The sequence below is a fragment of the Roseovarius sp. 217 genome (genome assembly GCF_000152845.1).
GTDB lineage: Bacteria > Pseudomonadota > Alphaproteobacteria > Rhodobacterales > Rhodobacteraceae > Roseovarius.
Genome location: NZ_CH902584.1, coordinates 3,978,822 through 4,033,540, shown reverse-complemented (window position 1 = coordinate 4,033,540; position 54,719 = coordinate 3,978,822). Strand labels below are relative to the sequence as shown.

Here is a 54,719-nt window from a genome sequence, read left to right as displayed (position 1 = left end):
CTATCAGCCGCGCGTCGAGGAATTCGCGCGCAGCACCTATGCCGAAGAGGATGATCTCGATGCCTATGTCGCGCCGCGCGCCCCGGCCCCCGGCACGCCCACTCCTGAGGCATTGCAGCGGTTGCAGGCCGCTGTCGGTCGCACCCCGGTGCAGCCACAACAGCGTCGCCCCGAGCCCGAGGCCCGTGCGCCAGAAGAGCGTCCGCGCTTTGGCATAAACTCGCTGATCAACCGGATGACCGGGCATGCCGCCCCCGAGGCGGAGCGTCCGCAGGCGGCCGCGCGCCCGACACGTCAACAGCCGACCATGGGCAACGCGCAACCGCAGCACGCTCCGGCGCGGGCCCATGACGAGGATGAGCAGATCGAGATTCCGGCATTTTTGCGCCGTCAGGCGAACTGATCCGGCGCTTTGCCGGGTGTTTGGAAAAGCCGCCCGTCAAGGCGGCTTTTTCTATTTGAGGGGTGAGCGGCGGGGGTCGTGGAGCGTGACGGTGGAATTCCGCAACGCGCCTCAGATCACCCGAGCGAAATGTGCCAAAGACGTTTTGCACCGCAAATTAATGTGCTAGGACCAAGGCGATGCGGGCGAACTGCCCCGCGTTTTCGTAACTGAGAGTGAGATCGCGCATGAGAATCGGCACGTCCCGGGCCAAGCTGTTCGGAGCCTTTGCTGTGGCAATGGCCATCGCGGGCTGTGGCAATAAGGAAAGCGTCGAGCGCGGCACGGTCAATTACGAGAATTACACGGCCCAGCAGATTTTCGAGCGGGGCGAATATGATCTGGCGCAGCGCGATCCTGAATTGGCGGCGACGAGCTTTGCCGAGGTTGAGCGGCTCTATCCTTATTCCGATCTGGCCAAGCGGGCGGTGATCATGCAGGCCTTTGCCCATCATCAGGCCAAGGAATACGAAGAAAGCCGCGCCGCCGCACAGCGGTTCATCGACTTTTACCCGACCGATGAGGATGCGGCCTATGCGCAATACCTTTTGGCGCTGAGCTATTACGATCAGATTGACGAGGTCGGGCGCGATCAGGGGCTGACCTTTCAGGCGCTGCAATCTCTGCGTGAGGTGATCGAGCGCTATCCTGACAGCGAATACGCCAATGCCGCGATCCTGAAGTTCGATCTGGCATTTGACCATCTGGCCTCAAAAGAGATGGAAATCGGTCGCTATTACCTCAAGCGCGATAATTTTGCCGCTGCTGCCAACCGGTTCCGGGTGGTGGTCGAGGATTTCCAGACCACGACCCATACCGCCGAAGCGTTGCACCGGCTGGTGGAATCCTATCTGTCGCTGGGGTTGGTCAACGAGGCGCGCACAGCGGGCGCAATTCTTGGACATAACTTCCAAGGGACAGATTGGTATGAGGACAGCTACAAGCTCTTGACCGGGCGGGGCTATACATTGGAGGCGGCGGGAGATGGCTGGTTGCAGCAGATCTATCGCCAGACCGTCCAGGGCCGCTGGCTATAAGGGGGGACGGGGGAACACCCTGCCCGACGGGTTGGCCTGATGCTGCGCACGCTTGAAATCCGGGACATGCTGATCATCGACCGGCTGGACCTGACCTTTCAGCCGGGTCTCAATGTGCTGACCGGCGAAACCGGAGCGGGAAAGTCGATTCTGCTCGACAGTCTGGGGTTCGTTCTGGGCTGGCGGGGCCGGGCCGAATTGGTGCGCAACGGGGCGGATCAGGGCGAGGTGATCGCTGAATTTGATCTCACCGCGGAGCATCCGGCGCGCGCGATCCTGCGCGAGGCTGGATTGCCGGATGAAGAGGCGCTGATCCTGCGCCGGGTCAACAGTGCCGATGGGCGCAAGACCGCTTGGGTCAATGACCGGCGGGTGTCCGGCGAGGTGTTGCGGCAGTTGTCGGATGTGCTGGTTGAATTGCATGGGCAGCAGGATGACCGGGGTTTGCTTGATCCCAAGGGGCATCGGGATTTGCTGGATGCTTACGGCGATCTGGCTGCGCTGCGCGAGGCCGTGCGCGTAGCATGGCGAGATATGGCGGCGCGGCGCAAGGCGCGCGATGCGGCAGAGGCAGCGCAGGCTGCGCTGCGCGCTGAGGAGGAGTTTTTGCGCCATGCTGTGACGGAACTCGATGCCCTTGGCCCGCAGCCCGGTGAAGAGGCAGAGCTGGATGCACGTCGTCGGATGATGCAGGGGGCAGAGCGCATCCGGGCAGATATCGCCAAGGCCGCTGAAGCGATCGGACTCAACGGCGCAGAGGGTGCGGCAGGCGATGCGCTGCGGTGGCTTGAGTCGGTGGCGGACAAGGCCGAGGGACAGTTGGACGAACCGGTGGCGGCGATTGGTCGGGCGCTGGTGGAATTGGACGAGGCCGGACGTGGCGTGCAGCGCTGTTTGGAGGCGCTCAATTTCAATCCATTGGAGTTGGAAGAGACCGAGGAGCGGCTCTTTGCGATCCGGGCGCTGGCGCGAAAACATGGGATTATCCCCGATGATTTGGCGGCATTTGCGGAGGATCTGCGCGGGCAATTGGCGGCTCTGGATCGTGGCGACGCGGATATGCGCATGCTGGCGGCGGCCTTGGCGGACGCGGAGCGCCGCTATGCCCACGCGGCGGAGGTGTTGACCGAGGCGCGGGTGACGGCGGCCTTGGCGCTCGACCGGGCGGTGATGGCGGAACTGGCGCCGCTCAAGATGGAGCGCGCGGTGTTCACCACCGATATTCGGCACGCGGAGCCGGGTGCCACCGGGCAGGATGAGGTGACCTTTCGCGTGGCCACCAACCCCGGCGCGCCCTCGGGAGCGTTGGGCAAGATCGCCTCGGGGGGGGAGTTGAGCCGATTTCTGCTGGCGCTCAAGGTGTGTCTGACGGGCACGGACAGTGGCGTCACGATGATCTTTGACGAGATCGACCGGGGCGTGGGCGGGGCCACGGCGGATGCCGTGGGCCGCAGGCTGGCGCAATTGGCGGCAGGTGGTCAGGTTCTGGTGGTCACACATTCGCCGCAGGTGGCCGCGCGCGGCGCGCATCACTGGCGGGTGGAAAAGCGGGTCGAGGCGGAAGAAACGCTCTCGACCGTGCGGGCGATGACGGGCGCTGACCGTGTGGATGAGATCGCGCGCATGCTCTCGGGCGAGCGGATCACGCCCGAGGCGCGAGCCGCCGCTGAGGCGTTGATGGAGGGGTAGGCGTGGGGGCGTTTCCCCCGCTGCCGGTGCCGGGCGTCCCCCGAGGTATTTTGGTCAGATGAAGGGGGGCGGGTCAGTTTCGCGGCGGGACCAGTTTGCCGGGGTTGAGGATGTTCAAGGGATCGAGCGCCTGTTTGATGGCCCCCATCATCGCCCATCCTCCGCCATGTTCGCGTTGCATGTAGCCCAGTTTGCCAATCCCGATGCCATGTTCGCCGGTGGCTGTTCCGCCAAGGGCCAAGGCGCGCTCGACCATGCGGTCCGAGGCGGATTTCGCACGGGCAAGCTCTTGTTGATCCGTGATATCCACCAGCAGGACGGCGTGAAAATTGCCATCGCCGACATGGCCCAGAATTGGCCCCTGCACGCCCGCCTGTGCGAGATCGGCGCGGGTCTCCTCGATCGCTTGGGCCAGATGTGAGATCGGGACGCAGATGTCGGTGACAATCGCGCGTGCGCCGGGGCGCGCGGCGAGGATAGCGTAATAGGCCGTGTGGCGCATGGTCCAGAGGGCGGTGCGCGCCTCTGTCTGGGTGGCCCAGTCAAAGTCCGAGCCGTGGTGATCGGCCGCAAGGGTGCCAAAGGTTTCGGCCTGTTCGGCAACACTGGCGGCGGTGCCGTGAAACTCTAGCAAGAGATGCGGTTTCTCGGGCAAGGCCATGTTGGAATAGGCGTTGACGGCGCGGACACTGTCGCTGTCCATCAGTTCGATCCGGGCCATCGGGATGCCGCATTGAATGGTGTCGATCACGGTTGCGACGGCATCGGCGACGGTGTCGAAGGCGCAGACCGCCGAGGATATCGCTTCGGGCTGGCCGGAAAGGCGCAAGGTGAGTTCGGTGATCAGCCCAAGCGTCCCTTCCGCCCCCACAAAGAGCCCGGTGAGATCGTAGCCTGATGAGGATTTGCGCGCACCGGTGCCCGTGCGGATCACCTCTCCTGAGGCGGTGACCACCTGGAGTGCCAGAACATTGTCACGCATGGTGCCATAGCGCACGGCTGTGGTGCCGCTGGCGCGGGTCGAGGCCATGCCCCCCAAAGAGGCATTGGCGCCGGGATCGACCGGGAAGAACAAGCCGGTCGTGCGCAGCGCGTCGTTGAGCGCCTCGCGGGTCACACCCGGTTGCACCCGCGCGGTCATATCGGCCTGCGCCACCTCAAGCACCTGATTCATCCGGGCGAAATCCACCACGATCCCGCCGTTGAAGGCCTGCGCCTGTCCTTCCAGCGAGGTGCCGGTGCCCCAAGCCACGACCGGAACGCGGTGGCGCGCACAGATGGTCACGACCTGCGTCACCTGTTCTGTTGTTTCGGGATAGACCACGGCATCGGGTGGGCTGAGGGGGAAATACGACTCGCTCTGGCCATGCAGGTCGAGATCGGACTTGGACAGGGTGACCTGTTGGCCTAGACAGGAAAGGAGGTCGGCAATTGCGCTTGGCATGTCCATCGGGAAACTTTCTTTCGTGAGTTTGAACACAGAGTATTCCAAGCCGAGGACAAGCGAAAGCGCGGGGCTGCCGCGCGAAGGGGAGGCGATGCAGGCGGACGAACCGTCCTTTCTGGGCCAGTTGAGCCAGGGCGTGAGCGAAGGCCTGCGCGAGGGCTGGCGCGTCCTGCGCAAGCGCGGTCCAAGCCAGTTTCAGTTCTGGCTGATCGCCCTGATCATCGGGATTGCCGCAGGCTTTGCCGCGCTGTTCTTTCGCAAGGGGATCACCGCGCTACAAGAACTGGTCTATGGCACCGATGACGTGGCGCAACTGCACAGCTTTGCCGGACAATTGCCGTGGTACTGGGTCCTGATGCTGCCTGTGGCGGGGGGGCTTGTGGTCGGGCTGATCCTGCATCGGTTCACGCCGGATGGGCGGGTGCGCTCGGTGGCGGATGTGATCGAGGGCGCGGCGCTCTATGAGGGACGGGTCGAGCGGCGCGAGGGGCTGGCCTCTGCTGCGGCCTCGTTGATCACGTTGGGAACCGGGGGATCATCAGGGCGCGAGGGGCCGGTGGTGCATCTGGCGGGGGTGATTTCATCCTGGGTGAGCGAGCGCATCCATGCCGATGGCGTCACGGGCCGCGATCTTTTGGGCTGTGCGGTGGCGGCAGCCGTCTCCGCCTCGTTCAACGCGCCCATTGCGGGGGCGCTCTTTGCGCTTGAGGTGGTGCTCCGGCATTTCGCTGTGCATGCCTTTGCCCCGATTGCCATTGCCTCTGTCGCGGGGACGGTGATCAACCGATTGGAATTTGGGGGTGTGACCGAGTTTACCCTGCCTGAAGCCGGAGCCTTGGAATTCTATGCGGAGTTGCCGGCCTTTCTCATTCTTGGCTTGATCTGTGGCGTGGTGGCGGCGGCGCTGATGCGGGCGATCTTCTTGGCCGAGGATGTGGCGATGCATGTGCAGACGCGGCTGGGGCTGCCGCGCTGGTTGCGGCCGGTGGGGGCGGGGCTCTTGTTGGGGCTGCTGGCCATCTGGTTTCCGCATATCATCGGGGTTGGCTATGAAACCACCTCGGCGGCGCTCACCGGCAAGCTCTTGTGGCATGAGGCGGCGGTCTTTGCGGTGCTCAAGGTGCTGGCGGTGGCGATCACCATTGGCGGGCGCATGGGCGGCGGCGTGTTTTCACCCTCGCTTATGTTGGGCGCGCTGACCGGGCTGGCGTTTGGGTATGTGGCCACAGCGACTTTTCCCGAAGTGTCGGGGGCACATACGCTCTATGCCTTGGCGGGAATGGGGGCCGTGGCAGCAGCAGTACTGGGCGCGCCGATTTCCACGACGTTGATCGTGTTTGAACTGACTGGCGACTGGCAGACCGGGCTGGCGGTCATGGTGGCGGTCTCGACCTCGACCGCCCTTGGATCAAAGCTGGTGCGGCGGTCGTTCTTTCTGACGCAGCTCATGCGGCGCGGCATCAGGCTGGTGGCGGGGCCACAGGACTATCTCTTGGGTATGTTCCGGGTGTCCAAAGTGATGCGCGGCCCGGATCATGAGCAGGCTGCGGATGTGGATCAATGCTGGTCGTTGATCGAGCAGGGCGTTTATCTTGATGTGACCGCGACGCTGGAGCAGGCGATGCCGGTGTTTGAGCGGGCCGCTGTGCCCTTTGTGCCGGTGGTTACGCTTGTTGGGGGGGATCAGCCGCCCGAATTGTCGGGCGCGCTGTTTCATGTGGATGCGCTCAAGGCTTATAACCGAGCCTTGGCGGCGGTGTCAGAGGAAGAGCATAGCTGAGGCTTGTTTCGCGCCGCTTGGCCCGCAGGCTCAGACCCGTTCCACAGTGACGGTATCGCTGGCATAAAAGGCGATGTGATCCTTGATCTCGGCCACCTCTGGTTTTGGGGATTCATAGCTCCATGCGGCGTTTTGCAACGTCTGGCTCTTGGTGATGATCGAGTAGTAGCGCGCGTCACCCTTGTAGGGGCAATGGCTGAACTGTTCACTCTCGTCGAGAAAGGCCATGGCGATGTCCTCGCGCGGGAAATAGATCACGAAAGGATAATCGCCTTCGGTGAGTTCCAGTGCATTGCGGCTCTCGCCCAGAACGGCACCGCCCGCGCGGACCGTCCATGTGCCCTGTGCCTTGCGAATCGTTATTCGTGCCATCGTCCATCCCCCTTGTTACGTCGTCTTGATCTTGGTCTGACGCAGAAATCTAACAGGAATATGTCAGCTTGTCTGCGTTACTTTATCCAACCATAGCCGCGCCGGGGCCGAAAGCAGAGGGCCAATCTTGTCGCGGCAGGCGGTGTGATAGGTATTGAGCCAGTCGCGTTCCGGTTTTGTCAGCAGATCGGCGTCGATGAGGCGCGTATCCAGCGGGGTATAGGTCAGTGTTTCGAACCCAAACTGCGTGACCCCGTCGCCGCCGGGCAGGGGATCGAGCGCCGTCACGACGATGAGATTCTCGATTCGGATGCCGAAGGCGCCCTCTCGGTAATAGCCCGGCTCGTTCGACAAAATCATGCCCGGCTCAAGCGGCACCTCGGAGAGGCGCGAGAGGCGTTGCGGGCCTTCGTGCACGCAAAGATACACGCCGACGCCGTGGCCGGTGCCATGGGCGTAGTCCTGATCGGCCAGCCAGAGGGGGTAGCGTGCGATAGCGTCGAGATCGCGTCCTGCAAGACCGCGCGGAAACCGCAGCCGCGAGATGGCGATCATGCCTTGCAGCACGCGGGTGAAGGCGGCGCGCTCGTCCGCGCCGGGGATGCCCACGGGCAGGGTCCGGGTGATGTCGGTGGTGCCGTCGAGATACTGCCCGCCGCTGTCGAGCACGAGGAGGTCGCCGTCTACAAGCGTCCGGTTGCTTGCCTCGCTCACGCGGTAATGCGGCAGCGCGCCATTGGGGCCGGACCCGGCGATTGTGTCAAAGCTGATGTCCAAAAGCTGGCCGGTGGCCGCGCGACACGCCTCGAGCCGCCGCGCCACGTCGATTTCGGTGAGCGTGCCGGGGGGCTGCGCGTCGAACCACGCCAGAAATTCGCACATGGCGGCCCCATCGCGCAGATGGGCGATGCGGGTGGCGGTGATTTCGGCTTGCGTCTTGCGCGCCTTGGGCAGGATGCAGGGATCGGCGCCCCATTGATGGGCGACGCCGGCGGCATCCAGCACCTGCACCACACGCAGCGGCACGTTGGCGCGGTCGAGGCGCACCGGGCCGGGGAGGGCGGCAAGGGCTGTCTCGAAGGCGTCGGGCGGCGCGAGCGTCACCGCGTCGCCCAGATGCGTGCGGGCGGTGGCATCAAGTTTAGCGGGGTCGGTGAAGAAGGTGGCGTGCCCGGTGTCATGTATGATGGCAAAGCCCTGCGCCACCGGATTGCGCGGAATGTCACAGCCCCGGATGTTGAAGAGCCAAGCAATGGAATCTGTGAGGGTGATAACCGCCGATCTTTGGCCTGCTTTGCGCAGGGTTTCCGCCAAGGCTGCGCGTTTCTCGGCATGGCTGGCCCCTGCGAGGCTGTCGGGCCAAGGGGTGATGGCACCCTGCGGAGGGGCGGGGCGGTCAGGCCAGACAGCGTCGATCAGGTTGGTGTGAGAGGTGAGATGGATTGCGCTGCCTGTCAGGGCTTCGGTCAGCGCCTCGATCTGTTCCGGCGTATAGAGCCAAGGATCAAAACCCACCGTTCCGCCCTCTGGCAGATGCTGCCTGAGCCAAGGCCCAAGGCGGGTTTCGGGCCAATCCACGGCTGTGAAATGGCCGGTATCGACCTGCGCACGCACCTGCACCCGGTAGCGACCGTCCGTGAAGACCCCCGCCGCATCTGCCAGCGCCGCGCAGAACCCGGCAGAGCCGGTAAAGCCGGTGAGCCACGCGAGCCGGTCATCGCAGGCGGCGACATATTCGCCCTGATGGGCATCGGCGCGCGGCACCAGCCACCCCGCCAGCCCGGCATCGGCCATGGCACGGCGCAGCGCCTCGAGGCGGGGCGGACCTTGATCGGGGCGGGCGGTTTCGGTGAAGGACTGAAACATGGGGCCTCCTGCGGGGCTGTGCGAGTCGTGGTGTCGAGGGATGGGGGCGCTGCCCCCGTCCCGGACCCTGTCCGGGACTCCCCCGAAGTATTTTGGGCCAGATGAAGCCAGGCCGGATCAGCTGGCGCGGCGTATTCCCATGAACCGTGCGCGGGCGCGGGGGTCGCTATCAAAGAGCGCGGCCAGTTGTTCGGTCATGGCGCCTGCCAGTTGGTCGGCGTCGGTGATGGTCACGGCGCGCTGATAATAGCGCGTGACGTCATGGCCGATGCCGATGGCCAGCAGTTCGACCTGTTTGCGGCGCTCGACCATGGCGATCACATCGCGCAGGTGTTTTTCCAAGTAGTTGGCGGGGTTGACGGAGAGGGTGCTGTCGTCGACCGGCGCGCCGTCGGAGATCACCATCAGAATCTTGCGCGCCTCCTTGCGGGCCACCATACGGCGGTGCGCCCATTCCAGCGCTTCGCCGTCGATGTTTTCCTTGAGCAGCCCCTCTTTCATCATCAGCCCGAGATTGTCGCGGGTCCGGCGCATGGGAGCGTCGGCGGATTTGTAGACGATGTGGCGCAGGTCATTGAGGCGGCCGGGCAATTGCGGGCGGCCTTCGGCGAGCCATTTTTCGCGGCTCTGCCCACCTTTCCACGCGCGGGTGGTGAAGCCGAGGATTTCGACCTTGACCGAGCAGCGTTCCAGGGTGCGGGCCAGAACATCGGCGCAGATGGCGGCAATCGAGATGGGGCGGCCCCGCATCGAGCCGGAATTGTCGAGAAGCAGCGTCACCATCGTGTCGCGGAATTCTGTATCCTTTTCCACCTTGAAGCTGAGCGGTGTGGTGGGGTTGGCCACCACACGCGCCAACCGGCCTGCATCCAAGATGCCCTCTTCGCGGTCGAATTCCCAAGACCGGCTCTGCTGCGCCTGAAGGCGGCGTTGCAGTTTGTTGGCAAGGCGGCTCACTGCGCCCTTGAGTGGCTCAAGCTGTTGATCGAGATAGGCGCGCAGGCGTTCCAGCTCAATCGGGTCGGCCAGATCCTCGGCGCGGATCTCCTCGTCGAAATCGGCATTGTAAATTGCGTAATTCGGGTCGGCATCGGATACAGGATGTGGGGCGGGCGGCTCCAGCGGGGCCTCGCCTTCGGGCAGCTCGGTCTCGTCCTGCATGTCCTCGTCGGCCATGTCCTCCATGCTGACCTGGGCCTGAGCTGCGTCCCGCTGTTCATCTTGTGACCGTTCGGGATCGGCTTCGGCCTCCGTCTCGTCGCTGTCGTCCTGACCAGAGCTGTCGGGCTCTTCCTGCTCGTCGCCGGAGTCTTCGGCCTCGTCCTGCTGGTCGTCATCCATGCTGTCGGGATCATCGCCCAACTGATCGCCATAGCCCAGATCCTCGATGATCCGGCGGGCGAATTTGGCGAAAGCGGTCTGGTCGGCGAGCGTGTCCTGAAGCGCGTCGAGGGTGCCGCCCGCCTGTTCCTCTATGAAACCGCGCCACAGGTCCATGACGTTTTGCGCACCTGCGGGCATGTCGCGGCCCGTGGCGAGATGGCGGATGAGATAGCCTGCGGCGGCGGGCAGGGGGGCGTCAGCGGTGGAGGTGATCCGCTCGAACCCCAAGCGATTGGCGTCCTGCGCGATCTTGGCGTCGATATTGGTGGCGGTGCCGGGCATGTCACGGGCACCCACCGCCTCGCAGCGGGCGGTTTCCATCGACTCATATAGGTCGCGCGCCATGTCGCCGGGGGGCGCGTAGCGGGCATGGGTGCCCGCGTCGTGGAATTTATGCCGCAGGGCTAGCGCATCGGCGGTGCCGCGCGCCAAGAGCACCTCTTCGCGCGACATCCGGCGGGAGACCTGCGGCAGGCGCATGGCCTCGCCCGAGATGCCGCTGGGGTCCACCGAATAGCTGACGGTCAGTTCCTTGTCGTCCGCCATCACCTTGGTGGCGTTGGCGAGCGCCTTTTTGAACGGATCGGCGGGGTTGTCGGTGGGTTTGTTCATCGGGGTATCCCTGACGCCCAGCGGGCTATCGCACTTTCACATTCGCAGCGCTTTCGGGCAGTTCTTCGTCAAAGCAGCGCTGATAGAATTCGGCGACGGTCTGACGCTCCAATTCATCGCATTTGTTGAGGAAGGTCAGCCGGAAGGCATAGCCCACATTGCGGAAGATGGTGGCGTTCTGCGCCCATGCGATCACGGTGCGGGGGCTCATCACGGTGGAGAGTTCGCCATTCATGAAGGCGGTGCGCGAGAGATCGGCAACCGTCACCATGCGGCTGATGGTCTTGCGCCCGTCTGCGGTGTTGTAGAGCGGGTTCTTGGCCAGCACGATGGCGGTTTCGGCGTCATGGCTGAGGTAGTTGAGCGTGGCCACAAGCGACCAGCGGTCCATCTGACCCTGGTTGATCTGCTGGGTTCCATGATAGAGCCCGGTGGTGTCGCCCAGACCCACGGTATTGGCCGTAGCGAAGAGGCGGAAATAGGGGTTGGGCGCGATCACCTCGTTCTGGTCCAGAAGCGTCAGCTTGCCATCCGCCTCGAGCACGCGCTGGATCACGAACATCACATCGGCGCGGCCTGCGTCATATTCGTCGAACACGATGGCGGTCGGGTTGCGCAGCGCCCAAGGCAGAATGCCCTCGTGGAATTCGGTCACCTGCACGCCGTCGCGCAGTTTGATCGCGTCCTTGCCGATGAGGTCGATCCGGCTGATGTGGCTGTCGAGGTTGACGCGCACGCAGGGCCAGTTGAGGCGGGCGGCGACCTGTTCGATATGGGTTGATTTGCCGGTGCCGTGATAGCCTTGGATCATCACGCGGCGGTTGTGGGAAAACCCGGCGAGGATCGCGAGTGTGGTGTCGGGATCGAATTTATAGGTCGAGTCGAATTCCGGCACGCGCTCGGTACGCTCGGCAAAACCTTTGACGATCATGTCCGTGTCGATGCCAAAGATCTCGCGGACAGAGATTTCTTCGGTCGGTTTTGCGTTGATGTCCATCGTTCCGTCAGCCATTGCGCCGGTCCTTCAATCGGGTCGTTTCTCAGGTATCGTCGTGCAACATATCGCAGCAGAGGGCAAGGGGAAGGGGCAAGATTGCGCTGGTCTTATGTGGGGGGCCGGATTGGCCTCATGGGTGCGCTTACTCGGTGCTTTCGGCAATCTCGGACAGGGTTTCGGCGTCGAGAATGCGGACCATGCCGCGCTCAATCGCCACGATACCGCGCCGGGCGAGCGCATCGAGGCGACGCGACACGACCTCGCGGGCGGAGCCGATCATCACCGCAATCTCGGCATGGGTGGCGCGCAGGGTATCGCCCGTCGCCCGGTCAAGCAGGCATTGCGCAAGGCGGGTTTCGATGCGCTGAAACGCCACGCGGTCGAGCAGGTGCATCATGGATTGCAGGCGTTGCGCGAAGGCCGCAAAGACGAAATGGCGAAAGCCATCGGAGAGGTCCATGAGGTGCAGAAAGGTGTCGCGGGGAACCAGCACCAGTTCGGAAGCGGTGCGGGTGATCGCCTCGCCGGAATAGGCGTCACCGCCCATCAGGCCAAGGGTGGATTGCACGCAGCTTTGCCCCGGCTCGACGGCGTAGAGCAGGAGTTCACGGCCCGACGCGCCGGTGAGATAAACCTCGACCCGGCCCGAGAGCATGATGACAAAGCCCTTGACGGTGTCGCCGGGGTGAAAGAGCACGGTGCCCGCCGGGGCGGTCATCGGCGTCATGCGGTCAAGGAGGGCGATGGCCTCGGGGTCGAGCGGCGGCAGGCCGGGGGCGCGCGCCACCCACGCCATCAGCCGCGCCCGCGCGTCTCGAACCGGGGCAGCATGGCCGAGAAATCGCGGCCCTTGCCATCCTCGTTTTCCACGAATTGCGCGTAGAGATCACAGGCGGCGCGACCCATTGGGGTGTCGGCATCCGCCGCCTCGGCGGCCTGTTGCGAGAGGCGCAGGTCCTTGAGCATGAGGTCGGCGGCAAAGCCCGGTTTGTAATCGTTGTCGGCGGGGGATTTGGGGCCCACGCCGGGCGCCGGGCAATAGGCGTTCATCGACCAGCTATAGCCCGAAGAGGTCGAGACCACGTCGAACATCGCCTGCCGGTCGAGGCCCAGTTTGTCGGCGAGCGCAAAGGCCTCGCAGGTGGCGATCATGGTGACGCCGAGGATCATGTTGTTGCAGATCTTGGCCGCCTGCCCATTGCCGGAAGGGCCGCAATGCACCGCTTTTTGCCCCATGATATCAAAGAGGTCTCGGGCGATGTTAAAGCCAGCCTCATCGCCACCCACCATGAAGGTGAGCGTGCCTGCGGTGGCCCCGCCGACGCCGCCCGACACCGGCGCATCAAGGGCCGAGAGGCCCGCCGTCTGCGCCTGAGCCGCGACATCGCGGGCGCTGGCGACATCGACGGTGGAGCAGTCAAGCAGAACCGCGCCCTTGTCCATGACCGGGATCACCTCGGCTGCGACCTTGCGCAGGATGGACCCGTTGGGCAGCATGGTAATGACAACTGCCGCGCCCCGGGCGGCGTCAACGGCGCTGGCGGCCATCGTTACGCCGTCGATGCTGACCTCGGCCATGTCGTAGCCGGTGACATCATGCCCCGCCTTGGCCAGATTGGCCGCCATCGGCGCACCCATATTGCCCAGCCCGATAAACCCGATTTTCATGTATTTGCCTCCTCCAGCGTCAGGGCGTTCTTGCCCAAGGGTTGCAGCATCTGCGCGACGGCTACGTCCGGCAGGCTGTCAAGCCCATGTTTCCAAGTTGGTTTTCTGTCCTTGTCGATGATCGCGGCGCGAATGCCCTCAAGGAAATCGCCCTGTTCCATCGCACGATAGGTGAAACGGTATTCAAGGCCAAGGGCGCGCCCGATATCGGCGGCGGGGCCGCGCAGGCGGTGAATCATCTCGACCGCGCAGGCCATCGAGAGGGGGGAATTGCGGCTCAGGGTTTTGAGCGTGTCGCGGGCAAAATCGCTGTCCTCGGCGCGCAAGGCGTTGGCGATGTCGCGCAGGGTCTCGCCGCTGAAATGGCGGTCGATTTGGGGGGTGAGGGCACGCAGGGGGCCGGGCGGCGGTGCCTCGGCATGGGCGGCGATAACGGCCGGGTCTCCGGTCTCGATCAGGGCGGCGGTGAGGGTGGGCCACATGAGCTGTGGCACGTAACTATCTGCGAATCCGGCATGAATTGCGTCATCCGGTCCCATGCGCGTGCCGGTGGTGCCGAGGTATTCGCCCAAGCGCCCCGGCGCGCGGGCAAGGATCAGCGAGCCGCCCACATCCGGCACAAGGCCGATGCCGCATTCCGGCATGGCGATTTGCGTGCTCTCGCAGGTGACGCGGTGCGACCCGTGACAGGAAATGCCCACGCCGCCGCCCATGACAAAGCCCTGCATCAGGGCGATATAGGGCTTGGGATAGCCCGCGATCTTGGCATTCAGGCGGTATTCATCGGCCCAGAAGCGGCGGCCAAAGGCGAAATCGCCCGCGCGGCCGGTGTCGTAGAGTTGCTGGATGTCGCCGCCTGCGCAAAAGGCCTTATCCCCTGTCGCGTCGATCAGGATGAGGGCCACTTCGTCATCCGTGCGCCAGTCGTCCAGCGCCGCCTCGATCGCCGTGGCCATGTCGTAGCTGAGCGCATTCAGCGCCTTGGGGCGGGTGAGGGTGATACGCCCGGCGCGCCCCTCTTTGCGGATCGAGATGTCTGTGGTCATTGGCCCGCCAGCATTTGCCGCGCCACGATGAGGCGCATGATCTCGTTTGTGCCCTCCAGGATTTCATGCACGCGCAGGTCGCGGACCAGTTTTTCGATGCCGTAATCGGCGAGATAGCCGTAGCCGCCATGCAGTTGCAGGCATTGGTTGACGACGCGGCTGCCGGTTTCGGTCACGAATTTCTTGGCCATGGCGCAGAATTTGGTGGCATCGGGGGCGTCATTGTCGAGCTTCCACGCCGCTTGGCGGAGGAAGGTGCGGGCGGCTTGGAGGTCTATTTCCATGTCGGCGAGTCGGAATTGGAGGGCTTGAAACTGGTCAATCGGCTTTCCAAAGGCCTTGCGCTCGGCCATATAGCGCAGAGTTTGGGTCAGTCCCTGCTGAGCCGCACCAAGCGAGCAAGCGCTGATGTTGAGGCGCCCGCCATCAAGGCCGGACATCGCATAAGTGAAACCTTTCCCCTCTTCTCCCACCATATTTTCGGAAGAAATATTGCAATTGTCAAACTGCACCTGCCGGGTTGGTTGGCTGCGCCAGCCCATTTTATCCTCGAGCCCGCCATAGCTGAGGCCCGCTGTGCCAGCCTCGACATAGACGGTTGAGATGCCCTTGGGGCCGTCGCTGCCGGTGCGGACCATGACGACATAAGCGTCAGAATAGCCCCCGCCCGAGATGAAGGCCTTGGTGCCGTTGAGCGTGTAGCCCTCATTGGTGCGGTCGGCGCGGGTCTTGAGGGCTGCGGCGTCAGAGCCGGAACCGGGCTCGGTCAGGCAGTAGGACAGGACGGTTTCCATGGTCAGCGCGCGGGGCAGCACCCGCGACTTCATCTCATCTGAGCCGAATTTGTCGATCATCTTGGCGCACATGTTGTGGATCGACAGGAACGCCGCGACCGAGGGGCAGGCCATCGAGAGCGCCTCAAACACCAGCGTCGCATCGAGGCGTGAGAGGCCCGAGCCACCCGCATCCTCGCTCACATAGAGCCCGCCAAAGCCAAGCGCCGCGATTTCCGGCCACAGGTCCTTGGGGATGGTGCCGGCCCTCTCCCATTCGCGGGCATGGGGCGCGATGCGGTCCTGTCCAAAGGCATGGGCCATGTCGAAAATGGCAGTCTGTTCCTCGGTAAGGGCGAAATCCATCGGCGGCTCCTCTGCGCTGAAATGAACGGCTGTTTAATTAACAACTATTTCAGAACTATTGCAAAGGGGGGATGGGGAAAAGGGGGTTTGTTGTAGCGTGTGTAGCGTGACAACTTAGTTTGCAGTGAATTACAGTGAAGTTTACAGCAACGCGATTTTGAAACGATGAGGGGCAGGCGAGGCAAAAAAATGATGTTTCCGTCATGCTGCCAACCCAAACTGCATCGGCGTGAAAAGCTTCTGTTGGCTTCCGCCGCAAAGAACGGTTAGGGCAGGCGTGCCCTGAGCGCCGCTAAAGAATCGCTACCAGCGGGAGTAAAGCTAAACGTCGCCCATAATGCGAAGCGCTAGCGTTTCGATTTCTGTGACGGCGGCACCGTTTGGCTTCGACTCGTGACCGTGCGCAATATCATTGCGCACTTCAATTAGTGTTCTGAATATTTCGAAGTCGGCGTCTGTCATGTGGTTCCACCTGTGGGTCACGCACCATAAGAATCGGGCGCGAAGGCCCGCAAACACTTTTCCATTTCCCCGCTGAAGCTCGCGGAGTAGCCAACCCAAACTCTCTGTTAATTTAGGACGATTCGACGTCAGAAGTACAACCGCCGCCAAATCACAGGGATTAGAAATACATTCAAATGTAGAGTTTATCATGCGTTCTAAGGATAGAAAGAAAAACAGAAATCTCTTTAGCGGATCTGTCTCATTGGCCGCAAGATAGTGAAAATCGGCTACTTTGTTCGTAAATTGGTTTGCCCTGTCGAGGGCTATACCAGTTTGTTCATTTAGCTGTTCAGCGCTAATACGTTGGGAAGAATAGCTACCGCCTGAAAATTCGAAACGAAGATCATAGATCGTTGTTCCGTCTCTAGTTGTCCCCACGAACGCAGACTGACGAGGAATGAAGCGCACCAACTGCTGTTCATTTGAGAAAGTAATTGCAAGCGCTGTCAACAGGGGCGGGATTACCGCATCAACTTGGCTCTTAAGCTCATCTTTGGCTTCTCGGAAGCTGTCGTAGGTCGCGATAGACGTTTCGTGCCTCTTAACGTGAGTCCCTGAACTGCTATGTTCGCCCGTTGGCCCGAACGCGACTAGCATGAATGGGGGGGCGGACAACTTGTCTTTCTTCCATTGCTCTTCATCATCAACGAAGTCATCCCCAACCAGAGAATTACAGATTTCATTTAGACTGTCTCCAAACCCCAGCTTAAACGGAATGTTGAAAATACGTTCTTCGATTGGCAGGTGGCATGGCGCATTCAGAGTGAAACCCTGAATCTCAAATACTTCGATGCGTGTGAAAATGCCTCTCACGGTCTCATCTTTACCGAGCGATTTGAACCCCGCCAGCTCCAGGCCGTGTTTGGTTATGCCCATGTTGTTGGTTCTTTCGATGCGACTGAGTGGGTTTATCTGTATTTGGCACAGGGTAGGCAGTCGGGCAAGCCGCACGAATTAGCGTCCATTCTATCCAGTCAGAAATGGCGCGGGTGTTGTGGTAAGCGTCACCTATCGGTCACTATTCTTTATAGCAGTTTTAGGTCGATACTCGTGAATCGTTTGACCTCTGCCCAATTGAGTGCTTCGTGCGCACTACCGACCATGGTCCGGCGTGCCGCGAAAACCCATAGCGGATCAAAGCTGACTGACTTCCGACAGCATGCCGGTGCCGGTCTTTAAAACGCCCCTTTAACAACCCCCTAAACCCCCCTTTCACTCCACATAGCGAAACCCCTGCACGGCGCGGAAATGCCCGCCGTAGCCGGTCCCGGCGGGCTTGAGGCCTCTGCGCGCCCGGGAGGCGGCGAGGGTCTTCATGCTGCGCTCTTTGGATTCGGCGTAGAGGATGGCCGAGACCTGCGCCCAGAGGGGATCGCGGCGCAGGGCTGCGGCGAGGCCCGGGTGCGAGGTGTGAAAGAGCATCGGCATCGGTTTGTCATAGCGGTTCACCCCACGCCGCCAGAGGGCGCAGACCTCGTTGAGAAACCGCAGGCCCAGCCCCGCGCCCTGCCACTCGGGCATGACCACAAGGCGGCAGGCGCGGCCCTCGACCAGCCCCGGCCGGGTCGAGACGGCGAGATGCGCCACGGGCGCGCCGTCGACGAAACCCACGTAGTAATTGGCCGCGATCATGCGCGGCAGCTTCAGGTAGTGATGCGGCTCAAAGGCGGGCCAGAAGGAGCCGTCTGTCTGGTGAATGTCCATGGCAATGCGCGGTGCCCGTCGAAGACGCCTCCAGCGGAACTCGGCCCGGCGGGTGTCGATCACCCAATCGGGCTGCAACCAGGACACCACGTCCTCGTGACAGGTGACGGCGACGAACTGGCCTGCGCCGCGCCGCCACGCCTTGGCAAAGGCGGCAGCACCTATTTGGGCCACGCGCCGGTCGATGGTCGAGGTGAACTCGTCGAGAATGGCAAAGCTCGGCCGCTCGGCCAGAATGCGCGCCAGCTCGGCGCGGAACTGCTCGCCGGTCGAGAGATGGCGAAAGGGGCGCAGCCAGCTGGGCACCGTGCCAAGGCCCACGGCCGAGAGAGCCGCCGCCACCGCGTCGAATTCCCCCTCGGGATCAATCGCGTCGATCAGCGCGCCCTCGGGCCACGGGTGCGGGTCAAGCCCAGCGCCAAAGGCCGCGCGGGCGAGCGAGGATTTGCCGCTGCCCGAGGGGCCGACGATGAGGCCGATCTGCCACGGCCGGGTCAAGAGGTCGGCCTCGACCTCGATGCGGAAATCCGCGTCGCCCTCGACGTTGAAGAGGCTGGAGACCCGCGCCGCGCGGTAGGTGTCCGGGATGGGGCTCGCGTGGTGAATGGCGAGCTTCATGTCACCACCACGCGGCACTTGAAGCCCTGACGGCGCAGGCGGCCAAAGGCGTCGACTTGGGCGGCCTCGTCCTCAAGTAGGACGATCACGCCATATTGCCGCCGGTAGCGGGTGCCCTTGGGGAGGCCCGGCGCACCGGGCGGCAGCTCAGGTTTCGGGAGGGTGGACGATCTGGCCAAGTTTGGCTCCTTCTCTTAGCGCATCGCGCTTTGGGGGAAGGGCTCTTGGCCTCGGTGTGTTCATGGCCCGGCATCTTGGGCACTTGATCGAGATGCCGGATATCCGCGCGCCTCTCGAAAACTTGAATAACAAACGGCCACATGCGCAGCAACGAGCATCTCGATCTTCCACTTAGAATCACCTCATAAGATAACCGCCCCCTTGGGGCAGGGAGCGGCCATGAGGTCTGTCTGGTCGGCGGGGTCCCGTTTGGTGACTGGCCCCGTGCCCTAGGGCGCGTGTCAGAAGCGCGCGCCCTAGGGTCTCTTAAGCGCCACACGGGACCCTGCGGCCGGTGTGGTTCGCCAGTTTCGCGCGGGGCAATTCGCCGTTCCAGATGAAGGATTTCCGAGGGTCCCACGGTCCCCTGCGCTGTTCGACCCCTTTGACGCTGCCAATCTCTGAGCGGGCCGCCGGAGACACGCCTATCTCGCCGGGATGTGAACGGGAGTGAGGCCTTATGCAGCCCCGCAGATCTCGACCCTGCCCAGAGAATCGCTCATTGGTGCCGCGGCTCTCCTCCGAGCTTGGGGCGACGTTGTGTTGTGTTGGTCGGCGGGGCCGTGCGTTTTGCATCCCCGTGCCTCGGGACGCGCTCTCCCTGCGTCCCGAGGCCTCCATTAAGGCAGACCTGTCAGGGCCACCACGTCGCGGCGGAATAATCCGCCGGGATCGGGTCCATGGCCAGCAGCGCAGTCAGGACTTAGCTGTCGAACCCGGCCATTTCAGTCTCGAACTGCCCAAGCACATCGTCAGCATCCGTTACAGATTGCGACAGACTAATGGCCTGGATCGTTTCGATCCGCACCTTTTCCAGCTGAGCGCCAATGCCTCTCCACTGGGCCGCCAGATTCAGAAACACTTGGGCAACCTCATAAGGGCTTGAGCTCGTAGATCCGACTTCTCCGGCAATAAATGGATAGTCTTGTTCCCAGCCTGCCACCGTGTTTGGTTCGGGTGTTGCCGCAACATAAGCCAAAGCCTCGGCTTCCTTGGCCATGTAGATCATGGATTGACCCGCAATCGGAGTGATGAACTTGGACCTGATCTGATCCATTCTCTTGTTGACGGTATCCTTGGCTTTAGCCTTGCAAACGTTCAGTTCGCGCGCTTTGCTCACTTCGGAGCGGGACAATATGCGTGTCATTCAATTATTACCTCCGCAAATGTTGGAACATGGGGAAATGGTGCTTCGACCTCGACCCGGTATGTTCCGGGGTCAATAAATTCAAATGCCTCCTCGTGATCATCTGTTTCGGCAATGATTGTTGCCATGACTTCTTGACCAGTTTGATCAAATACATTGATCGCCGTTCCTTCGGAGCAAGGCGGAACAATTATCTTGCCATCGCTTGAATAAGGTTGGGGCGACTTTGGTCTTGAAACAAGGATGCCTTCGACAAGCATCATGTTACTCAGCTCATACAGAGTCACCGGAACGGGTGTTTGAATCTCGCCGTCGCTTGGTTGATCGACCACAACCCTCATAAATCCCTCGGGCTGACCGCTGGTAGAAACTGCTTCCTGGACAATGCCCTGTTCGTTCAATTTCACAAAATATCCCATGTTACCTCCTTACTGCCCTTAGACTAATAGTTGCGTTTCTCAGGCAGTTTTGGGTTGTTGACAAACCTCCTGTCGGAAAATCATAGACCGTCAAAAGACGAAGCTGGACGCTGTCCGCATTGTAAATGCGATTGGTTACAAAGTGTCTTTGAGTGTAAGTTGCGCCAATACCGCCGATAGCATAACCACTATTGTAAAGGTTCGCCCAAGCGCTCCAAGAGCCCGCAAAGTTGATCCGTTCTTGTAACAGGAATGCGGTGTTCACAACTCGGCCATCAAAAGCCGATGTTCCCGCCGGCCTATGTTCAAAGAAGGTACCAATTGTATACATTGACTCTGGTGTGGCGTCTCCAGACGAAAGTGTGGTCAGGCAGTGAACTGAGTTATGTGCAACGTGCTGAGCGGCAGTGCTAAGTGCAGTTCCCCCATCAGAAACAGAACCTTCGACAAGCGAAGATCGAACGATCAGACTGTTGAACTCGGCACCACCGTTTTTGTTGATCTGCCATCCAATAGAACCGGCAGAAAAATCATCAGATTGAAGAGCATCACCAAACAGAGCCAGACCAGCGGCCGCGAAACTTCCAGTGTTGATATGATTGGATTGAATCTCACCATCAACAATCAGCTTTCCAGTATTCATCCGGCGAGCCATGACGCCGCCGATATAGCAGTTGGTGGTGCCGTTATTGCCCTTGATCAGGCGAATCCGAGCGAATTTGTAACCAGCCGGAACATTGATAGCGCCCTCAATCTTCGTGATGGAGGTAGAGGAGACGGCACCAATATTCGCGAAGATGTAATCGGTCCCGTTCACGCCGGAAAATGTCGGGTTCCTGGACAACTGCAGGTCCGCATAAACGTTGCCTGCTCCGGCGACGATCCGTGCAAAATAACGGAAGTAGAGCTGTTCTCCTTCACCGTTCAACTCAATGGTAAAGAGGCCATTGGATACGGTGTAAGACGCGCCGTCTCCCTGCAAGCGCACGAGGTTGGTGGATCCCCAGCTAGAGATGGCAGAAGTCGTGATCCAGTCGACGCCAGTGGGGTTGGTCCATGCGGAATGATCATCAAAGTTGGCGTCGACGTTCAAGTTATCAAAGGACCCGATAGCCATATTCCGCGCGCGGACGGCGTTCACCGCCAACTGATCCGCGCCAATGGCGCCTGCCGCGATGGAAGCGGCCGTAAATTGCCCCACCACATCGGTGCTGGCGACCGAGGCGACATAAGCCGTGCCATTCCAGCGATAGATTTTGCCGCCAAACGCGACCAGCTCAGTCGATTTGACCGTGGGCAGAGACCCCACAACCGTGATCGGCTCCAGACCCGCCGCAAAGCTCGTCGCGTCAATCAGCCCTTGAAGTGCCTCCTGATTGATCACGTCGCCCGCCGCGCGCGCGGTGGCCGTCACCCTCGCAGACCAGCCTGATTTGTTGCCCGAGGTGTCGACCGCGCGCACCCAATAGTTCAGGGTCTGGCCTGCTGTCAGGTTCTGGCTGATAAATTGCGGCGTGGTGGTGATATAGGTCGGCACAGTGCTGACGCCCGGAGCCGTGGCCGACACCCGCTCGACGATCTCATAGCGCGACAGATCGCTTTCGGTGTTGGCGGTCCACTTGACCCAGATGCCCTCGAACATCCCCTCGGCGGTGATGCCGCTCGGAACGGCGGGCGGTATCGTATCGACCGCCGCCGTGATGCCAACCGCCGCCGACCAAGCCGACTTGGTGCCAATCGCCGACACCGCACGCACGCGCATCGAAAACACCGCTCCCGGCACGCCATCGCGAGACCACGCAGGCCCTCCGGCCGGAAAGATAGTCTCGGTCCCGCCCGTGGTGACCCCCACCTCGTAGCTGACCGCATTCGCTACAGCACCCCAGACTGCGGAGACCCGCGAGAGGGCGTCGGCGACCAGCACCGTTGCCAGCGCCAGTCCGGTTGGCACAGTGACGGCGGTGAGCACAGGATCAAGATCGGCACCGGTCAGACGCACGTCGTCGGTTGTGACCCATATCCACCCGCTCCAAATCCCTTGGCGATTGTCGGAGAGGGCCTTGGCGCGGACGCGCAGGTCGGTGAGGGCGGGCACGGGCTGGATGGTCGAGAGACCGCGCTCGACATCGAGGACGGTACCGCTCCAGACCTCTTCCTCGGTATCGCGCTTTTGGCATTCGATGGCGATGCCTTTGATGGTCTCGGCAATACCCGAGGCGTCCCAAACAACGTCTACGGCCGCATGGGCGCGAGTGCCTTCGGCGTTCGTGACGATGCGCGCGGCGGCATCAAAGAAGGGCAGGCCCGCGTCGGTGGGCACGGGGCGGGGCAGGACCGAGCTGCGGTCGGGGATCTCATACGCCCCGTCGGTCTCGAAATCCTCCGGGTCGCGTTCGCGCAGCGAGGCAACGACGGTCAGGCGGTGCAGATCGAGCACGATCTCGGTGACTTCAAAGAGCTTGTCCGCGTAGTCGTTCCACGCGCTCGTCACCGAGACGGTATTGAGCGGGCGCAGCCCGGCGTAATCGGGGGGCAGCGGCCAGGCGTGACGCCGCCAGCGGCGATGATCGTTGAGCATGGCTTGCGCCAGTTGCCCGGCCTGTCCCGGGTTGTAAACGGCCGGAAGATCGAGCTCGAAGTTCCGCGCGATGCCGTCCTCGGCCTCCCAGTCGGCATTGCGGATCTGATTGAGGGGCACGCCGTTCCAGAGCGCGCCGGGCGAGACGTATTTGGCGGTGACGCGGTTGAAGATCTCGAGCAGTTCGGGGAAAGGGTCCTTGGTCGCGGCATCCGTCACCAGAAGATCGTCATCGGTGATGCTGGCCACAGGGATATCGGGGGCGTCGGCCTGAATGTAGAAGAAGCCCCCGAACTCCGCGATCTGGCCATTGCAGGCGGCGAGCAGCTCGTCGATCACCTCGCCGGGCGTGTCCTCGGCGAATTTGATCTCATAGCCCGCCTCGTACTTCCGGCGGTCGCCTAGGTCGACGTCGCAGGCGTTCATGGCAGGTACCCAGTTCCAGCCGGGCAAGTCCTCGGCCTCGGCCTCGCCGCCCCAGACCGATCCGTCATAAAGGTCAATGCCGCGCAGGATGTTGTAGATTTGGACCACCGGGTTGCGCGTGGGCTCCCAGGTGGTGGGATCATTCCAGCGATGCGGCCCCGTGCCCCCGGCCGTGCCGTCGCGGCGCAGGTCGTAATAGGGCACGCCGTTTTCTTCGTAGCGTTGCTCCGGTGCGCCATTTGGCCAGACCTTTGAACTCACCTCCATCGTGAGAATGGCGTAAGGAATACCCCGCCCGATATGGGCCTCCGTCCAGGGCGTCTCGGGGTCCTCGGCATAGTTCGCAACCAGCATCGGATCGGCGGCGGTTTGAGTGCCGTCATAGACTTTGATCCAGGCATAGTCTCGGCCGAGGTCGCGCTTGGCGATGAGCGGGAAGCCGTAGTCGGGATGCGCCTCCTCAGCCAGCTCGGAATAGACGCCGTCCACCATCACGCGGCTGAAGGCAGCACCGGGCAGACCGCCCAGCTCGATCACGGTCTGGTAATACTTGTTATTGGAGCCATGGCTGTTGTGGTAGATTAGATGTCCCTTGGTGGCGTAGAGGCCGACAATGGTCGTCTCGCTCTCCAGCTCGCCGCGCGTGGTGGCGGTCACTTGCAACCCGAAGGCCGTGTTGCGCCCGCGCCGGGCGCGGCGCTGTTGCAGGATCGATAGGCCGACACCGGCAAAGAGGCGCAGGGCAAAGAGGGCAACAGCTTTGACTGTAATCCCGGCAAAGACGGCCGCTACTGCGGCAGCCACTGGCCCGGCCGAGGCCGGGGCGGCGGAGGCCAGTAGGAATGCCGTGACCCATGCGAGCAGTCTCATGGCCGGTAAATCCTGATGGCGCGATCAAGCGGCACCGCGCCCAAGCCCCGCATGGGGCGCAGCACATGGATATGCCCACCGCCGACGATGCCCATGGCCTCCTCATCTGCCTCGATCAGGACGGCGACGTCGCCGGTCTGCGCCTGCATCCAGCCCGCGTTCTTGACGAGGATCGAGGTCAGAACCTCGGCGGGAGAGGCAAAGCCGTCAGCGGCCAATAGGTCGCGGCCCTCTTCAAGGCTGCGGTATTTTCCACGCCAGCTGGCCGCCGGATCGACGCCGGTCAGCTCTGCAATCCAGTCGGCTGCGAACAGCGCACAGTCGAGCAGGCCCGGTCGGAACGTCGCCGTGCGCCGCGCGTCAAGGAACTGCCGCAGGAGAAGCGCCCGGTCGGTCATTTCCGGTTATCCCCGTCCACGTTCAAGGGCGGCGGAGGCGGCGGGATTTCTGTCACGACCGTCTCTTGGCCCCATGGGATCGGGCGGTCGGCAATGCTGGCGGCGTGTTCGCGGAAGCGGTCGGACGGGTCGCGCAGCCGCTGTGCGGCATCGGATTTGAAGAGCGGCTGGCGGAAGGTGAGCGGGCGCGTGGCCGAGGAAATCACCAGCTCTGTGCGCGATTGATCGCCGAGCTTGGCCAAGGTCTCGGGTGCCGTCTCGAGCCGCCCCTTGATCACGCGATGTGGGGTCCCGAGCGGCGCGCCGGTGTAGATATCGAGGGGCTGCGACCAGACGCGCACCCGGGCTTGCGCCGCCTGATAAACCTGCAGCGCCAGCTTTGCGGCATCGGTCATGGGCGGCAGGATCACGCGGTGGCGACGCACCTCAAGGCCGATGCCCGCGCGGATCGGCGGCACCTCGATCACATTGCCCGCGCCGAGGAAAAGATGGGTTTCGCCGTCGACGGTGAAGGTCTGGTGATCGTCTCCGGTCCAGAGCCCCAAGGGGACGATCTCGCCGGTGATCCGGTCGCGCGGCTCGATGAGTACGAGGATATGGACATCGGTGCCGCTGCGCTCGGCAAACTGATCCGTCTGGGCAAGGTCAAAGCTCATACGCCGCCCCCCAGCGTCTGTTGCCAGGTGAAGCTGCCGCCTTGGGTGAGGCTCGAGCGGCCCGGTCCCGGTTTGAAGGAGAGCAGCTTGGCCCGCAGCTGGGGCCGGTCAAGGATAACAGAGGCCCCCACGACCACGCCGGGCCGCAGAAAGGGCGTGACCTCGAACGGGGCCGTGGCCCCGGTACCATCCGCCGAGACCGTGGCATTCATGATCCGGTGGATGGCAAAGCGCACGGGGCTCGCCAGATATTGAAAGCCGATCTTCTGGCCCCGGCGCAGGGTAAAGTTGGGCGGCAGACCCTGAAGGCTCAGTTCGCGGTTGCCGGGGGTCAGGCTTTGGATCGTAACCGACTGCGCGGACCAGTTGATGCCCGCCGGATAGGCAGGGTCTTGCGGTGCGGGCTGGCGGCGGTCGTAGACCATGAAGGACGCGCCCGGCTCGAGCAGGCTTTCGATCAACGTATCCTGCGCGGCAATCGCCTCAGGCTCTGATTTACCCAACACCACTTCGCCTTGCCAAAGCCGCGTGCCGCGCCGATGCACGATGACCTCGCCCCCGGCGGTGACCGAATTGGTGCTCTCGCCGCTGAGGAAAAACGTGGCCTCCTCGATGCCCAGAAGGCCGAAAAAGCCCGAGACCGGAAGGGGCCAATCCTGTACCGCCATCATCCTCTCCCCAATGGATCGCGCCGGATCGCCTCGACCCGGCCCGGCAGTTGTTGCGCCGAGAAATCGTCAACCACCTCGATGGCCACGTCGCGCGCGCGCTCTTCGGCCACGACGCGGAAAAGCTCGGACGGCTCGATGCGCAGGCGCGTGACGCCATTGTTCTGCGCGCCGGAGTTGCCCGCCGCCCCGGCGGCACTCCCAGCCTGCGCGGACAGGGGCAGGCCGCCCCCGGCAAAGCCCGGAATGATCGCGCCTGCGTTCATGGCCTCGAGCACCGCGCGGTTGCGCGCCGTGGCCTCGGCCGTCATGATGAATTCCCCCGCGCTGACAAAGGCGGGGATCTTGTCGCCCCGGCCTGTACCTGCGCCCAGAAGGATCCCGGGCCGGGTCACAAGAGGATCGCCGCCGGTGGCAAAACCGGGCAGGGCGGCGGCGGGCAGGCCGCCATGTCCAAAGGAGAGCAGCGAGCCGCCGGAAAAGAGATCGAAGAGGTCACCAAGCCCGCCGCCACCGCCGAAAATTCCGCTTAGAAGACCGCTGCCGCCAAAGAGCCCGCCCAAGGGACCTGACCCGAGGATCAGCGCTTCCTTGGTCGCGCGGATGATCATGTCGCCGATCCCCTCCCAGACGTCCCGGACGCTTTCGGCCTCAAGCAGCACGTCATCGACGGCGCGGCTGAATTCCTCCTTGCGCTCCATGGCGACGCGCTCGGCTTCATGCGCCTCGACCAGCTTCTCGAGTTCTTCGCGCTGCTTTGGCGTCGCGGCGGTCAGGCGTTCGCGCAGGCGGATCAATTCACGCTGCACCGGGTCGCTCTCGCGCAGGGCCTCGATCTCGCGCCGCTTGCTCTCGATCAGCCGGTCGAGCGCCTGCTGTTCGCGCAGGGTCTCGTTGGTCGATCCGCCCCGCGCGCCGCCGGTGGAGCGCACGGGCCGGGCGAGTTCATTGAGACGCGCGGTTTCCCGGGCCAGTTCGACCACGGCGTCCCGTCGCGCGTTGAGGGCGTCGACCGTTGCCAGATCACCGCTGGCCTCGCCCCTAATGACGGCGGTTTCCCGATCGAACCGCGCCCCTGCCAAGGCCCCGGCGCGGCCTACTGGATCATCGCGGAACTCTGCCCGGATGCGGGCGTTCTCAAGTCCCACTTCGCCTTGGGACTGCAGGTCAGCTATCGCGTCGACCGCGCCGCGCACTTCGGCCGCAAGGCGTGAGGCCTCGTCGGCGGCCGCGCGGATGCCGCCGGAAATGTCGCTCGTGGCGATCTCGAATGCGGCTTGTGCCGCCTCGCGCAGGGCCGCTTTCGTCGTCTCGCTGGCATTGGAGGCCTTGATCTCCTCGAGCTTGGTGTCGCGTGCAAACTGCGCGCGCAAACGTGTCGCTTCGGCACTGTCGGCACCATGGCGCGCGATGGCCTCGGCGATTGCGTTTTGCTCAGTCATGGTCGAGAGCAAGGCCTGTGCGGCGGCCTCGGCCTTCAATTGCTCGCCGGTGGCCTTGGTCACCAGATCAAGAAAGGTCAGCAACTCTTCGGTCTGGCGGTTCTGGTCCGGGTCTTCGGATTGCAGTTGGGCGACTTCTGCCAGCCGGATGCGCATCTGATCCAGCGTCAGAAGCCGGGCTTCCTCCGTCTCGGAGATATCCCCCACAGCTTTTGCGGCGGCGGTGTAGCTTAGAATGAGGGCCTCAATTGCAGCTTGCTGCTGTTCAATTGTCCCGCCTGCGGCGTCCTGCAGCGCGATCAGGTCCTCCGCGACGGCCTCCGCAAGCCTGCGTTGCTCGTCAAATACGCCACGGTTTCTGATGATCCCGCCAAAATCGAACTCGTCTTCTATGGCGCGACGGTTAAATCCGACGCCACGCGCGGGGTTTATGCCTGTCTCGTCGACAAAGGAGCCGATGCTCGATGCCGCCTCACGCTGGGCCGAGCGTTTTTCGGCCTCGACGATCCGGTCGAGGATGTTTTGCGCGCGCTCGACGAAGCCTTCGCCGAACCGTTCGGCCAATTCGAGCCGTGTGGCGGAGGCCTCGGCAATCTTGTCGCGCAGGCTGTCGATGCGGGTCTCTAACGCCTCGACGGTATCGGCAAAGCTCTCGCCCTCGTCAGAGGCGGAGGTGAACCAGTTGACCACGGCCGCCGTGGCCGCCAGCGCACCGATGGTGATCAGATTGATCGGGCTCAGCATCGACAGGAAAGCGCCGCGCAAGGCGCGGAACGCCCCCGCAGCCCCGAGCGGCCCGATTACCTGAGTGATTTGCGTGCCCTGCTGAATGGCGAGCTGAAACGGGTTTTGCCCGGCGGCCAGCATGACGATCACATCATTGCCCTGCGAGACGAGATTGCCCATCGACCCGGCGGCGAGGCTGGTTGCGCCGGACAATTTCTGAGTTGCAGCGGCGTTAACATTCGCGGCGGCGCTGGCCGTCGACAGGCCCGTCGCCGAGGTTCGCGCTGCGGTCCCGAGTTGCCCCACGCCGCGCGCGGCCGCAGCACCTTGGGTGCCCACGCCGCGAATGTCCCGGGCAGTCCCTTTGGCGGCGGTGCCGGTGGCCTGCAGTTCCGCCTTCGCCTGATCGGCGTCCATCAGGATTTCGCCCTGGACACGCAATGTCATCTCAGTTCTCCCGCATCGCGGCCACGGCCGCGCCTTCGATCACCTGCACCTCGGCCCAAAGCTCGGGCGTGATCCGAACGCCGCTCATGCGCAGGCCCGCCCGCGCCGCCGTGTAATCGAGACCCACCACGCGGAACCCTGCCAGCCCGGCCGAGACGGTGCGCCATTGATTGCAGACCGCGAGGAAGGCGCGCACGGCAGGGACATTCTGCGGCCAAACACCAGAGCCGGGGCCGGACGGATCACGACTGAGCTGGCCCGGGTCGATCCCCCAGAAGGCCGCCTCGTCGTCATGGTCGCTGCCCTGGTCATCGCCGATCAGGTCGCCGCGTGCCCATGCCCGCCCGACCCATTTCAGTTTTTTACCCGTTTCCCCATGAGGGCCGCGTAATAGGCGTTGATCATCGCCACGCGGACATAGGCCAGACCGATCAGCCGGTCGCGCAGGCTGTGGCTGTAGGGCAGCGTCTTGCCCTTCTCGTCTTCGACGTCGTCAAAACCCACCACGGCCGCCGCTAGAAATTCCCGCTCACCGCGTGTGGTGCGCATGTCGAAAGCCTCGATTTCATCGTCGGGCAGCACGCGGAACGTGACTTGCAGGTCCTGCAAGTCATGGCCCCCGTCGGTGGGCACCTTGATCTCGACGCGGTGGGTAAAGGTCGGGGTCGGGTCGATCTTGAACATGGGGTAAACTCTCTTTCAAAGTGGCGTTGAAGGGCGCGTTAAAGCCCCTCAGGTGAGCGTCATCGTCCACTGGTCGGCAGCGGTAGCGGTGGTGGGCAGCGGCACAAGGCGCAGCGGCCACTCCTTGCGACCCTGACCGTCCTCAAGCCCTTCAGGACGCTGCATCTGCGCATTCGGGGCGGCGATATTGACGATGTTGCCTGCCGTCTTGCCGTGCTCGATCTCGACCGGCACCTTGGCTTGGGTGGCGGCCATGGTGAACGGGTTGAACGTGGCCAGCGCCACGGCACGCACCCGCGCCTCGACGGTGTTCTCATGCCCGTCGAGTAGCACTTCCTCCTCACCGATCAGGAATTGCGCCTCGACGCGATTGGCGAGGGTGAGCTTGAAGCTCCGCATCACAAGCGCTGTCTCATCAATCGTGAAGGTGGGCGTGTTGGCATCCGAGGCCGCGAGCGGATCGGGAATGCCGGTGAAATCCGCCGTGGGTACCGCCACGTCGGCCGGGGCCACGTAGAGGGCGGTGAACTCGAACTCGATATAGGGAATGCCCGAGGCCGAGACGTCAAATGCGGCGGTCCCGCGCACCCCCACCATGGCATAAAGCGTGCCGCCGATATTGAGGTGCAGCGTGACGCTCTCAAGGTTCGAGTAAACCCGATTGTAGACCACAGAGGTCGCCGCCGTCACGGTCTCGGCACAGCCACAGGCCCGCAGGAGGCGGCCCCAGCGGGGCGCGGTTCCGGCGGTGCCGGAGCCTGCCAGTTCGACCTTGAACGAGATGGTGCGGTGCAGATCGACCGGGATCGTGCCGGTGGGCCCGCCGTGCGGCGTGTCGAGATTGCGGTCGAGATCCTGACCCTGCATCGGCGACAGGCGCACGTCGGTCGCGAGGATTGCGTCGCCGCCAGTAGGGGTGGCGTCCGTTCCATAGGTGGTTTCCAGCTTCGCGAGCAGGACTTTGCGTCTCCAGAGCAGGCTCATTTGTTGGCATCCTTCTTGTCAGATTTGGGCGCTGGCGTGGGCTTGGGGCTGGCCCCGGCAGGTTTCAGCGCGCCCTTGTCGTCGCGGGTGTAGGATCCGCCGGAGGTGGGAAGATTGGTCATGAGATGATCCTCAGTTGATCGTCGATGGAGAAATCGAGCTGATAGGCGAGGCGACCGGCTCCGCTCTCGATGAGCTGGCCGCGCTCAAAACGGTGCACGCCGACCTCATCACCGGGTGCCCAGCCCGCCAAGGCGCGGATCACGCGCATCAGGAACTGGTCGATCTTGTCCAGGGCGGCGGCCCCCGTGCGGTCAAAGGACTGCACGAAGATCACCACGCTCGTGCGATAGGTCAGCATCTGGCTGTAGACGCCCGACGCGGCATCGGCGCGCCCGCCCTGCATGCCGGAGGGAAAGACATAGGCCGCGACCGATTGCGCGGGCAGCTTCTTGGAGCGGATCAGATCGACAAAGGCGCGCCCGCCGTCGACACGACCGGCAAGCTCGGGCACCTCAGCCTCGATCCGGGTGATGACGTCGCCGATCATTTCAGAACCCTTTCAGGCGGTCGCGGCTGAAGGTGCCCTCCGGCGCGCTGATCTGCGGAAGCTGGGGGTTGCCCCGCACAGTGTCCCCGGGCGTCTCGTCGCCGAGCGAGGCCTCGCCCTTGCGCACCTGCCGCAGAAAACTGACGGCGTCCTCATAGCCTTCCTTGGCCCCGTCAAAGGCAGCGGCCCGCGCGCCGAGAAGCCGATACCAGGCAATCGCGGCGGCGTGCATGGTGAGCGCACGCGGTGGGTTGGACGCATCGTAAAGCCCCGCGACATAGCTCTCGGCGACGGAGACGGCATCGTCGACGGCCACCTGCAGTGCCACCGTGTCGATCACCCCAGGCATTGTGTCACGCGCCGTGACTTCGGCGAGAAACCCCTCGCCGTAGCGGTCGATCATGTCGCTGGGCAAAAGATAGGGCATGTCCGCCTCCGGGTCCGGTGTTTGGGTGCCGGTCTCTCCCAGCTGTCACGCCTGATCCTAGGCGGCGTCCCCTCGGGGGTATTCTCAGGAGGCCGCGTTGGCGGCGGCCTGCATCTCAGCCCAGACGGTATCCCGCGCGGCTGCGGTGATCTGGTCTGCGATGCCGGGGGCTGCGTCCTGCAGCGCCTTGACCTTAGGCTTGCCGCTCTTGTCAAAGGCGTCGCCGGGCAGGTCGTTGATGGCATTGATCAAGGCCACGCGCAGTGCGTCGTCAATCTCGAGTGGGGCCACGGTTCCCGCCTCGTCTCCGGCCTCTTCGATTGCGCCCAGGGCGAGGAGGCGCGCAACCTGCGCCTCGCTGCCGATATCCTTGGCGTTGACCTGGTCGCCGATCTCCAGCCGTTTGGCCGCGATCACAGTGCGTTTGATGCGATAGCTCATGCTGCGTCCTCGATCAGATAGCCGGTGGCGGGGGCGGCGATGACTTCGCGGAGTTGCTCGCCCACGCGCAGCGTGGTGGCCCCTTTGAGGCCGACCTTGGGGTCGAAGAAGCGCCCCGAGACGCGGCCATCGAACTGTGCGGTCCAGCCCCATGCGGGGGCGGTGCCGTCGGGGCCTGCCTGCATGTTGCGATGAATGAGGGCGATATTGCCGCCCCAGACCTTCTCGAAGGCCGCCGTCTGACCCTTGCGGGCGGCGTTGATATAGCTGTCGCCCACGAGGATTTCCGACAGCTCGAAGAGCTCGGCCACCGCCTCGCGGCTGGCGCGACCCTTGTCGCCCGAGGTCCGGTTGATGGCCTTCAGGATATCGGGATGGGTCGAGAGCGCCGTCCAGGCCTTGCGCCCCATCGCGGCCACATTGGGACGCATGATGAAGGTGGCGTCGAGGGCGGCAGAGATCACACCGATGGGGTCAGATGTGGGATCGGTGAACTGGCCCGCGCCCGACAGCACCACCCGCTTGTCGGCGTCATAGTTGGCGGCGTCCTGCACCATGGCGGCCACGCGCTTTTCGCGGTCGAGCTGGATCAGATGGGTGAGGCCCTCGACGGCGCGTGCCTCGGGATCGAAGGCCGAGTTGCCAGCGGCGCGGAGTGCCCGGGCGGCATCGATGTCACGCTGCGGCACCACGTCGTCGAGACCGTAGTCCTTGACCGAAGAGGTGCGCTCTTCGCCGGTAAACTCGACCTGCTGGACCAGACCTTTGCGGCCCACTTCCGTGTCGGGCACGGTGAACATCTGTTCGGGCGGATAATAGGTCCATTTGAAATCCATCCCCATGACCGGCACGCGGGGCATCACCTGGTCGGCAATGAAGAAGATATCGGGGTTGCGGTAGTTGACGGCGATGGCGGTCAGGACCGGATCGACGACGAAGGGGGTGGGGGTGCTCATGGATCAGCGCTCCTAAAGATCAGGTGACGGAGTGACGGGCAATCGCCACGTCGATGATGTCGCCAGCCACGCCCGCCTGCAGCGCGTAGCCGATGGCGATGTTTCCGGCCCCGGCAGCGGCGGCCACGCCAAGGCCCGAGGCGTCCGACGCGACGGGCGCACCGGCAGTAACCGTGCCCGCAAGCTCGAGCTCGGCCGAGCCGGACATGATCACGTCCTGAAGGTCGCCCGGCTTTGCGTCGAGCTGGTCCGAGATGCCAATCGCGAGATTGGTCGCGGAGGCGGCCGCGAGGATGCCGCCAGCAGCACCAAACTTGACGATCCGGCGACCGGGCACTGCCGCCTCGGCGGTGAAGGATTTGATGAACAGTCCGGGATTAGGCATTGTCGCTCTCCATGGTGTCCTCGATCTGCCGGGCCGCCTCGGCGAAGCTCAGCGTGCGGCCCTCGGCCTCTGCGTCCTTGATCAGACGCTTGGCGGCGGCGGTAATGTCGTCCGACCCCTTGACCTGTGGCAGGGCGTCGCCACCCGCCCGCTCGCCGAATTCGATCAGCGGCTTGGTCTGTTTGGAAAGCAGGTCGCGGAACCAGTCGCGCGGGCTGGCGCTCTTGCCTTCGGCAAAGGCCACCTCGTCGTGGGCATCGAGGCTTTCCATGAAGGCGGCCATCTCGTCCTTGAGGCCCGGCGCGATGCGCCCGTCCTTGGCAAGGGCGTCGAGCAGGGCGGCATCTTCGGCGCGGCGGGTCTTGCTCTGCGCCTCTGCGAAAGCCGCCTCCTTGGTGGCAATCTCGGCCTCGCGCGCATCGAGCGCGGCTTGACGGTCTTCGGGGGTTTGCGTGTCCGTGCCGGACATATCGGGTTCTCCTTTTTGGCGTTCGGCGAATGGGATTTGCGTGGTCTCGGGCGCGCCTGTGGCGTCGCGGAGCGCCTCCTGACCTGCGGGCGTGCGTGCCCAGGACAGCACGGCAGAGATCGCGCCTTTCAGGGCATCGGTGAAACTGGCGACAGGCGCGTCCTCTTCCGAGAAGGCGATCTCAAGCGTCACGGCCTCGGCGTCCTCAGAGAACTCGGCCGCCTTGAGGCCCTTCACAGCGGGGGGCTGTGCGCCCAGAAATCCCACATGCTTGAGGTAGTACGTGCCCGGTGCCGGGTTTGCCGCCGACTTGGGGGGATAGAACGAGGCGCTGATCCGCTTGAAGCGGCCCGCGCGGACCATCTCGGCGAAGGCGGGCTCCACCTGGTCAGGCTCGGCGAAAAGCTCGGCCCCTTCGGCGCGCAAGCGTTTGACCCAGCCGTAAGCCGGGGCATCGGTGCGGGGATGGCCCACGACGATGGGGGCCTCATGGAGGGCGGGATCATAGGCGGTGGCGATGCCCTCAACCTCGGCCTCGGAAAACTCGAAGCTTTGCCCGGATTGGGCGGTGTGGCAGCCAGCGCGGAAGATGTGAAGCGGTTTTGTCATGACCCGACATTAAGCCGGGGCGACGGGCCAGATCAGATGAAGGGCTTCAGGGGAAAGGGTGGGGTGCTGCGCGCGCCACCTTGGGTCAGACTAGCGCCCTCTGAGGGCAGGCGGCAAGCCCGGAATGCAAACGGCCCCAGAACGGCCCGCTGAGTGCGTCTCTGGCTCCGGCGGGGGTTGGGTCGCGAAATCCCCGAGGGGGGTATTAAATGGGTATTTAATGAGGCGCTGAGAGGCCATTGCGTCTGGCGGGGTCGGTTGCAGGTGCAATCGGCGGGGGATTTAGCTCAGAACACGCACGGAGACTACTGTCCGAGGGCGCTGTCCAGATACTCCTCGATGGTGGTGACGATGGCGTCCGTGTCCTCTTGGCCCACCCCGAGATAGGGGCGCGCGGGAATGGCCCCCCAGGGGATCGACATGGAGAACTCGCGTCCATTCTTGTCCCGCCCGACGCGCGCGCCGAACGCCCCGGCCTCGGCCCCGAACTGCATCACGGCGGCCTGAATGACATTTGACCCCCAAGCAACTCGGTCAGCGGAAGGCTCAGCATTGATCGTGGTCGAAAGGGTGCGCGAAGGGCCGATCAGGGGCCGGGTGGGCTGACCGTCGCCGCGCCGCCGGTATGCCTCGAGTGTCGCGGGGCTCTTTGGTGCCCAAGGAGTGCCGTCCGGATCGGTGCCGTCTTTGAAGTTCTCCCGTGTGCTGTTGACCATCAGTTCGCCGATATCTTGCATCAAAGGGGTCATGTCGGACAGGGCTGCGGACACCCGGGCGAGCGCTTGGGTGATTTCCTCTTCGTTGATTTCGACGGTGATCATGGCTATTCTCCTATTGTCGGCTGTGCATCCACCCACCGCATTCAGGTTGCGGGAACGCTAAAGGGCGTACGGGAGAGGTCAGCCGATGTTTTCCACCCAATACGTCAAGAGCACGAGCCGCTGGCGACGCGGCCGCAAGACGAAATGCGCGATATAGCGCCGAGCACCAATTGCCTTGGTCAGGCGCAAGACCCTTGATTGTACACTACGGGCATCCATCCATTCAAAACTGTCCGGGTTCTGAAACATCTCTGGCAACCGACCCAAATCTGCCGGGGTGACAGCTATCTGCCCCCGCGCGGCTTCGCGCTCCCGGTTCCCGTGGCGGGCAAAAACATGCCGGATGGCATCAGCGTCAATGGCCACGTCGTAACGGTCCAGATCGCGCTGCGCGCCCTCGCGGTAGAGCCGGGCCTGTGCGGTGGTCATCAGCCCGAGGGACTGGATCGGCTCCGTTTCCGAGATTGTCCTTCGCGCGGCGACGGTGTTCGCCGCCTCGACGCGCGCCGCGTATCGCCGGATGTGATCGGCTAGGGACGGCAGGCCCCGGTATCCTTCTATCAGAAGGTCCCGTGTCCTGTCCGGTAGGCTGGTCATGTAGGCCACCGCGAGGTTATACCGCCAGTCGACGACCTTGGCTGCCATCGTCCGGATGTCATCCGCCACGCTGGCCCCGGGTGTGTAATCCCAGCCCTTGTCGATCCCTTTTGGCGCGCCAGTGCGCGGGTCCCGCGACTGCCAATCGTTAGGTAGGCGCTTGTCTGGGTCGCCGCCGCGACGACGCGCGCCGTCCTCAGAGCGCGCGCCGATCACATAGCAACTGCAGCCCCAGCCGTTGGGTGGGCCATGGGTGATCCAGAACGGATGGTCAGGCGGCAAGACCAGCCCGTCCCACCCCAAATGGATCACGCGCGGCTCGGTTGATCCGCCGTGCCGGTAGACCCAGAAGGCGAAGTTGCCCTCGATGAGCTGCGCAATGCGCCCGGCCGCGTAGCTGGTCGCGATGTTCGTGCGGTAGATCACCCGGGTGCGCCACGCCTCGCCGCGCGTGCTGCCTTCACCCGTCCAGCCGTGCCAGCCGCGCCGGGTGACGGTGGCGCGAAAATCGCGCCGGAATTCCTCGAGCGAGGTGCCTTGCGAGATGGCCTTGTCGACGGCGGCCGCCAGATCGGCCAGCAGGTCCGCCTTTTGCGCCCCGGCCACCATGAAGGCGCGGTCGTGCTGGGCGCGGGTAATGTCATCCCACCGCGCCGTTGGAACGAGGTCGCCCAGCCGCAAGCGAAAGGCCGCGATCTGCTCGCGAAACGGACGGCGGAACGTGGTGCTGAGGTCAGCCACTGTCTTCCTCCAGAGCAGCGCGGCCTCCGGCATGGGCGGCCGTGAGGGCCGTTGCAATCACGTCCCGCAGCGCCGTGTCGTCGAGGTCGGGGAAGCCTGTCAGCAGATGCTCGCGGAACTCGGCGAGGCTGGACGCAGTCTCCAGCATCGTCTCGACCTGTTCGAGTATCGCCAGCATGGGGGCTGAGGCTTCTTCAGCCAGCCGGTCGACCACCGCGCCAACGGAGCCCGAGATTGCGCCGTCATGCTCGGCAAAACCAGCCTCGGGCGGGTCTTCCCCTGGTGGGGTAGGCTCGGGAGGTGCTGTGCGCTCATAGCCGTCGCCATAGGTCTCCTTGACGCGATCCTCGGTCATCTGCCAGCCGATGCGATGCAGCTTCTCATCGCGGTCGACGGCGGCGGTTGTATCCTCCGGGTCTTCCATCTTGCGCCAGACCCGTGGCGGCGCAACACCGGGAAAGTTGAATTCACACAATCGTGCGACAGGTCCCTCATTGAAGGATTGGCAGACGAGATCGGCATCGGATTTCTTGACGGCGTCGCCCACGTCGTCATGCACCTCGGCCTGCGACCGGCTCGAGCCATTGTCGGTGGTCATGGTCTGCGACAGCACGATCTTGGAGATCGCGGCATCCATCGTGTCGTGCAGCTTTTGATAATCCAGAGAACTGGCACCCGCGGGTGCCGACAAAAGCTCGATATCCATGCCGTCGGGGATGATGATCCCGGCTTCCGAGCGGATGGCCAGAACCGCCTCGAGCAGCGTTTTTTGCTCCTCGGCGGTTGCCTGAGACGGATACTTGCCCCGCGCGGTCGGCATGCCGAATTTGTCGAGGGCAATGAGCCAGAGCTTCAGCCCGTTGCGTTTGAACCAGACCGGCCAATAGAGCCAATGCGCGAGGCCCAGCCCATAAGGCTCATCGTCGTGATCCGCGCCGGTCGAGAAGACCCAGAACTTCTCGGGCGGCATCTCCTCGCCTGTGAGCATGTTGGACATGGTCAGCAGGCGCAGGCCGCACTCCTCATCAAAGCGAAACCGCACGCGGTCACGGACGCGGATTTCCTCCCAGCCCCAGAGCTGCCCGTCGCGGCGAAACATCTGTTCGGCGACGGAATAGCCATAGAAGAGGCCCCAGAGCATTTTCTCGGTCAGCCGGTCGAACTTTAGGGCCGCGAGCTCCTCCCGCAGCCAGTCGGCCGCGCGTTTGCCTGCTGCCGTATCCTCGCCCGGTACCACCTCCCATTCCCGACTGGTGACGGCCGAGATGCGCTGCGTCATCACCGATTTGACCTGCGGGTCTGTCAGGATGGGCTTGTAGATGTCGAAACTGCCGCCGCCCCGGGTGCGCAGGATCGGGTCCGTCGGCTCGAGCAGCGGGCCGATCCACGGGCGGGTGATGTCGCGGCCACCCTGAATGCCCGCGAGCTCCATCGGGTTGCGCATCCGCACAGACCGCAGCCGCATGGTGCTGGTCTTTCTCGCCATCTCAGAACCCTCCGAAGTCCAAACCGCCACCCCCACGGGTAAAGCCCATGCGCCGCCCGCCGAGAGGGCTGGTGAAATCCTCGGCCGTTAAAGCGGTGCGCCGCCCGGTCGATTGAAACTCCATCGGCACCACGTCCTGATTGCTCGCATGCCAGGCGAGCGCGCCTGCGATGGCGCTGTCGCCGTGCCGGTCGAGACCGTCTGAGCCTTTGAAGCGGAAATTCTCGGGCACGCGGATGATGCCGTTCGTGTATTGCAGCGCCTGGTGGTCGCGCAGCACGTCCTCATGCGCTGGCAGAACGATGGTGCGATCCGAGAAGGCCTCGATATAGGGCGGCATTTCGAGCTCGTACCATGCCCTCGTGAACGAGACCTCGACGATCCGCGCGCCGTAGCGTTGTGCTGCGACCTCGGCGAGATAGGCCCCGTTGCCGGTGCGGTCCATCGCGCCTTTCTGGAAATTGGGCAGGCGGTCGAGCAGCCAGAAGAGCACGTCGCGCTGCTGGTCAAAGGGAATGTTGCGCAGCTCGACGATGAGCTTGGTGCGCCGGGTGAGATCGACGCCCTGCTCGAGAATGATGATGTCGGTCGCGTCGCCCGAGCGCGCAAAGTCCTCGCCCATGAAATGCGGGCGGGTTCGATCGAGGGTTTCAAGCACGGGTTCAAGGTGGGTTTTACACCAAGCGACAGCGGCGGCCTTGCGCACCGCCTCGTCGGCGTTCTTGAAGCTGTCGGGCTGTGTCCAGCGGTGGAACGGGATGCCCTTGGCCATGCAGGCTTCGATCTGCACGCGCGTGAGGGCCGCGCCCTCCATCTCGGCGGGTTCGGCGTCAAGCTCTTGGCGCATGGCGGCCTCGCGTGAGCCGTAAGCGCGGCGAACACTGGCCTCCCACGCGGCCTCGGCCTCTGCGCTCCAATCCTTGCCCTGCATCATGCAGACGCGTTTATAGAGCCCGTTGGCGACCGCATCGCCAAAGGTGTAGCGATGCACGGCAAAGCCGTTCTTGCCCGCGCGCGCCTCGCGGATCAGCTCGTTAAAGGCGTTGAGATAGCCGTTGTGGGTCGAGATGATCCGGACCTTGCCGCCCCAGATCAGCATGGCATTCACGGCGTCGATCACCTCGCGCACGTCCTTGTGAAAAGCGGCCTCGTCGATCACCACGGTGCCCTGAAGGCCCCGGATATTGGCGGGGTTGGAGCTTAGCGCCTCGACGCGGAACCCGGAGGCAAAGCGCACCCGGTAGGCCGAGATGAACTTGGTGGTGCCGTCGGGCTGTTGATCCTCGAAGAGAAACTCCTCGATGGGGTGGGCGGCCCCCGCGATCACCCGCGAGAAATGCGCGACATAGCCGATGGCCTCGCGGCCCTTGTCCTTGGTGTCGCCGATGTAAAAGCAGTTTTGCCCGCCCGCGCCACGTGCGGCGGCAGCAATGAGGGCGCAGCCCAGCATCTCGGCAAAGGTGATGCCCGTGCGGCGACCCTTCTCGCAAAGCTTGAGATCGCTCTCGTCGGCCAGCCAGGAGCGTTGATGCGCCATCAGGATGCCGTCGGCCAGCGGATCTAGACTCTCGGGGATTTCCGAGCCACGCGGCAGTTCTTCGGGGAGCGCGTCGGGGTCGCGGGTGAGGACGGGGGTGGTCACGCGCGCACCCCCAGAAACTCCCGGCGCAGCGTGCCGATGACGTCGCTGGAGAGTCCCAACTCATCGCGGGCGCTGTCCAGTGCCTCGACGGCATTGGCCCGCTCCTCGGCGGCAATGCGGGCGCGTTCCTTGACCATCAGCTGCTCGCGAATGCCCGCGCTCGACATTATGTCCTTCATCATCTTGCCCAAGAAATGCAGCTCGCGCGGGTCGATGTCCTCGCCCTCTTTGCTCATCTGCGATTTCAGAACCTTGAAGGCCACGCTTGTCATCATCTGGAACAGGACGCGATGCCGGTCGGCCTCTTCCGAGAGGTCATTGTCGGCGAGCCATTGTTGCGCCCAGGCTCCGGCCTCGTCCTGCAGCTTGACGAATTGCTCGTATTCCTGACCGTAAGCATGCAGCGCGCTCTTGCCGATGCGCAGCTCGAGCCCGTCCTCCGCGAGGCGGAAGTTCAATTCCTCGGCCAGCTCCTCGTAGCCGTGAAACCCTTTGGCTTTCCACCAATCATGCAGCCACTGGCGCAGCTCGGCGGGGAGCAGCTCGACCTTGCGGGGCGGGGGCATGTCAGAGCCTCCGCGCGCTTGGACGCTGGATATCCGGATGCACGGCCTCGCCGCGCGCGACCTCGATGCCGCGCCGCGTGGCCTCGGCAATGACAAAGTCGCCGTGGTCGGCCACCGTCACCATGCCCACCTCTTGCAGCCATGCCAGTTCGGTGGTCACCTGGTCAAAGGTGGAGCCCACGCCCACGCCATTGAGCACGTCGCGCAGGATCGAGGCATTGGCGGTGTAGCCCGAGACCTGTTCGAGATGCCGCAGAATTGCGAGGCGGCGGTGTTTGCGCAAGGTTGCCTGATAATCGCTCACGTCTTGCCTCCGTTTAGCAGGTGTTGTTCGTGCCGTGACACGATGGCCTCTAGCCGCGCGGTGATCATCGCGTTGCCTTCCATGACGGCGGCCATCTTCTCCATCGACCCGGTCTGTCTGACCAATTCGAGCTGGAGCGCGTGCATGTCATCCTTGCCGGGCATGTTCTGCACCGCCTGCTCGAGCCGGGAAATCCGGACCTCGTGCCGGTCCATCCGCTCGTGTCCTTCCGCGAGCGTCTGGCCGAGGTCTTTGCGGCGCGTGGCGATGAATGTGTAAAGCGCCACCAGCATCGGAAAGACGACGCCCAGCCCCTTCCAGAAGAGGTCCCAATCCATCATGCCGAGCGCTTCCAGTCGTCGAGCGCCGGGTTGTCCGTCACTTGGACGGCGGCCAAGGCGACCTCGGCGTCTGGTCCTGTATCGGCCGCACCCGGGCTGTCGGCGCGCAGCGCCTGCAATTGGGCGACGCTGCGCGCCACTTGCGGGGCCTGCGCGATGATCCGCACGGCCTCCTTTTGCATCGATGTGCCCCGGAACTTATGCAACTCGCGCGCGCCGAAGTAGAAGGCAACAATGGCCCCCATCAGCGCCCAGAGCGGTTCGGGCACGAGGGCGAGGCCGGTCATCCGTTCGGCAAACCAGACCGGGTCGGACATGGCCGACCAGAAGAGGAAAATGCAGCCAAAGGCCATGGCCGGACGCGGCAGGCGGTTGAGACCGTCCACGAACTGCCGCCAAAGACCCGGCGCACCGGTGAACTCCGCCGCCATTTGGGAAAGTGCCGCCTGCTGAAACGCGGCCTCGCGCATGTCCGCCTTCTCGGCATTGGGCCGAAAGACCTCGGCCGTCTCGGCGATCACATTGCGGCCTCCTCCAAAGAGCGCCCCCAGAAACTTGATCAGCCCCATGATGCCACCCTCTCTTTGAAATCTGCGTCCGTCATGCGGTAGCGCGCTGACATGAATTCCTCGGCGCGCTTGATCCAGCCGCCTTTGCCGCCCGTGCGCGAACGCGCGAACTTGCGGCTTGCGGGCCGCGTATCGGCGAGGCGGAGGTAGTAGTTGCGCCGGGCGATTGCGTAGGCGTCGGCGATATGGGCCGGGGCCGCGTCATGGGCGGCGCGCACCGTGCGCAAAGTGGCCGGGCCGATCACGCCGTCGACCGTGGCGGGAAACCCCATGTCTGTCACGAGGCGCTGCAGGATTTTCACGGCATTGGAGCCTGCGTTGACCTGCATGTCGAAGACGCTCGCCTGCAGAGCCTCAGGCAGTTCCGCGATGCGCGGCCGCACGAAATAGTGCTCGATGAAAATATCGACGGCGCGGGCGCGGGTCATGAGGCGCACGTCGGCCACGTCCACGTCACCGTCGCGGTCGAGATCAAGGCCCAAGCTGCGCATGGTGTGGATCGTGACGCCAAAGTTGGTGACCCCGCCGGGGTCGGAGGGGTCATTCACGAAGCCGCCTTCGCGGGCGACAATCTCTTCGGCAATGGTTCGGACTGTTTGCATGGGTGCCCCCTTTCCCATCAGGATAAAGAGGGACGCACAGCTTATTCAGATGAAGCCCTTCGCATGACCTTGAGGAGGGGTGGCTCTTCCTCCTCTGCCAGCGCCGCCTTGACCTGCAAAACGCGGCGGGCGGTCACGCCAAAGCGGTTGGCCAGTTCATTGACCGGCGTATCCGGTGCCTCGCGCAGCGCGTGTCTCAGACCGTCTCGGGTCTGCGCCCGGATGGAGGGCACGTCCACGTAGTCACCAGCGTAGCGGTCGGAAATCCATCTGGCAATATCCGGCCCTCCAAGCGCCATCAGCTGGCTTTTGGTCTTTCGCGTGCCGGGCACATAAAGGCGCATGCCGCCAGCGCGGAGCAAGAAACGCTCGACCGGGGCGTCGCCCACATCGGCGCGCATCTCGTCGACCCAGAGAGGTTCATTCTCCATTGGGCACCTTCCTGCGCCGCCGCCCCGGGTGTGGCGTATGACGCCGGGTCACGGTCACAACGCACCCGCCCTCGATCCTGTAGACGAACCCGTTGCTGATCACGCCGCAGGCTCCGGCCGCGAGACCTTGATCCACCACGCGCCCGATCTCGCGGCGCACCGCGTCGATATCCACGCCCTTGACCCGCTCGAGATAGCGGATCACGGCATGGTCAGAGGCGGGGTGGCGGGGCTTCTTCACCGGCGGTGATCCTCCCAGTCGAAGTCGATGTTCTGTCGCTCGCCCCAGGACTTGAGCGCTTGGATCACGTCGTCGATCAGCTTCCACTCGCGCAGCATGTCGACATCGGCCGGGACCGACCCCCAGACAGCGCCGAACCGCGCGCGGATGAACTTGTTAAGCCCGACGCGGGAGGGGTCGCGGAGTGCGCCGGATTGCCCGAGCTTGCGCCAAAGCACATGGATCATGCGCAGATCGGCGCGCGGTGCAGGCTTGTGGCGCGGGTTGCGGGGGCGATCTTCGAACCCGGCCTGCTTCAGCCGGTTGACGACGAGCTTCAACTCGCCGTCGTTCATGTCGCGCAAGGAGGCTTTGCCCGTGACGCTGACCTGCAAATCCCGGCGCGCGTCCTCGTCGAGGCCCAACTGACGGCAGGCCGCAAAGATCAGGTGTTGCAGGGCGCGGTTCATCGGCTCAGACCTTTGCCAGATCGATGGTGATCGGCTCCCATGGTGCGTCATGCGCCGCCCGGTGCCAGCACCGCACATAGGTCTTTGAGCCGACGGTGCGCATTGCATCCCGGATCGCGTCCTGCCCGCGTTTCCAGCGCGGATCGGTGCTGTCGCGGCGCAGGAGCATGAAGATCAGAGCGCGGTTGATCTGCCCCTGCTTGTCAGTGTTGAAGGCATCGGTCACAAGGCCGCGCAGCTCGGCGCGCGCCTCGGCAGACCACTCATTCAGGCATTCGTCAAAGAGCTGCTTTGCCGTCTGTAGCTCGGGGCCGAAGTCAATCCGGTCCGACACGCGCACCTCGACCTTATAGAGCTGATCGACGCTCATCAGCGTCTTGTTGCCCTTCTTGCCGCCGATCCTGGCATCATATTCCTGCGCAAGGATCGCCTCGAATGCGCCAATGTCGTCGAAGGTATGGGCCTTGAAACGCTTCACCTGTTCGGACAGCGGCAGGCCGTAGCTGACAATCTTGCGGACGGTCTCATCCTCGAGCATGTGTTGCGGCTTGATGGTCTCGAGCGGCTGCCAGCCGCCCCGGCCGTCGCCCATATAGATATTACCGTCGATTTCGCGACGTCCGTCCGGGATCGAAAGGGGGGTGAATTCAGACATTTTACTCTCCTGTTGAAGGGGGTGTTGAAAGCAGGCGTGGACCCACGCCATGGAGGGCGCAGACGGCGGCCATTGCGGCGATCTCGTCCATCGAGCAAAGCGTGCTGCCGCGCGGGCCAAGGAGGTCCACCTTGGCCACGCCCGAGGCCGCGAGGCGCAGCATCTCGTCGGGGCTCCAGCGGGCGATTTCTGGGGCGTTCATGCGTCGGTCTCCTTGTCGTCAAGAATGGCGTCGATCAGATTGTCGCGGATCACGACCTCGAGAATGCGGACGGCGAGGGCCTTGGTCTCCATGCCCCGCGCGATGGCATGCGGCTCGAGCGCGCCCCGGACGTCGGCGTTGAGCCGGGTCAGCTGCGCGCCTTGAGGCCCACAGGGTTTGCCCAGCCGGACAGGCGGGAACGCGGCCCCGTGGCGGCGCAGGTAGTGCAGCACGGAGTGAACACGCTGGGTCGTGACATCAAGGCGGCGCGCGATCTCACTGGCGGGCACGCCCTGAGTGGCCAGCGCCGACACCGGCGCATCGAGACTGTCGTCATGCCGCGTCATCGTCGGCCCCCTTGTGGATGGGACACCGATTGCAGGCGCGGTACATGGTGACGGTCTGCGAGTTCACGTTCTCGAACTGCGCAGCCTTCCCGCGCCACTTGCGACAGACCTGTTTGCCGATCTCGCCCAAGGCGGGGCAGTTGACCACCGCGCGCATGAAATGCCCGCGCACGACGTCCTCGACGATGCTGGTGTCCGCTGGGTAGCGGTTGCGCAGGATGTTCGACACGAGCGTCGCGCTGCGCTCCATCTTGACCGCGACCTTGTTTTGGCTGGTCTCGTCGCAGGCGCGCGCCAAGGCGGCCACCCAATCGGGCAAATCCTCGCCCCAAAATTCCCGGGCCGTGTCGAGCGCGCTCATGCCGCACCACCTTTCGCGGGGGCAAATTCGCCGGTGTTGGGATCGAGGATGCCCGCCAGACGCACCGGTTTGGGCGCGCGCGGGCCGGTATCCTCGACAAGGCGATAGAGCGCTTCGCGACGGCCGGGGATGGCCATTTCGACCACGCGCAGATGCTCGGAGGCCAAGAGCTGGCGGCAATAGGCGCGGGCCTTCTCGACGGTGACGGCGACGCCGCCTGCATTGGCATGGGCTGCGATGTCGACGGGGCTGAAGCTATGCCGCAGCGTGCGCATGGCGCGCCACATATTGCCCTCAGGCGTGGCCTCGCCAGAGACCGGCTGCGGGCCGGGCAGGGGGCGGTCTGTGGGGGCATACCAGCGTTTGCCATTGCGGGTGACGCGGCTCACGCGGATCTTACCCGCGTCCCGCCAGTGGCGCAGGTAGCGCACGGCGTTCTCGCGGCTGCAGCCGAGCCTGGACACGGCCTGCCAGTCGAACTCTTCAAGCTCGCGGACTTGCGTCCAAAGGCGATCAAAGAGGTCACTCATGCCCGGCCTGCCTTCTTCTCAGCTGCGAGCGGCACGATCTTTTCGGGGGCGCGTGGGGCGACGGGGCGGAAATCGTCGACCCGCCGGACGGCCGGGGGCTGGCCGGTGTCAAAGATCCTGTTGCCCCAAAGCTCGAGGTCGGCCAACCGCCGCCCCCGGCCCATGGCCAGTTCCTTGGCGCGGGCAAGGTTGATCGCCACCCGGCGGATCGAGCCGCCCGAGGCGTCGACGATGGCCCCGAGCAGGTCAGCGCCGACGTCGATGCCTGCCGCGTAGATCGGCGCGAGCTTTTCTGCGTCCGAGAGGTTGCAGGCGAGGGCGGGTTCCCATGCGAGCTGGCGGTTGTGGATGTTCTCCCAGCGGGTGAGGTCCTGCGGCAGCTTTTCTTCGCCCACCAGAATGACCGGGGCCTGACAGCTCTCATAGATGTCTCGGGCCAGCTCGATCATCCGCTTGCGCAGGAGGTATTGCGCGTCGTCGATGATGAGCGGGCGGTCGCTGCGGGCAAGCTGCGCGCCGATGGCATCCACCATAGCGGCCACGCCGCGTTGGGACGGCAGGCCGATTTCGCGCAGGATCGCTTGCGCCAGATAAGTTGGTGTCCAGCAGTCTTTGACCTGGACAACATGGGCCTGATATTCATTGGCTGCGACCGTCACGGCGGTGGTCTTGCCCCAGCCGGAGGGGCCGTAGAACGTGGCCATGCCGGGCAAGCCAAAGGCGCGGGTCTGAACACGATCGACAAGGCCAATCAGCGCTGCGACGTTTCGCAGGGGCGCAATGGATGGGGTCATGCTGCTCTCCTTTTCTTGTTACTCTTGGGCACCAAAGCGACGCTCCATGCGCAGCTGGGTGCGGTAGTCGGAACTCTGCTGATAGTCGGCAAGCCAATCGGCCTGCGCCTGCGTCAGCGTCTCTCCCTCCGCCTGCGCGGTCTCGAGGGCGCGGGCACGCAGAAACAGGGCTTTGGGATCGTCGGCATCGGCCTCAACAGGGCGGGTGCGATGCTCGGCGAGGCGCATCACGCGGGCGTCGATTTCCGCCAGATGCTCGATCTCCTCAACGCTTTGAGTGCGCCGCCGTTTGGGGGCGGCCCGATGCGGCGTGACCAGCTGATGCACCTGCGCCTCGGGCAGCGGTTCGTCTGCCGCCAACCCCGAGGCTGCGCGCACCCGCGCCGCCACCTCTGCCGCCGTCAACTCGCGTGCCGCCTTGGCCTCGTCGCGCTGCGCGCGCATCCACGTCTTGCGCTTTCGGTTGTGATCGCGTGCGGCCTCGACGTCGCGGAACTTGGCGTCCTTGAGACACTTGGCATGGCCGAGATACCGGCCCGCCAGATCATAAACCTCGAGCCCGGCTGTCAAATCATCCGCGTCGAACCGCGCAACCACCTTTTCCCCTGCGATCCGGTACATCCACTCGGACCAGTATTCCGTGTCGTAGAGCTTCAGCGCGCCATTGCTGGTCTTGGCCCGCACTCCCTCGGCCCGTAGGAGCCAGAGGCGCAGCTGCTCGTCGGTCGCGCGTTTGATCGTGGCGCGCGCATAGCCCTCGTTGAACACCTCGTTGAACGACCGCCCCATGGCGACTTCACTACGCCGACCGGGGCGGGCGTTGTGATGCGCAAGCTCCTCTTCCAAAACGAGGCGGAACTCGTCGAGCGGGATGGCGCGGGTGCCGTAATCTTCAGGCTTTGCCGTTGGTTTGTTGCCCGTATAGGCCCCGTCAAAGGCGGGATGCTTGGCCACCCGGTCGCAGAGATCGCGAAAGGCGCGCTCGATAGGTTTGGATTGCCCCGAATAGGGCGTGGCCCAGTGGACATGCACGCCCAAGAGCGGCAAGAGCCCGGGAATATCCTCGTCCGTGACCTTGAACCGAAACCGGGTTGGCGTGCCGCCCGTCATCGCCTTGGCGGCGAATTCGCGGCCATTGTCGATCAGAACCGATTGCGGAATGCCATAGGTCCGGATCAGATCACCGGTCACAAGCTGCACGGTGTGGCTGTTGGCGGTGTCCGACAGGCGCCATGCCAAAAGCTTGCCGGAATAGACGTCCGACCAGACCATCATCTGCGGTCGCACGGGTGTGTCGATGCCGGGCCAGCGCACGAACACGTCGAACTTGTGATAATCGCCCTGGACACATTCCAGCGGGACCATAAAGGCCTTGCTGCGCACCTGCGCGGGATAGAGGCGGCGGAGTGCCTGCTCGCCCTTGCGAAGGTAGGTTTCAGTCGGGGCGGAGACGTTGGCCTTGATCCAGCGCCGCACCTGATGAAGGGGCGGCACAGCGCTGTTGCGCCGCTCGGAGGTCCAGACGCGCACGGCGCGGTCATAGCAACTGGTGAGAGAGGGTTGCGACAGGCGCAGCCAATCGCTGCGCACCAGTGCCAGAAAGGCCGGGTCGACATCGCCCCGCTGGGCGGGGGCACGCCGCACCGCGCGCCCGTCGATCAGGTAGGCCAGCCGGTCGGCGGGGGCTACTCCCTCGACCTGCCCGAGGTAATTCCAGAGGGATTTCTCGGACCGTCCTAACTTTCGTGCCACCTCGCGCACAGCGGCTGAGCGTGTCAGCCCGGCTCCTACCAGCAACTCGACCTCGGCAATGGCCTCCAGCCGCGCCTCGGCCTCAGTGCGGGCCTTGTCGCCCGCCGCCGCATAGCGTTCCCACGCCTCGTCTTTGCCGGGCCGGGCCGCAGGGGAGTTGACCAAATCCGCGCTCAAACGCATGCGGGCGCGGATAGGCAAGAGGCTCCAGTGATACTCGACGCCGCCTCCCGCTCCTTTGCGTCGCCGCACCTTCCCCGCATGCCGCGCCCAGCCCTCGCGCTCTGCCAATAGGTTGATCTTGCGCTTGGTGCCGGGCAGGTCGGGCAATCCGGCCTCCGCCAGATCGGCAGCGCTCCACCACTCCTGCGCAGGGGCTGGGCCAATCATTCCGCATCCCCTTGGTCAAGCTCGCCAAGGAGCGCCGCAACCTCTGCGCTGCGCTCTTCAAGGAAGGCCCGGCGTTCGCGCTTGCCCGCGCGGTCCCATGCGTCCAAGAGGCGTGACAGCTTCTGATCTTTATCGCTGACCGGGGCAGGAGCCTCGCCGCGTGCGGCGCGATAAGCTTTGCGGGCGGCCTTGGCGCTCTTCGCTGCGCCTGCGGCCAGAACCTCAACCACATCGTAGCGCTCGACCGTCTCCTCGATCTTGCCGATTTCGATTAAGTCGGCGAGCGCGATGGGCTTTGGTGCGCTGCGCAGCAATTGATAATCCCGCGCCGAGAGCTTTGATCCGGCGGCCATAATCTTGTAGACTTGACGAGGGGAGACGCCGCGTTTCTCGGCAATGACTTCGCTAAGTGAACTGAAGTTCAGTTTGAACCAACGCGACGGGTCTCCACCTCGTTTCAATTCAGGGCGCAACTTTTGGACGGCCTCACGCCGTCGCGCGAGGAAATAGGCCTCGTCGAGCGTGCTCATATTGGCCCCTGCAAGGTTGCCGTCGATCTCGAACATCGCCGCCTCGGCGTCCGAGCAGCGCACCACGTCGCAGGGGATCGCCTCGGCCCCCAGTTCGCGCATCGCCGTCAGTCGGTGTGCGCCGTCGAGCACGTAATCGCCGTCCTTCTTGCGGCGCACCGTGATCCGGCCCACGAACCCATTCTCGCGGATCGCTTCGACCAAAGTGGCCACGCCACTCGGTGAAACGTCACGGAGGCGGCCTTCGATCCGAACTGTATTCACCGGTAATTCGATGATCGTAGTGAGGCGTTCAATCATGTTGAGGCCTCACGTGCCAAAACTTGCGAGGGCAAAGAGCAGGACGAACATCGCCAAAACCCCCAACACGTCGCCGATGACAGAAAAAACGCCCCGGCCGGAGCAAGCAGACTGGGCACAGCCGGGGCGCAGGAGCCGCGCGGCGCACAGGCCAGCACGCGCGCGGAGACGAAACTTATGGGCAAAGCGGCGGATCATCGGGCATGCTCCCGAACGAACGCTTCCTTGCGGATCGACAGATGATGATCCTCGGCCAAGCGGCTCAGGCGCATCAGCGGCAGCGCGCAACACGGCTCGTCGATGTCGCGCACCAATTGCAGGGCCAACGCCACGCGCTGCGCCTGCGGAATGGCCGCGATCTCGTCCTGCAACTGGCCCGCATCGGGAATGAGATCGGAAATCCGCATCACATTGAATCCTGTGTTGAAGGGGGTGTTTCAGGGGCGGCACCTTGGCGCAGCACTGCGACGGACAGGCCTGTGGCAACCACGGCCCAAAAAACGAGGGCGAACAGGAAGGCTATGGCAAAGCCGCTTCCGGGTGGAAGGTTGCGTTCGGGTTCGGGCCGCAGGTTCATGCTACACCCCCGGTTGCGCGGACGAGGCTCGACACCCCGTCCGCGCGCGCCCTACCATCGTCGTTGCCAACAAACCGAGGGAGGGAACCCATGAGAGAACTGACCGGCTCTGAGGTCGTCAGCACCATTTGTCGCCGCGTACTCGGGCGCGAATACATGGCTTGCAAACACTTTGATGTTGCGCCGGGCGAGGCGCTTGCTGCGCTTGTGGAGATCAGGCGACTGCTCGGCGATGGTGAAGTCCGCACACTGTCGGGCGAAGACACGCTCCCGGATGCGCTTCCCATGCTCGCGCGTGTCGCCGAGACCGGCTCTTTCGACCCTCTGCGCTTCGCCTCCGCACGTGAGCGCGACTCTTTGAGGTCAGAGCTGAATAGGACGATATCTGACATCACGCCCCCTCCACGCTCTTCACGCGCTCTAGAAAAGCTGCCTGTTGGACTTCGCGGATTAGACCTGGGATTAGCGATTTTCGCGTTTCATATTCAGCATGGCTAAGCCCATGTTCCATGCAAAAAGCTATCTCGCCCGCCAAGGCCAACGCTACCGGGCGAGGAAGCGGGATACGTTTGTAGCAGCAGACGGTGAATTCGTGGAATTCGTAAACAGGGCGCGTCTCGTACAGTTCGCGCTCATCTTCCAGCGTCTTTATGCCTTTCGCGCGGCGGAAGTCCGACCAGTTGTAATCGTAAAAGCGCAATTCGCCCCGTGCGCAGGCTAAACGGATTGCGCGGACCTCGCTTTCGGTAGTGACAAGGCTCATGATGCGCCCTCCTGCTTGGAGGAAGGGCGGGGGATGTCGCGGGGCCATTCGAGGTCCCGATCCCAATTCTCATTGAACCAAGCGAGCAAGCGCTCGGCGGTCGCAGTGCGGCAATCCCAGCCGCACTCGATCATTTTCTTGAAAAAATCGCCCTTACCCAAGGCGCGCATGGAGATCGCATAATGCGTTACCCCGCGATGCGCGGAGAGCGTGGTGGCGAGTGTGATGAGGGCGTCTCTCTGTTTCATGAGATCAGTATAGCCACTACTAGCCCGTGTATGCAAGCCAGTAGAAGCTTTATGTTTACGAATTGGCCATTACTGGCTATCGTGATCAGATGGATGTGATTCTTAACCAGATAGATGAGGCCCTGAAAAAGAAGGGCTATTCAGACGCTAAAGCCTCACGGCTTGCCGTCGGCCATCCGTCTTTGATTAAGAACTTTCGAATGAAGCGAGACGGCGATAAGCGGTATAATTGGGCTTCGTTGGAACGGCTGGCCGAAGTGCTTGATCTGGAATTATATTTTGGCCCACCGCGCGAAGCTGGCACGGTCTATACAACCCAACTCGGACATGATGATTTCGACGTGATCCTACGCCTTGATGCCCGCCTTGCTGCCGGGGCGGGCGTAGAGAATGGCGAGGTTTCATATGAGGGCGCACTTGCTTTCTGCCGCAAGTGGTTGAACGAACACAATATTTCACCGTCCCAGGCCTGTCTGATGCGCGTCTCTGGCGATAGTATGTGCCCAATGCTTCGTGACGACGACGTGGTCATGATCGATCAACGCAAAACCACGATCCGTAATCGCCACGTCTATGCGCTGGTCGATGTAGATGGTTCTTCGCGGGTAAAGCGTGTCGAGCTGGTTGAAAATGAGATGATCATTCTTAGCTCTGACAACCCGAATTACCCCACCGAAACGCGTCGGGGCCCAGATATGAACCGCATTCGCATTCTAGGTGAGATCGTTTGGTCATCGCATGCGTGGTGAGGGGGGCGACAGTTAGTGTCACCTTATCTTCGATTGTGATAAAGGCGGAATGAGGACGTTTGCTACTTTTCAAAATACGCTTGGATCGGTAAGGAACCTCTCGCCTCAGGGAAATGCTTCGATGTTTGGGACCTCGGCTTGCGCTAGTAGTTCATAGAGGGGAGTCAATTTTTCGATACTACCACGACCCCTTGTAAAAAAAACTCGTTGCTCTGCCCGAGAGACTGCAACAAAAAAGGTCAGCGCCTCCTCATTCATATCCGCTTTGTAGTAAAATGAGCTATCCTTTAAAGAGAAAAATATGATTGTATGCGCTTCCAATCCCTTGCTCTTATGCACTGTCATTAGTCGAACTTGGTCTACGCCTTGATACCGGTCGACAAGCTCCTGCCAGTTTTTAGCTCCCTGCGAGCATTCATCTAGAAATGCAGCGATGCCAGCTTTAACTTTGTCCAATCGCGCAGGGTTCTTATATTCTTGCGCGAGCCTTCGCAGTTTGTCCTCTCCGAGTTGCGAAGTGATCAAATTGACTAAGGCCTCCCAGGAGAACGATTTGTTAGATGATTTGACAAATTCATCAAACGCCTTTGTTGCCTTTCGCAAAGTTTGTTCAAGGCCAAACTGCTCCGCACTATGTTCACTCATTGAACCATGCGAAGTAGACATCAATTGAATCAAATCGGGATAGGCCCGGCGTCGACGATCGCCGGTTGCTACTTGAATAAATAAAATGACGGCTTCGGCCAAAGGTTCTGAAGATAGATCTTGTATCGAAATGCCACTTTCACCGACTGTTCTTGCTTCGTTTCTAAGTGTTAGACCTTTCTCTTCGAGTGCCGCCCTCAAACCATTATCTTCGTGCTCGTCCGCCTTCTGCCTTACCAAAACAATAAAGTCATTGGCGTTCAGGGAACCATTCTGGATCTCACGGGAGATAAATTCCGCAAGACCTTTGCGCTCTTCATCATCGCTTGAAAAATGGATCACGCCGTCTGAAGCTATAGGTATTGGATCTGCCGCTTTTGAACATTTTACAGTTATTGAATTAGGCTCAATCGCCTTTGCCATTGAGTTTACAATGTCAACGATCCTTTGATTGGATCTAAAGTTGGATGCCAGTGCAACATCTTGAGCGCCAAAATCAATCGAGAATTGGCGGAATCTTTCGTTGGTTGCTCCTGCAAACGTCATAATTAGCTGCTTGTTGTCCCCAACTGCGGTCAAAACTGCATTCGATCCGCCGAAGATTTCTTTGAGCAAAGCATACTGTGGCAAGGTTGTGTCTTGGAACTCATCTAGAAAAACGTGCGAATAAGTGTTGAGGAATGCTCTCTTGATGGGAGAATTGTGGTGAATAATTGTTTGCGCAAGGGTCTTAACCATATCAAAGGTCAGTGTCTGAGGGCTTCTTGATAGCTGATTTTCCCACCAGCCAAGTGTCATAGCTTCAACGGCTGAGGCTGGGTTCGGGCGCGTTATTGGGAAAGGTGACGGAGCTATACCCAAGTAAGCGTGACCATTCTTCACTGTGTCTTGATGAAAAGATTCTTGCTCGAACGGTGCATCCAAATTGGGGCGATCCCCAAACGCTTTCCAGACACGCCAGTCCAAAGGAGGTATTTCGTAGTCGCGTCTGGGCCGTATCCATGCAGGTAATCCTTCACGAAAGCGGTCTAATATTCCTTTTGCAAATGCGTCAAAGGTATAAGAATCGAAGCGTTCAGAAAACTCTGGCCCTACCCTCCTTGATACTCGCTCCCGCAAATTCTTGGCAGCATCACGCTTAAAGCTTATAGCCAGAATTTTTTTAGGTGCGGGACAGCTATTCGTCTGTAAAAGAAATGCGGCCCGCTGCGCTAAGAGTTCTGTTTTCCCAGCTCCTGGCCCCGCTTGGACAGCTTGGGAAACCGGACTACGAACGACATCGAAGCTATCTTTATCAAGCTGTACGCCATCGCTCGGACTCCACTCATCTGCCGAAGTGAATCTCATTCGGACGTCCTAGGGCCAAGTTCAATCCCGAGGCGCTTAGCACAGTCTTTGAAAAGTTTCTTAAGTGACTTGGGACATTGTGCCTTTAGCTCGTCGTCAGTCAACGATGCCATCGCTTCGATATGAGCAATTGGCTTACTCCCTTTTTTGAACAAGTCATCGTAAATGGCTAGCTCAGCGGTGCTTGGTGCATTCTTCTTATAATCAGCGAGGCCATTCCCAGCCTTTCCAAATACGCTCGCCACGAAGTCATCTGCATTGAGTGTGGAGGTATCTTTGATGCTTGAAATTGATTGATACTGTTTAGGAAACGCCTTCAACATCATCATGTCGAGATCGAGTGCGAGTGAAAAATACACTCCATTGGATTTCACCCAAACGTACCATTTTACCAACTCGTCTTTATCCAAGCCTCTCCATGCGTTGGCATCTTTGGGCTTTTCCAAGTCAGGCATAATTCCAAATGACGACAACTGATCAACCGCATACTTGAGCCGCAGACATCCTGCATTATAGCGCCCCAAGTCGTAATCCAGCAGTGTTACATGAGGGATGTTTAGATCATTTAGGAGTTTCCAAAAATGGTTGACATGGCGACCACCCAAAGGAACGAATGCAACAAACGCAGGGTCCAAATCCAAATCAGGATGAAATGCTTTTGCCAGCCTTGGAACTACTATCTCTTCGGAACGACCTTCGCCGAGAACAACCAGCTTTGCGAAATACAGCTCGGGATTTGAACGAACGGCCTCATAGATGTATTTGTATTTCTCATCAGTCTTTGGTGGGAGGTTTATGCTTTTTGAATATGATACTCGATTTTGCTCATCGTGCCGCATATAACGGATTTGTTCGGGCTTAACTCTCCGAATTGCACCGGCGGAATGTGTCGTCAGTATCCCCATAGCGCTATCACCAGTACACAGCGAGGACATCAGGGCTATCATGCGAGACAGATAAAAGGGCGAAAGATGATTTTCGGGTTCTTCGAGCGCAATAATGGTTAACCAAGGTTTTAACTCTGGGACATCACGATATCCGGTAACAGACTTGCCTATATGGCGTTCATTGAGCTGAATTATACTTGCAACGATAGAGATGTATAAAAGTGATGCTTGGCCTTCACTTAGGTCCTCGATCGCGTATTCTGCCCCCGATTCAGATGGGCTCAACTTCAAAGTAAGATCGCGAAGAGCCTTGTGAATTTCCGTAGCTAGTATGTTGAGCTTGGCTTCTGAATACAGTTCGCCTTTGAACAGCTTTCCCCAGTTCTTCGTCAACTCGTTTACAACGCCATTCACGGCAGGAAGATCGTCAAAAACCTTCTGAAGCTCGGTCCTCTGGATTTCAAGTTGCTGTTTCCCAGAGGTTAGATCTCCAAATCTCTCGAGCCAAACAAGAAGCTCTTTCATCGCGCTCTTCACTACGGCGGAGTTATTGCGCGTCGCAGGTAGGTACTTCAATTGGATCCGTCTGCGTTGCGCTGTAGACATAGGGATCTTGGCTATGTCGTCTTCGCCAAAAGGAACTTCTTCAGTGGTAGTAACCCAATATATCCTTTGAACAATGTCGTCTTCGTCGATTCCATATTCCCAGTTGGCTTCAAGCCTAATTCTAGCTTGAAGGGGCGTTCCTGGGCCGGCGCATGACATTGCATGAAAAGTCTCGACCGAGACATCTAGCCCAGTGTCGGAGCGCACTTCCGTGGCGTCGGTCAGTTCAGGGAAGTCCAGTATAGCCTCAATATGAATTTCCCGGCTGGAGACAACTGGCATAGCCTCAGTATCGTCGCCTTGGTTAGCGGGGCCAGGAACTTCGCCAGCGCCGAAGTGAACATCATCACGTCTCAGACTTCGTTCATTGGAAGTGCTGCCGAACAGCCTTTGAAGGGCCTTTAAAACGGTCGTTTTTCCACTGCCGTTATCACCAATGAA

The 54,719-nt window shown here is 62.5% G+C and carries 62 protein-coding genes (2 of these 62 cut by a window edge); 5 read left to right on the top strand and 57 right to left on the bottom strand.

The features are described 5' to 3' along the window. The 3 genes from ftsZ to recN form a co-directional block, all read left to right on the top strand. A protein-coding gene (gene ftsZ / locus ROS217_RS19380; protein WP_040650775.1) for a cell division protein FtsZ crosses the window boundary here: on the top strand, positions 1-403 show its final stretch. Its footprint begins 1,217 nt before the window's first position; the window shows 403 of its 1,620 coding nt (coding positions 1,218-1,620); its start codon lies beyond the left edge, outside the window; its stop codon occupies positions 401-403. A gap of 227 nt (positions 404-630) precedes the next feature. Continuing rightward, positions 631-1,479, top strand: coding sequence for an outer membrane protein assembly factor BamD (locus tag ROS217_RS19375; protein WP_040650773.1), 849 nt, complete (start codon positions 631-633; stop codon positions 1,477-1,479). Between the two features lie 39 nt (positions 1,480-1,518). Next, positions 1,519-3,168, top strand: coding sequence for a DNA repair protein RecN (gene recN / locus ROS217_RS19370; protein ID WP_009819500.1), 1,650 nt, complete (start codon positions 1,519-1,521; stop codon positions 3,166-3,168). 73 nt (positions 3,169-3,241) lie between these two features. Here recN and ROS217_RS19365 read toward each other — a convergent pair whose 3' ends face one another. Continuing rightward, positions 3,242-4,618, bottom strand: coding sequence for an FAD-binding oxidoreductase (locus ROS217_RS19365; protein ID WP_040650770.1), 1,377 nt, complete (start codon positions 4,616-4,618; stop codon positions 3,242-3,244). A gap of 88 nt (positions 4,619-4,706) precedes the next feature. Here ROS217_RS19365 and ROS217_RS19360 point away from each other — a divergent pair, with 88 nt between their 5' ends. Beyond that, entirely contained in the window at positions 4,707-6,395 is a 1,689-nt protein-coding gene (locus tag ROS217_RS19360) for a chloride channel protein (protein ID WP_050766466.1), read from the top strand. 30 nt (positions 6,396-6,425) lie between these two features. On the opposite strand, the gene ROS217_RS19355 is transcribed toward ROS217_RS19360, so the two are convergent. The 54 genes from ROS217_RS19355 to ROS217_RS19100 all read right to left on the bottom strand — a co-directional run bounded on the left by ROS217_RS19355 (position 6,426) and on the right by ROS217_RS19100 (position 50,044). Continuing rightward, positions 6,426-6,767: a DUF427 domain-containing protein gene (locus tag ROS217_RS19355; protein WP_009819497.1), complete on the bottom strand. Its 342-nt coding sequence runs from the start codon at positions 6,765-6,767 to the stop codon at positions 6,426-6,428. A 63-nt stretch (positions 6,768-6,830) separates the two neighbouring features. Continuing rightward, positions 6,831-8,633, bottom strand: coding sequence for an aminopeptidase P family protein (locus ROS217_RS19350; RefSeq protein WP_009819496.1), 1,803 nt, complete (start codon positions 8,631-8,633; stop codon positions 6,831-6,833). A 117-nt stretch (positions 8,634-8,750) separates the two neighbouring features. After that, positions 8,751-10,628 carry a cobaltochelatase subunit CobT gene (gene cobT / locus ROS217_RS19345; protein ID WP_009819495.1) on the bottom strand — a complete coding sequence of 626 codons (1,878 nt, stop codon included), beginning with the start codon at positions 10,626-10,628 and terminating at the stop codon, positions 8,751-8,753. Positions 10,629-10,653: 25 nt separating this feature from the next. Further along, a complete protein-coding gene (cobS, locus tag ROS217_RS19340) occupies positions 10,654-11,640 on the bottom strand; it encodes a cobaltochelatase subunit CobS (protein WP_009819494.1) in 987 nt (328 codons plus the stop codon). 127 nt (positions 11,641-11,767) lie between these two features. Then, complete coding sequence (locus ROS217_RS19335) at positions 11,768-12,421, bottom strand: Crp/Fnr family transcriptional regulator (RefSeq protein ID WP_009819493.1); 654 nt, start codon at positions 12,419-12,421, stop codon at positions 11,768-11,770. After that, the gene (gene mmsB, locus ROS217_RS19330; protein ID WP_009819492.1) at positions 12,421-13,293 is read right to left on the bottom strand and encodes a 3-hydroxyisobutyrate dehydrogenase; all 873 of its coding nucleotides are present in this window, start codon (positions 13,291-13,293) and stop codon (positions 12,421-12,423) included. The genes ROS217_RS19335 and mmsB overlap by 1 nt, the downstream gene beginning before the upstream one ends. After that, the gene (locus tag ROS217_RS19325; protein ID WP_009819491.1) at positions 13,290-14,339 is read right to left on the bottom strand and encodes an enoyl-CoA hydratase/isomerase family protein; all 1,050 of its coding nucleotides are present in this window, start codon (positions 14,337-14,339) and stop codon (positions 13,290-13,292) included. Before ROS217_RS19325 ends, mmsB begins: the two co-directional genes overlap by 4 nt. Next, on the bottom strand, positions 14,336-15,478 hold the full coding sequence (locus ROS217_RS19320) for an acyl-CoA dehydrogenase family protein (protein WP_009819490.1): 1,143 nt from the start codon (positions 15,476-15,478) through the stop codon (positions 14,336-14,338). Before ROS217_RS19320 ends, ROS217_RS19325 begins: the two co-directional genes overlap by 4 nt. 321 nt (positions 15,479-15,799) lie before the next feature. After that, a complete protein-coding gene (locus ROS217_RS19315; protein WP_009819489.1) occupies positions 15,800-16,858 on the bottom strand; it encodes a hypothetical protein in 1,059 nt (352 codons plus the stop codon). 336 nt (positions 16,859-17,194) lie between these two features. Then, on the bottom strand, positions 17,195-18,304 hold the full coding sequence (locus tag ROS217_RS19310; protein ID WP_009819488.1) for an ABC transporter ATP-binding protein: 1,110 nt from the start codon (positions 18,302-18,304) through the stop codon (positions 17,195-17,197). Next, a complete protein-coding gene (locus ROS217_RS19305) occupies positions 18,301-18,483 on the bottom strand; it encodes a hypothetical protein (RefSeq protein WP_008280183.1) in 183 nt (60 codons plus the stop codon). The genes ROS217_RS19310 and ROS217_RS19305 overlap by 4 nt, the downstream gene beginning before the upstream one ends. Further along, entirely contained in the window at positions 18,452-18,655 is a 204-nt protein-coding gene (locus ROS217_RS25030; protein ID WP_083781570.1) for a Com family DNA-binding transcriptional regulator, read from the bottom strand. The genes ROS217_RS19305 and ROS217_RS25030 overlap by 32 nt, the downstream gene beginning before the upstream one ends. A 571-nt stretch (positions 18,656-19,226) precedes the next feature. Continuing rightward, positions 19,227-19,670, bottom strand: coding sequence for a hypothetical protein (locus ROS217_RS19300; protein WP_009819486.1), 444 nt, complete (start codon positions 19,668-19,670; stop codon positions 19,227-19,229). Continuing rightward, a complete protein-coding gene (locus ROS217_RS19295) occupies positions 19,667-20,089 on the bottom strand; it encodes a hypothetical protein (RefSeq protein ID WP_009819485.1) in 423 nt (140 codons plus the stop codon). The genes ROS217_RS19300 and ROS217_RS19295 overlap by 4 nt, the downstream gene beginning before the upstream one ends. A gap of 1 nt (position 20,090) precedes the next feature. Further along, a complete protein-coding gene (locus tag ROS217_RS19290) occupies positions 20,091-23,963 on the bottom strand; it encodes a phage tail protein (RefSeq protein WP_009819484.1) in 3,873 nt (1,290 codons plus the stop codon). Next, positions 23,960-24,361, bottom strand: a complete 402-nt coding sequence (locus tag ROS217_RS19285) for a DUF6950 family protein (protein ID WP_009819483.1) — start codon at positions 24,359-24,361, stop codon at positions 23,960-23,962. The genes ROS217_RS19290 and ROS217_RS19285 overlap by 4 nt, the downstream gene beginning before the upstream one ends. Then, positions 24,358-25,017, bottom strand: a complete 660-nt coding sequence (locus ROS217_RS19280) for a hypothetical protein (RefSeq protein ID WP_009819482.1) — start codon at positions 25,015-25,017, stop codon at positions 24,358-24,360. Before ROS217_RS19280 ends, ROS217_RS19285 begins: the two co-directional genes overlap by 4 nt. Then, positions 25,014-25,685: a hypothetical protein gene (locus ROS217_RS19275; protein ID WP_254656459.1), complete on the bottom strand. Its 672-nt coding sequence runs from the start codon at positions 25,683-25,685 to the stop codon at positions 25,014-25,016. The genes ROS217_RS19280 and ROS217_RS19275 overlap by 4 nt, the downstream gene beginning before the upstream one ends. Next, positions 25,685-28,300 (bottom strand): phage tail length tape measure family protein, encoded by a 2,616-nt coding sequence (locus tag ROS217_RS19270; RefSeq protein WP_009819480.1) that lies wholly within the window; start codon positions 28,298-28,300, stop codon positions 25,685-25,687. The genes ROS217_RS19275 and ROS217_RS19270 overlap by 1 nt, the downstream gene beginning before the upstream one ends. A 1-nt stretch (position 28,301) precedes the next feature. Beyond that, complete coding sequence (locus tag ROS217_RS19265; RefSeq protein ID WP_302621687.1) at positions 28,302-28,568, bottom strand: DUF1799 domain-containing protein; 267 nt, start codon at positions 28,566-28,568, stop codon at positions 28,302-28,304. An 86-nt stretch (positions 28,569-28,654) separates the two neighbouring features. Further along, entirely contained in the window at positions 28,655-28,984 is a 330-nt protein-coding gene (locus ROS217_RS19260; protein WP_009819478.1) for a hypothetical protein, read from the bottom strand. A 48-nt stretch (positions 28,985-29,032) separates the two neighbouring features. Next, positions 29,033-29,968: a phage tail tube protein gene (locus tag ROS217_RS19255; RefSeq protein WP_009819477.1), complete on the bottom strand. Its 936-nt coding sequence runs from the start codon at positions 29,966-29,968 to the stop codon at positions 29,033-29,035. Beyond that, positions 29,965-30,090, bottom strand: a complete 126-nt coding sequence (locus ROS217_RS24920) for a hypothetical protein (RefSeq protein WP_009819476.1) — start codon at positions 30,088-30,090, stop codon at positions 29,965-29,967. Before ROS217_RS24920 ends, ROS217_RS19255 begins: the two co-directional genes overlap by 4 nt. Then, positions 30,087-30,518, bottom strand: coding sequence for a phage tail terminator protein (locus ROS217_RS19250; RefSeq protein WP_009819475.1), 432 nt, complete (start codon positions 30,516-30,518; stop codon positions 30,087-30,089). The genes ROS217_RS24920 and ROS217_RS19250 overlap by 4 nt, the downstream gene beginning before the upstream one ends. 1 nt (position 30,519) lies before the next feature. Then, on the bottom strand, positions 30,520-30,945 hold the full coding sequence (locus ROS217_RS19245; RefSeq protein WP_009819474.1) for a gp436 family protein: 426 nt from the start codon (positions 30,943-30,945) through the stop codon (positions 30,520-30,522). An 84-nt stretch (positions 30,946-31,029) separates the two neighbouring features. After that, positions 31,030-31,386: a hypothetical protein gene (locus tag ROS217_RS19240; protein WP_009819473.1), complete on the bottom strand. Its 357-nt coding sequence runs from the start codon at positions 31,384-31,386 to the stop codon at positions 31,030-31,032. After that, the gene (locus tag ROS217_RS19235; RefSeq protein ID WP_009819472.1) at positions 31,383-32,342 is read right to left on the bottom strand and encodes a hypothetical protein; all 960 of its coding nucleotides are present in this window, start codon (positions 32,340-32,342) and stop codon (positions 31,383-31,385) included. The genes ROS217_RS19240 and ROS217_RS19235 overlap by 4 nt, the downstream gene beginning before the upstream one ends. A 19-nt stretch (positions 32,343-32,361) precedes the next feature. Continuing rightward, complete coding sequence (locus ROS217_RS19230; protein ID WP_009819471.1) at positions 32,362-32,727, bottom strand: capsid cement protein; 366 nt, start codon at positions 32,725-32,727, stop codon at positions 32,362-32,364. Next, positions 32,720-33,805, bottom strand: coding sequence for a hypothetical protein (locus ROS217_RS19225; protein WP_009819470.1), 1,086 nt, complete (start codon positions 33,803-33,805; stop codon positions 32,720-32,722). Before ROS217_RS19225 ends, ROS217_RS19230 begins: the two co-directional genes overlap by 8 nt. 305 nt (positions 33,806-34,110) lie before the next feature. Beyond that, the gene (locus tag ROS217_RS19220) at positions 34,111-34,626 is read right to left on the bottom strand and encodes a phage virion morphogenesis protein (RefSeq protein WP_009819469.1); all 516 of its coding nucleotides are present in this window, start codon (positions 34,624-34,626) and stop codon (positions 34,111-34,113) included. 78 nt (positions 34,627-34,704) lie between these two features. Further along, positions 34,705-35,964: a phage minor head protein gene (locus ROS217_RS19215; protein WP_040651769.1), complete on the bottom strand. Its 1,260-nt coding sequence runs from the start codon at positions 35,962-35,964 to the stop codon at positions 34,705-34,707. Continuing rightward, positions 35,957-37,450, bottom strand: coding sequence for a DUF935 domain-containing protein (locus ROS217_RS19210; RefSeq protein WP_009819467.1), 1,494 nt, complete (start codon positions 37,448-37,450; stop codon positions 35,957-35,959). Before ROS217_RS19210 ends, ROS217_RS19215 begins: the two co-directional genes overlap by 8 nt. Before the next feature lies 1 nt (position 37,451). Then, positions 37,452-39,092 carry a hypothetical protein gene (locus tag ROS217_RS19205; RefSeq protein ID WP_009819466.1) on the bottom strand — a complete coding sequence of 547 codons (1,641 nt, stop codon included), beginning with the start codon at positions 39,090-39,092 and terminating at the stop codon, positions 37,452-37,454. Beyond that, complete coding sequence (locus ROS217_RS19200) at positions 39,089-39,658, bottom strand: phage protein Gp27 family protein (protein WP_009819465.1); 570 nt, start codon at positions 39,656-39,658, stop codon at positions 39,089-39,091. Before ROS217_RS19200 ends, ROS217_RS19205 begins: the two co-directional genes overlap by 4 nt. A 1-nt stretch (position 39,659) precedes the next feature. Continuing rightward, positions 39,660-39,962 carry a VpaChn25_0724 family phage protein gene (locus ROS217_RS19195; RefSeq protein ID WP_009819464.1) on the bottom strand — a complete coding sequence of 101 codons (303 nt, stop codon included), beginning with the start codon at positions 39,960-39,962 and terminating at the stop codon, positions 39,660-39,662. Continuing rightward, on the bottom strand, positions 39,959-40,303 hold the full coding sequence (locus tag ROS217_RS19190) for a DUF2730 family protein (protein ID WP_050766396.1): 345 nt from the start codon (positions 40,301-40,303) through the stop codon (positions 39,959-39,961). The genes ROS217_RS19195 and ROS217_RS19190 overlap by 4 nt, the downstream gene beginning before the upstream one ends. After that, positions 40,300-40,872 carry a holin family protein gene (locus tag ROS217_RS19185; RefSeq protein WP_009819462.1) on the bottom strand — a complete coding sequence of 191 codons (573 nt, stop codon included), beginning with the start codon at positions 40,870-40,872 and terminating at the stop codon, positions 40,300-40,302. The genes ROS217_RS19190 and ROS217_RS19185 overlap by 4 nt, the downstream gene beginning before the upstream one ends. Then, entirely contained in the window at positions 40,863-41,474 is a 612-nt protein-coding gene (locus ROS217_RS19180) for a holin-associated N-acetylmuramidase (protein ID WP_009819460.1), read from the bottom strand. The genes ROS217_RS19185 and ROS217_RS19180 overlap by 10 nt, the downstream gene beginning before the upstream one ends. 41 nt (positions 41,475-41,515) lie before the next feature. Beyond that, a complete protein-coding gene (locus ROS217_RS19175) occupies positions 41,516-41,905 on the bottom strand; it encodes a hypothetical protein (RefSeq protein WP_009819459.1) in 390 nt (129 codons plus the stop codon). Further along, a complete protein-coding gene (locus tag ROS217_RS19170; RefSeq protein WP_009819458.1) occupies positions 41,895-42,146 on the bottom strand; it encodes a hypothetical protein in 252 nt (83 codons plus the stop codon). The genes ROS217_RS19175 and ROS217_RS19170 overlap by 11 nt, the downstream gene beginning before the upstream one ends. Further along, on the bottom strand, positions 42,143-42,595 hold the full coding sequence (locus ROS217_RS19165; RefSeq protein ID WP_009819457.1) for a gp16 family protein: 453 nt from the start codon (positions 42,593-42,595) through the stop codon (positions 42,143-42,145). Before ROS217_RS19165 ends, ROS217_RS19170 begins: the two co-directional genes overlap by 4 nt. 4 nt (positions 42,596-42,599) lie before the next feature. Next, positions 42,600-43,250 (bottom strand): DUF3164 family protein, encoded by a 651-nt coding sequence (locus ROS217_RS19160; protein WP_009819456.1) that lies wholly within the window; start codon positions 43,248-43,250, stop codon positions 42,600-42,602. Between the two features lies 1 nt (position 43,251). Beyond that, positions 43,252-43,452 carry a hypothetical protein gene (locus ROS217_RS19155; protein ID WP_009819455.1) on the bottom strand — a complete coding sequence of 67 codons (201 nt, stop codon included), beginning with the start codon at positions 43,450-43,452 and terminating at the stop codon, positions 43,252-43,254. Continuing rightward, positions 43,449-43,799 (bottom strand): hypothetical protein, encoded by a 351-nt coding sequence (locus ROS217_RS19150; protein WP_009819454.1) that lies wholly within the window; start codon positions 43,797-43,799, stop codon positions 43,449-43,451. Before ROS217_RS19150 ends, ROS217_RS19155 begins: the two co-directional genes overlap by 4 nt. Then, on the bottom strand, positions 43,786-44,160 hold the full coding sequence (locus ROS217_RS19145) for a hypothetical protein (RefSeq protein ID WP_009819453.1): 375 nt from the start codon (positions 44,158-44,160) through the stop codon (positions 43,786-43,788). The genes ROS217_RS19150 and ROS217_RS19145 overlap by 14 nt, the downstream gene beginning before the upstream one ends. Continuing rightward, positions 44,157-44,690: a DNA glycosylase AlkZ-like family protein gene (locus ROS217_RS19140; protein WP_009819452.1), complete on the bottom strand. Its 534-nt coding sequence runs from the start codon at positions 44,688-44,690 to the stop codon at positions 44,157-44,159. Before ROS217_RS19140 ends, ROS217_RS19145 begins: the two co-directional genes overlap by 4 nt. Beyond that, positions 44,687-45,484, bottom strand: a complete 798-nt coding sequence (locus tag ROS217_RS19135) for an AAA family ATPase (protein WP_009819451.1) — start codon at positions 45,482-45,484, stop codon at positions 44,687-44,689. Before ROS217_RS19135 ends, ROS217_RS19140 begins: the two co-directional genes overlap by 4 nt. A gap of 18 nt (positions 45,485-45,502) precedes the next feature. Next, the gene (locus ROS217_RS19130) at positions 45,503-47,626 is read right to left on the bottom strand and encodes a transposase domain-containing protein (protein WP_009819450.1); all 2,124 of its coding nucleotides are present in this window, start codon (positions 47,624-47,626) and stop codon (positions 45,503-45,505) included. Beyond that, a complete protein-coding gene (locus ROS217_RS19125) occupies positions 47,623-48,456 on the bottom strand; it encodes a ParB/RepB/Spo0J family partition protein (protein ID WP_009819449.1) in 834 nt (277 codons plus the stop codon). The genes ROS217_RS19130 and ROS217_RS19125 overlap by 4 nt, the downstream gene beginning before the upstream one ends. A 9-nt stretch (positions 48,457-48,465) precedes the next feature. After that, positions 48,466-48,654 carry a hypothetical protein gene (locus ROS217_RS19120; RefSeq protein WP_009819448.1) on the bottom strand — a complete coding sequence of 63 codons (189 nt, stop codon included), beginning with the start codon at positions 48,652-48,654 and terminating at the stop codon, positions 48,466-48,468. Beyond that, positions 48,651-48,863 carry a hypothetical protein gene (locus tag ROS217_RS19115; RefSeq protein ID WP_009819447.1) on the bottom strand — a complete coding sequence of 71 codons (213 nt, stop codon included), beginning with the start codon at positions 48,861-48,863 and terminating at the stop codon, positions 48,651-48,653. Before ROS217_RS19115 ends, ROS217_RS19120 begins: the two co-directional genes overlap by 4 nt. Continuing rightward, a complete protein-coding gene (locus ROS217_RS24165; RefSeq protein ID WP_157046638.1) occupies positions 48,863-49,033 on the bottom strand; it encodes a hypothetical protein in 171 nt (56 codons plus the stop codon). Before ROS217_RS24165 ends, ROS217_RS19115 begins: the two co-directional genes overlap by 1 nt. 391 nt (positions 49,034-49,424) lie before the next feature. Further along, positions 49,425-49,796, bottom strand: coding sequence for a hypothetical protein (locus tag ROS217_RS24160; RefSeq protein ID WP_157046637.1), 372 nt, complete (start codon positions 49,794-49,796; stop codon positions 49,425-49,427). Continuing rightward, a complete protein-coding gene (locus ROS217_RS19100) occupies positions 49,793-50,044 on the bottom strand; it encodes a hypothetical protein (protein ID WP_009819444.1) in 252 nt (83 codons plus the stop codon). Before ROS217_RS19100 ends, ROS217_RS24160 begins: the two co-directional genes overlap by 4 nt. A gap of 89 nt (positions 50,045-50,133) precedes the next feature. Between ROS217_RS19100 and ROS217_RS23245 the strand changes: the two genes are divergently transcribed. Beyond that, positions 50,134-50,793, top strand: a complete 660-nt coding sequence (locus ROS217_RS23245) for a S24 family peptidase (RefSeq protein ID WP_009819443.1) — start codon at positions 50,134-50,136, stop codon at positions 50,791-50,793. Between the two features lie 105 nt (positions 50,794-50,898). On the opposite strand, the gene ROS217_RS19090 is transcribed toward ROS217_RS23245, so the two are convergent. Further along, the gene (locus tag ROS217_RS19090; RefSeq protein WP_083781569.1) at positions 50,899-52,785 is read right to left on the bottom strand and encodes a UvrD-helicase domain-containing protein; all 1,887 of its coding nucleotides are present in this window, start codon (positions 52,783-52,785) and stop codon (positions 50,899-50,901) included. After that, positions 52,782-54,719, bottom strand: the 3' portion of a protein-coding gene (locus ROS217_RS19085; RefSeq protein ID WP_009819441.1) for an ATP-dependent nuclease. It continues 87 nt past the right edge of the window; 1,938 of the gene's 2,025 nt are visible here — the last part of the coding sequence; the start codon falls outside the window, past its right edge — the gene reads right to left on this strand; the stop codon is at positions 52,782-52,784. The genes ROS217_RS19090 and ROS217_RS19085 overlap by 4 nt, the downstream gene beginning before the upstream one ends.

Bases quoted from the DNA above. Each gene is read 5' to 3' on its own strand.
- ROS217_RS19185 (WP_009819462.1), bottom strand. From the start codon at position 40,872: ATGGGGCTGATCAAGTTTCTGGGGGCGCTCTTTGGAGGAGGCCGCAAT.
- ROS217_RS19145 (WP_009819453.1), bottom strand. From the start codon at position 44,160: ATGAGCGCGCTCGACACGGCCCGGGAATTTTGGGGCGAGGATTTGCCC.
- ROS217_RS19155 (WP_009819455.1), bottom strand. From the start codon at position 43,452: ATGAACGCCCCAGAAATCGCCCGCTGGAGCCCCGACGAGATGCTGCGC.
- ROS217_RS19355 (WP_009819497.1), bottom strand. From the start codon at position 6,767: ATGGCACGAATAACGATTCGCAAGGCACAGGGCACATGGACGGTCCGC.
- ROS217_RS19310 (WP_009819488.1), bottom strand. From the start codon at position 18,304: ATGAAGCTCGCCATTCACCACGCGAGCCCCATCCCGGACACCTACCGC.
- recN (WP_009819500.1), top strand. From the start codon at position 1,519: ATGCTGCGCACGCTTGAAATCCGGGACATGCTGATCATCGACCGGCTG.
- ROS217_RS19090 (WP_083781569.1), bottom strand. From the start codon at position 52,785: ATGAGATTCACTTCGGCAGATGAGTGGAGTCCGAGCGATGGCGTACAG.
- ROS217_RS19230 (WP_009819471.1), bottom strand. From the start codon at position 32,727: ATGCCTAATCCCGGACTGTTCATCAAATCCTTCACCGCCGAGGCGGCA.
- mmsB (WP_009819492.1), bottom strand. From the start codon at position 13,293: ATGAAAATCGGGTTTATCGGGCTGGGCAATATGGGTGCGCCGATGGCG.
- ROS217_RS19315 (WP_009819489.1), bottom strand. From the start codon at position 16,858: ATGGGCATAACCAAACACGGCCTGGAGCTGGCGGGGTTCAAATCGCTC.
- ROS217_RS19300 (WP_009819486.1), bottom strand. From the start codon at position 19,670: ATGACACGCATATTGTCCCGCTCCGAAGTGAGCAAAGCGCGCGAACTG.
- ROS217_RS19350 (WP_009819496.1), bottom strand. From the start codon at position 8,633: ATGTTTCAGTCCTTCACCGAAACCGCCCGCCCCGATCAAGGTCCGCCC.
- ROS217_RS19285 (WP_009819483.1), bottom strand. From the start codon at position 24,361: ATGACCGACCGGGCGCTTCTCCTGCGGCAGTTCCTTGACGCGCGGCGC.
- cobS (WP_009819494.1), bottom strand. From the start codon at position 11,640: ATGGCTGACGGAACGATGGACATCAACGCAAAACCGACCGAAGAAATC.
- ROS217_RS19250 (WP_009819475.1), bottom strand. From the start codon at position 30,518: ATGATCGGCGACGTCATCACCCGGATCGAGGCTGAGGTGCCCGAGCTT.
- ROS217_RS19120 (WP_009819448.1), bottom strand. From the start codon at position 48,654: ATGATCCGCCGCTTTGCCCATAAGTTTCGTCTCCGCGCGCGTGCTGGC.
- ROS217_RS19225 (WP_009819470.1), bottom strand. From the start codon at position 33,805: ATGACAAAACCGCTTCACATCTTCCGCGCTGGCTGCCACACCGCCCAA.
- ROS217_RS19115 (WP_009819447.1), bottom strand. From the start codon at position 48,863: ATGCGGATTTCCGATCTCATTCCCGATGCGGGCCAGTTGCAGGACGAG.
- ROS217_RS19360 (WP_050766466.1), top strand. From the start codon at position 4,707: ATGCAGGCGGACGAACCGTCCTTTCTGGGCCAGTTGAGCCAGGGCGTG.
- ROS217_RS19125 (WP_009819449.1), bottom strand. From the start codon at position 48,456: ATGATTGAACGCCTCACTACGATCATCGAATTACCGGTGAATACAGTT.
- ROS217_RS19100 (WP_009819444.1), bottom strand. From the start codon at position 50,044: ATGAAACAGAGAGACGCCCTCATCACACTCGCCACCACGCTCTCCGCG.
- ROS217_RS19365 (WP_040650770.1), bottom strand. From the start codon at position 4,618: ATGGACATGCCAAGCGCAATTGCCGACCTCCTTTCCTGTCTAGGCCAA.
- ROS217_RS19255 (WP_009819477.1), bottom strand. From the start codon at position 29,968: ATGAGCCTGCTCTGGAGACGCAAAGTCCTGCTCGCGAAGCTGGAAACC.
- ROS217_RS19140 (WP_009819452.1), bottom strand. From the start codon at position 44,690: ATGAGTGACCTCTTTGATCGCCTTTGGACGCAAGTCCGCGAGCTTGAA.
- ROS217_RS19190 (WP_050766396.1), bottom strand. From the start codon at position 40,303: ATGATGGATTGGGACCTCTTCTGGAAGGGGCTGGGCGTCGTCTTTCCG.
- ROS217_RS19280 (WP_009819482.1), bottom strand. From the start codon at position 25,017: ATGAGCTTTGACCTTGCCCAGACGGATCAGTTTGCCGAGCGCAGCGGC.
- ROS217_RS19235 (WP_009819472.1), bottom strand. From the start codon at position 32,342: ATGAGCACCCCCACCCCCTTCGTCGTCGATCCGGTCCTGACCGCCATC.
- ROS217_RS19150 (WP_009819454.1), bottom strand. From the start codon at position 43,799: ATGACGCGGCATGACGACAGTCTCGATGCGCCGGTGTCGGCGCTGGCC.
- ROS217_RS19160 (WP_009819456.1), bottom strand. From the start codon at position 43,250: ATGTCTGAATTCACCCCCCTTTCGATCCCGGACGGACGTCGCGAAATC.
- ROS217_RS19175 (WP_009819459.1), bottom strand. From the start codon at position 41,905: ATGGAGAATGAACCTCTCTGGGTCGACGAGATGCGCGCCGATGTGGGC.
- ROS217_RS19180 (WP_009819460.1), bottom strand. From the start codon at position 41,474: ATGCAAACAGTCCGAACCATTGCCGAAGAGATTGTCGCCCGCGAAGGC.
- ROS217_RS19290 (WP_009819484.1), bottom strand. From the start codon at position 23,963: ATGAGACTGCTCGCATGGGTCACGGCATTCCTACTGGCCTCCGCCGCC.
- ROS217_RS19295 (WP_009819485.1), bottom strand. From the start codon at position 20,089: ATGGGATATTTTGTGAAATTGAACGAACAGGGCATTGTCCAGGAAGCA.
- ROS217_RS19200 (WP_009819465.1), bottom strand. From the start codon at position 39,658: ATGCCCCCGCCCCGCAAGGTCGAGCTGCTCCCCGCCGAGCTGCGCCAG.
- ROS217_RS23245 (WP_009819443.1), top strand. From the start codon at position 50,134: ATGGATGTGATTCTTAACCAGATAGATGAGGCCCTGAAAAAGAAGGGC.
- ROS217_RS24920 (WP_009819476.1), bottom strand. From the start codon at position 30,090: ATGACCAATCTTCCCACCTCCGGCGGATCCTACACCCGCGACGACAAG.
- ROS217_RS19240 (WP_009819473.1), bottom strand. From the start codon at position 31,386: ATGAGCTATCGCATCAAACGCACTGTGATCGCGGCCAAACGGCTGGAG.
- cobT (WP_009819495.1), bottom strand. From the start codon at position 10,628: ATGAACAAACCCACCGACAACCCCGCCGATCCGTTCAAAAAGGCGCTC.
- ROS217_RS19210 (WP_009819467.1), bottom strand. From the start codon at position 37,450: ATGGCGAGAAAGACCAGCACCATGCGGCTGCGGTCTGTGCGGATGCGC.
- ROS217_RS19270 (WP_009819480.1), bottom strand. From the start codon at position 28,300: ATGACATTGCGTGTCCAGGGCGAAATCCTGATGGACGCCGATCAGGCG.
- ROS217_RS19325 (WP_009819491.1), bottom strand. From the start codon at position 14,339: ATGACCACAGACATCTCGATCCGCAAAGAGGGGCGCGCCGGGCGTATC.
- ROS217_RS19130 (WP_009819450.1), bottom strand. From the start codon at position 47,626: ATGATTGGCCCAGCCCCTGCGCAGGAGTGGTGGAGCGCTGCCGATCTG.
- ROS217_RS19335 (WP_009819493.1), bottom strand. From the start codon at position 12,421: ATGGCGTGGGTGGCGCGCGCCCCCGGCCTGCCGCCGCTCGACCCCGAG.
- ROS217_RS19220 (WP_009819469.1), bottom strand. From the start codon at position 34,626: ATGATCACCGTCGAAATCAACGAAGAGGAAATCACCCAAGCGCTCGCC.
- ROS217_RS19375 (WP_040650773.1), top strand. From the start codon at position 631: ATGAGAATCGGCACGTCCCGGGCCAAGCTGTTCGGAGCCTTTGCTGTG.
- ROS217_RS19245 (WP_009819474.1), bottom strand. From the start codon at position 30,945: ATGCCCTATCTTTTGCCCAGCGACATGATCGACCGCTACGGCGAGGGG.
- ROS217_RS24160 (WP_157046637.1), bottom strand. From the start codon at position 49,796: ATGAGCCTTGTCACTACCGAAAGCGAGGTCCGCGCAATCCGTTTAGCC.
- ROS217_RS19320 (WP_009819490.1), bottom strand. From the start codon at position 15,478: ATGGATTTCGCCCTTACCGAGGAACAGACTGCCATTTTCGACATGGCC.
- ROS217_RS24165 (WP_157046638.1), bottom strand. From the start codon at position 49,033: ATGAACCTGCGGCCCGAACCCGAACGCAACCTTCCACCCGGAAGCGGC.
- ROS217_RS19165 (WP_009819457.1), bottom strand. From the start codon at position 42,595: ATGAACCGCGCCCTGCAACACCTGATCTTTGCGGCCTGCCGTCAGTTG.
- ROS217_RS19260 (WP_009819478.1), bottom strand. From the start codon at position 28,984: ATGTTCAAGATCGACCCGACCCCGACCTTTACCCACCGCGTCGAGATC.
- ROS217_RS19135 (WP_009819451.1), bottom strand. From the start codon at position 45,484: ATGACCCCATCCATTGCGCCCCTGCGAAACGTCGCAGCGCTGATTGGC.
- ROS217_RS19275 (WP_254656459.1), bottom strand. From the start codon at position 25,685: ATGGCGGTACAGGATTGGCCCCTTCCGGTCTCGGGCTTTTTCGGCCTT.